Below are 57,671 nucleotides of genomic sequence, written 5' to 3'. Positions count from 1 at the left end.
ATGTTGGCGGTGGTTAATAACCTGAGATAACAGAGGAATTATGGCGTTAATTAAATGCCCGGTTTGCCACAAGCGTATCTCGAGCCAGGCGAGCCGTTGTCAGCACTGCCAGGCGGATCTGAGCGGTAATACCGAGTCCCTGGCGCGGATTAGCCATATACAGCAATCCAATCGCCTGATGAATCAAAGTTTCCTGGCCTTGACCCTGTTCATTGCCGGGGTAGTGATCTGGTTTTGGGGCGGTGAACCGGCCGAAGGGCTGCGTGCCTATATCGCCGGCGGCTGCTTCGCGTTGGGGTTTGTGGGTTACATGATCACTCGGGTGAGGATCATATTGCATAAGCGGAAGAGTGTATGACAGATATCAATCAAGTGATAGAGCAGATGCCGGTGGAAGTCTATGAGCGCCTGCTTTCGGCGGTCGAATTGGGTAAGTGGGAAGATGGCTCAGTGCTCAGCCAGGCACAGCGCGAGTCGACCCTGCAGGTGGTGATGCTGTATCAGGCCCGCAAGCTGGACCAGCAGGAGCATTTCACCATCAACGCCAGGGGCGCCATCAATGAGCTGTCCAAGAGCGAGTTGAAGAAGCAATTTCGCGGTGAGACCATAGCCGACTTCAAAGAGTCCGAACTCTGATTTGGTGCGCCTTAATTGGCGTCTGAGCTGCTTTGCTGTTTAAGTATTTCACCGCAGGCATAGCTCTGCCGACATGAGCGTCAATCCATAAAAAAGCCCGGGAATCCGGGCTTTTTTATGTTTGTTGCCTGGTAACGCCTCAGTCCGGGGTCAATTCACCAACCAAATTCTGCAGCATCGCCTGTTTTATCTCATCTGGCTGCAAATTTTTCGAAAGCAAATAGTGCAGTTTCGCCAAGGCCGCTTCTATGGTCATGTCGGCGCCGCTGATCACCCCGGCCTTGGCCAGGGCATTGCCGGTAGCATAACCGCCCATATTCACCTTGCCCTGGAAGCATTGGGTCAGATTGACCAGCACTATACCGCGCTCGTCCGCTTCCTTGAGGGTCGCCAGCAAGGCCGGATCCTGGGGCGCATTGCCGACACCGAAGGTCAGCAGGATCAGGGCCCTCACGGGTTGTTGCAGTATGTTCTTGAAGATATCGGTGGAGATCCCCGGATACAGGGTCACCACCCCCACGGGCTGAGGGCTGATGCTGGCCACTTGCAGCGGCCTGTCGCTGGCTGTGGCTATCTTGCCGGCGTGCAGGTTGATCTTGATGCCGGCCTCCAGCAGGAGCGGGAAGTTAGGCGAGGCGAAGGCATCGAAGCCATCGGCATGGGCCTTGGTCGAGCGGTTACCGCGAAACAGCTTGTTATTGAAGAAGAGACAGACTTCGGCAACCGGGTAGTTGGCGGCAATATACAGAGAATTCAAAAGGTTGGTTTGGCCATCGGATCTCAGCTGCGCCAACGGGATCTGCGAGCCCGTGACTATTACCGGCTTGGATAGCCCCTGTAACATGAAGGACAGCGCCGATGCCGTGTAGGCCATGGTATCTGTGCCATGCAAGATCACGAAGCCATCGTATTTGTGGTAATTGGCCTGGATATCGTCGGCGATCATCTGCCAGTCGGTAGGGGCCATATTGGAGGAGTCGATGAGCGGCTGATATTCGTGGATCACGAAATCCGGCATTTCCTCGTGATAGAACTCGGGCATGGACTGAACGCATTGGGTCAGAAATCCCGCCGCCGGGGCGAAGCCATTGGCGGTCTTCTGCATGCCTATGGTACCGCCTGTGTAGGCGACGTAAATCGAACGTTTGGTCATTAGTGTCTGTATTCGTTGCTGCGAGTGGCTTGATTATAAGGGCTAGCCTGGGTAAACCCAACAGCTTGACGACAATAAAAAAGCCCGGAAAACCGGGCTTAGGGACTCATGATGATCAATGGGTGTCTGGGCTATCAGTAGTTGCAGTCGTCGCAATAGAGATAGACACCATTGGGGTCATCGAAAGCGGCGAACTCCTGCACGGCGCCGGCCCACTGTGCCAGCACACGTTCGAATACCGAGGTATGAGTCAGGCTGGGAGGCAGATAGCTGGCGACCGAGCCAAACATGCGCTGCATGAACAGCTGTTCGGGTGTTAATTCCTGCTCTATGACTCTGGTGTCGAACTTGCCCAGCTTGGCCAGTTCGACCGCCTTGCCTATGGCGGCATCTATGTCGCCCAGCTCATCGACCAATCCCAGCTCAAACGCCTTCTTGCCCGTCCATACATGGCCCTGGGCTATCTTATCCACTTGCTCCAGGGTCATGTGGCGCTCCCTGGCGACCAGAGAAATAAACTCATGGTAGCCACGTTCTATGTTGCGCTGGATGACGGCCTGCACCTGGGGAGAGAGGCTGCGGGTGACGGACAAGCCGGCCCACTCAGAGGTAGATACCCCATCCGTGTAGATCCCCAGGCTGGCGAGCGAGTCTTCGAAGGTCGCCAACATGCCGAAGATGCCTATGGAGCCTGTGAGTGTGGTCGGGGTGGCGTAGATATAGTCGGCACTGGCGGAGATCCAATACCCCCCGGACGCGGCCAGGCTGCCCATGCTGACCACCACAGGTTTACCCGCGGCCTTGAGGGCCAGCAGTTCCTGGCGTATCTGCTCGGAGGCGAAGGCGCTGCCGCCGGGGCTGTCTACCCTGAGTACCACGGCCTTTACCTGATCGTCGAAGCGCGCCTTGCGCAGCAAGGCGGAAGTGCTGGCACCGCCAATCTGACCCGAAGGCTGATTGCCGTTGAGTATGGTGCCCTTGGCCACTATGATGCCGACCGTGTCCTGTGGCACCAGGGAAGGGGTCGGTGCCACCAGGGCCAGGTAGTCGTTGAAATGCACTTGCCTGAAGCTGTCGCCCTGGCTGGACTTGCCTACGCTGGCTATCATGGCGGTGCGGAAGCGCTCGTCGGAGGCGAGTTCATCGACCCACTTCATGTTGATGGCCATGGTGGCGGCATCACCCTCGGCCTTATCCAATTCGGCCAGATAACGCTCGGCGTCGGGAACCAGATCGGCCGCATCTATGCCGCGATTGGCGGCGACAGTGGCGGCATAGCTCTGCCAGATATCCGTCAACAGCTCGCCGTTGGCTTCCTTGGCAGCCGCCGACATGTCATCACGAATATAGGGCTCCACCGCAGATTTGAAGGTACCGACCCGGAACACATGGGTGTGGATCTTGAGTTTATCCAGGGCCGTCTTGTAATACTGGCGATAGCGGCTCAAGCCGTTGAGCAGCACTTGCCCCTGGGGATTGAGATAGAGGGTATCGGCATAGCTGGCCAGAAAATACTGATTCTGTTCGTAATAGTTGCCTATGGCGAACACCTTTTTGCCTGTGGCCTTGAAGCCTTCCAATGCCTCACCTATGGTTTGCAGCTTGCTGACCCCGGCGGATCTCAGCTCGGACAAGTCCAGCACCAGGCTGCTGATCCTGTCGTCTGTGGCGGCATTGTTGATCACATAGAGCACGTCGGCCAGCAGGATCTCGCCGTCAACATCGACACCTTCACCTTGCTTGAATGCCGCTTCTAAGGGGTCTACCGGCCGCTTCTGCTCGACGATCGCGCCGGCCAGATCCAATACCAGGGCCGAGTTATCTTCGACTTCTATGTGTTCACTGCTGAAGAGGACGACCAGCACCAGCGCCAGCAGACCAAAAAAGACCAAATTAAGGATCGCCTTGCGAACCCCGTTGAGGGTATTCCAAATGAGTAAAGATATATTCTTTAAAAACGAGGGTTTAGCGGACATTGGCCACTCCTTTATCTATCCAATGGGCCAATGCTAACCGAAAACACCCCAGGAGGCTAAAAACAATTGTAAGGCTTTTTAATCTTTGTACTTGTTGCCGGTAGTTGAGCTTAATTCCGTCACAGGGTATGCTGATTTAAATCACTTGTTTAAAAAGGACGTTTGAATGTCGTTTCCGCATTTATTAGAACCCTTAGATCTGGGCTTTACCCGGCTGAAAAATCGTGTGCTCATGGGTTCCATGCATACGGGCCTGGAAGAAGAAAAGGGCGGCTTCGAGAAACTGGCACAATTTTACCGCGAACGGGCAGAGGGTGGTGTTGGCCTGATAGTCACCGGCGGGATCTCGCCCAATCTGCGCGGCCGTCTCACGCCCCATGCCTGCCAGCTGAGCTTTCCCTGGCAGGTGGCCAAACACAGGATAGTGACCCAGGCGGTGCATCAGGCCGGCGGCAAGATCTGCATGCAAGTGCTGCACGCAGGGCGCTACGGTTACCATCCTTTCTCGCTGGCACCGAGCAAGATCAAATCTCCCATCACCCCCTTCACCCCTTCGGCCATGTCTGCCAGACAGGTGCGCGGCACCATCAAGGATTACGCCAACAGCGCCGCGTTGGCGAGAAAAGCAGGCTATGACGGCATCGAAGTCATGGGCTCAGAGGGCTACCTCATCAACCAGTTTGTCAGTGCCAGGACCAATGATCGCAACGATGCCTGGGGCGGCAGCTTCGAGAAGCGGGCGGCCTTTCCGCTGGAGATAGTCAGGGCGATCCGCGCCAAGGTCGGCAGCGACTTCATCATCATCTTCCGCCTCTCAATGCTGGATCTGGTCGACAAGGGATCGAGCTGGGACGAAGTGGTGCAGCTGGCGAAATGGCTGGAACAGGCCGGGGTGTCGATCATCAATACCGGCATAGGCTGGCATGAGGCCAGGGTGCCTACCATAGCCACCAGCGTGCCTCGCGGGGCGTTTTCCTGGGTGACAGAGAAGCTCAAGCGCGAGGTATCTGTGCCGCTTATCGCCACCAATCGCATCAATACTCCGGAGATCGCCGAGCAGATCCTGGCCTCGGGTCAGGCGGACATGGTCTCCATGGCCCGGCCTTTCCTGGCCGATCCCGAGTTCGTCAACAAGGCGGCCAGTGGCCAGAGCGAGTTGATCAATACCTGCATCGGCTGCAACCAGGCCTGTCTGGATCACACCTTCGCCCTCAAACGTGCGACCTGCCTGGTGAATCCCAGGGCCTGCTATGAAACCGAAATCAATTTCAGCGCCACGGCCAACAAGAAACGCATCGCAGTGATGGGCGCAGGTCCGGCGGGAATGGCGTTTTCCGTCTATGCCGCCAGCCGGGGCCATGAGGTGGTCTTGTTCGAGGCAAAATCCGAGGTCGGCGGTCAGTTCAACCTGGCACGCAAGATCCCGGGCAAGGAAGAATTCAACGAGACTATAAGGTATTTCGTCAACCAGCTGGCGTTGCATAAGGTCGAACTCAGGCTCAACACGCGCCTGGATGCGGACACGCTCGCCGCCGAGCATTTCGACGAGGTGGTTGTCGCCGCCGGGGTCGTCCCCAGATTGCTGGATCTGCCCGGTTTCGACGATGCCAGGGTGGTGGATTATCAGGCCGTGCTCAGCGGCCAAGTCGAGTTGGGTGACAAGGTGGCGCTGATAGGTGCCGGCGGCATCGGCTTCGACATGGCGCACTTCCTCTGCGAGCCCGAGTCCAGCAGCCTGGATACGGATAAGTGGCTGCAACAATGGGGCATAGACAAGGCGTACCGACAGGCGGGTGGTCTGACGACGCCACAGACAGGGACCGAGACAGAGACCGGAGCGGCGCGCCAGGTGCATTTGCTGCAGCGCAAGTCTTCCAAGATGGGCAAGGGGCTGGGCAAAACCACCGGCTGGATCCACCGCGCAGTGCTCAAGCAGCATGGGGTCGAGATGCAGACAGGGGTCAGCTATGAGAAGTTCGACGCTGCCGGACTGCACATCAGGGTGGGGGACGAGTCCAGCGTGCTGGCGGTCGACAACGTGGTGCTCTGTGCCGGCCAAGAGTCGAACCTCAGCCTGGTCGATGAGATGAAGGCATCGGGTTTGCCCGTGCATCTCATAGGTGGGGTCGATGTGGCGGCCGAGCTCGATGCCAAGCGTGCCATACGTCAGGGCGCCGAGTTGGCGATGCGTATCTAAACCCTGGCTGCTCGCCAATGCCTGCCATGGGCTAGGCTGGGTAGCGCAACGAAAGCCTGATAACCATCAGGCTTTTTTATTGCCTGGCCCGGCGGCAATAGCACGGCTGTGTCATGCCCCTTAGCTCACCAAGCGGATGGCAAAAAATGTCGCCTAAGCTTGCCGGCCCCTTGCACTGAGCCGTCACAGGGCAGAAAATAGCGCCCAGACACATTTTGTCATTCTTGAATGGGGAGCTATCTTAGACATGGAAGCGGGCAGTCAGCACAATTTGAATCAAAAGCTCACCCTGCTATGCAGGCTTGAGCCCGGATGTCTAGGGCCAGATGGGGCGCAGCACATAGAAGCCTTCTGTACCCTGGCGCAACAGGCATTGCAGAGCTACCGGGCCGACATCGCCATTTGGCAACTGACCCCCCGTTATGACAAACGCTTGAGTGAAATGAGCTATCGCCTGGGTGACAGACCGCTGACGCCCGCCCAGAGCGACAAGTACCTGGCTTTATTCAACCTGAGCCTGGATGAGTTTGAAGAAAAGTTTCAGGACAAGTTGACCGGCCTGATAACGCAGTTTCTGGCGCGGCACTCGCGCAATTAGCAGCTAGGGCCTGTGCCGGCTGGCGCCGGCGTCAATGGACTATTAATAAGGTTAATAAGGAACAGCAGATGAAAACACCTATTCCAGCCAGTGCCGGCAAGCATATCTTGATCACCGGCGCCAATCGTGGCCTGGGACTGGCCTTGACCCGCTTGTATCTCGATGCCGGCTGGCAGGTGACCGCCTGCTGCCGTCACCCCGACTCGGCCACAGAGCTGGGTGCCTTGCTCGAAGCCTATGAGGCACTGGAGATTTTCGAGCTGGATGTCACGGTTCAGGAGTCTATCGATGCCCTGGCCGAGACTTTTGCGGGCGAACCCCTGGATCTGCTGCTCAACAACGCGGGTATCTATGGCCCCAATGGTCTCAGGTTTGGCACCACGGATGTCGATGCCTGGCAGCGGGTGTTGGCGGTCAATAGCATAGCGCCGCTGAAACTGGCCGAGGCATTCCATCCTCAGCTCAAGCTCGCCGGCAAGGCCATCATAGCCAACATCTCCTCCAAGATGGGCAGTATGACAGATAACACCAGTGGCGGCGCTTACTTGTATCGCTCCTCCAAGGCGGCACTCAACGCCGTCAGCCGCAGCATGGCGATCGATTTAGCCGCCGATGGCATCTCAGTGGTCGCGCTGCATCCTGGCTGGGTGCGGACCGACATGGGCGGTCCGCAGGGCCTGATAGACACAGAAGAGTCGACTCGCGGACTCAAGGCGCTGTTGGATAAGCTAACCCCAGATCAGAGCGGCGGTTTCTTCGACTATCGGGGCAATGCCGTTCCCTGGTAGCCGCGTCGGTTGAGGCGGCGCCTTCACTGCGGTGCCGCCCGACCTTGCTGGGCCGAGGCGATTTTTTCGTATTCAGTTACAAAAATTGCCGGCAGACCGCAAGCTAAATGCTTGTGTGAAGAGTGAAATATCAGCATCTTGGTGACGGTTTAACAGTCAATCGAAGTCCCTCGGCTTCGATCTAATCCAGGAGGTGACATGAAACCATTGCTGACACTCTCAATAGGTTTGGCGCTCTTGAGCCCGCCCGCCATGGCTAAGGTGCTCGAGTCCAAGGCGGTATTCGATCTCGAATACGCCAGTCAACTGGCGATCACCGACAAGGGTGATCTCGTGTATTTCGTACGCAACCGCATGGACATAGACACGGACAAACAGGTGGGCAACATCTGGTCTGTGGATACCCGGACCCAGGCATTGCGTCCCGTCACCACCGGGCTGCATTACGATTTCTCGCCGCTATTGTCACCGGACCAGAGCCGGCTGGCATTTATTTCGACCCGCAGCGGCAAGCCGCAGCTGTTCATCAAATGGCTGGATACGGGCGCGACCGCCATGATAAGCCATCTGCCCGAGCCGCCTCAGGGATTGAGCTGGTCGCCGGATAGCAAACAGTTAGCCTTCAGCATGTTCGTGCCCGACAAGCCCAATCGTCCTGTGAGCTTCAGTGGCAAACCCGAGGGCGCCGAGTGGGCCGACGACGCCATCTATATAGATGAGGTTTTCTATCGCCAGGATGGTGCCGGCTACAACCGGCCAGGCGCGGTGCAGCTTTTCACCTTGCCGGCCGAGGGGGGCAATCCACGCCAGCTCACCTTCGATAAGTACGATCACCAGGGCAAGCTGAGTTGGACCCCGGATGCGGCGGAAATTTATTTCTCGGCCAATCCCCGACAGGCCTCGGGTTTAGCACCCATGAACTCGGAGATCTTTGCCCTTAAACTCAGCGATGCCAGTGTGCGTCAGATCACCGACAGGGATGGTCCCGACTCGACACCTCAGATCTCACCCGATGGCAAGCTGCTGGCCTATCTGGGCTTCGATGACAAGAAGAGCAACTACGAGAATGCCAGGCTTTATATCAAGCCCCTTGCCGGCGGCGAGGCCAGGGCCATCACCCTGGATCTGGACCGGAGTGTCGACGACATGCGCTGGGCGGCAAACAGCAAGGGCCTCTACATTCAATATGAAGACAGAGGCACCAATACCTTGGCTTACCAACCTCTGTCGGGCGAGCGTCAGCTGCTGACCCATGAGGTGGGCGGCACGTTCCTGGGACGGCCCTATACCTCGGGCAGCTTTGCCTTGGCCAAGGATGGCACCTTGGCCTTCCCACTCGCGGATCCCCAGAGACCGGCGGATGTCGCAGTCTTGCATGGCGACGAGGTCAAACGCCTGACCCGACTGAACCAGGATGCCTTGGGGCAAACCTCTTTGGGCAAGGTGGAAGAGATTGCGTTCAAGTCCAGCGTTGATGGCCTGAACATCCAGGGCTGGATCCTCTATCCGCCCGGTTTCGATGGGTCGAAAAAGTACCCTCTGCTGCTGGAAATCCACGGCGGACCGGTCGCGGCTTACGGGCCTCAGTTTGCCGCCGAGCTGCAGCTGTATGCCGCCCGGGGTTACGTGGTGCTCTACCTGAACCCAAGGGGCAGCAGTTCCTATGGCAAGGACTTCGCCCAGCAAATTTACCATCAGTATCCGAGCAAGGACTTCGATGATCTGATGGCAGGGGTCGATGCCGTCATCGCCAAGGGCTTCATCGACGAGCGTAAAGTCTTTGTCACTGGAGGCTCGGGTGGCGGTACCCTGACGGCCTGGATAGTGGGGCATACCGACAGGTTTACCGCCGCCGTGGTGGCCAAGCCGGTGATCAACTGGTTCAGCTTCGTACTGACGGCGGACTTTTATCCCTTCTTCTCCCAATATTGGTTCCCGCAGAAACCCTGGGAAGATCCGGAACTCTATATGAAGCTGTCGCCCATCAGCTATGTCGGCAACATGCGCACTCCCACCATGTTGTTGACCGGGGAGGCGGATCATCGCACCCCCATTTCTGAGTCCGAGCAATTGTATCAGGCGTTGAAACTCAAGGGGGTGGATACCGCCATGGTACGCATTCCCAACGCGGGTCATGGCATTACCGCCAGGCCCTCGAACCTGATGGCCAAGGTGGAATATATTCTCTGGTGGTTCGGCAAGTATGGCGGGCCGCAGGCGGCGGAAGACGCCAAGGCGGATAAGGACATGTCAGGGAAGGAGAGTCTCTAGCGCTGGGCTGTGTGCGGTATCAGCAATGAAAAAGGCGTGCCGCTGGCACGCCTTTTTACCTTGAGGACCAAGCCTGGCCCGTTCGTTTAGCAATGCACATCAATGTGCCATTTGCTGGATTCAGATCTCAGGATACAGAGGACGGATATCCGTAGGAATGGCTTCCATCTTCACATTCAATGCGGCGACCTCTGGGGTCAGCACTGCGTATTTGGCGAGGAAGTCCTTCGACTGCTGATAGTCACCCAGCGCCTGGATCATGCACAGATCGTGCACCAGCTCCCGGATGGCCAGGGCCAGCTTATCGAAGTCGACCTTGTAGGTCTGGCTTTGGCTGTCGAAGTCGAAGGCCTGCTTCTCTTTGAAGTAGTTATATTGGAACGCCGCGCCGGCGCCATGGGCTTCATGCACCCCGAAACGCATGGAGCGGAATAGACCGGCAAAATAGGTCACCAGCATGTTGTCGCGCTCGGCCTTGGGCATTTCGCCCTTGTCCATCAGGAACAACATGTTATAGGCGCCCATCACATCCGCCTTGCCTTCTTCAATCTTGGAGTAGGTCTCCTGCAATTGCTCGGCGACCGTGGTGCTCTTGCCGTCTTTGACTAGGGTGCCAGGGCCCAGGCCGTGGGACAGCTCGTGGAACAGGGTCTCGTTGAAGAAGTATTGCTCCATCAACAGAGATTGCTGCGCCGGGGCTATGATCAGTGCCGAGATGGGCCGCATGATCGCCTCATACTTGGCGTTGAGCACATTCTTCAGCATCACCTTCTTGCTGCCCTTGAGTTCGCGCACCACTTCGTCGTTGGGCAGGTTAAAGGCCGTGGTCTGTACCCCCGGCTTGTTGTCGCCGCCACCGGAGATCTGCTCGACCACAGATATGGGGGACTCGGAGCCGCGCTGCAGGTTCTTGTACTTGTCCTCGATCGGCAGGTTCAGCTCCATCTCCTTGAGGTACTGCTTGTACACGGCCAGCTTGGCACTGTCCTGGGGATTGCGTACCGTGATGAAGGCTTCGAAGAAGGTCTTGTAGCCGAAGAGCTTGTCCGTATAGGTCTCGTAGGGACCTATGGCGACTTCCAGTGAACCGTTAAGATCCATCCAGGCCATCTCAGAGTCACGATAGTCATTTTTGAGGAAGGCATCGGCGCGCTTGTCGAGGAAGGTCTTGAGGCTGGCGTCCTGGGTGAGGGCGGCGGCTTCACGCATCAGGGTGGCACAGGCCGCAAGCTCTTTGCCATAGTACTGGCTGTAGGGCACGGCCAGCAACTTATCGCCCTGACGCACTATGACGGTATAGCCACTCTTGAACGCGGCTTCATCTTCAGGATGGGCGGCGATCCACTGGTTGAATTCTTCCTTGGTCATGTCGACCGGGTAGACACCTGCACCATCCGGGCGCTCTGTGTCGCCCCAGAAGGGCTTGTCGCCTTCCAGGGTATCCCAAGGGCCATAGTGGAGATCGAACAGCGACAACAACAGCTGTTTGTCGGGATTTGCCGAGGTGGCAATCTCGGCGCGTACCTTGGGATTGGCATCATAGGTCTGGCGCAGGTAGACACCATCTAGGATATTGGCGACCTGCACCATCTTGTGCAGTACCTGGCGGTCGATATCGCTGAGGCTGCTCAGATCCGCCTGCATTTTGGTGTCGACAAATCTGTCCAGCATGGCTTGATAGCGGCCGCTCTGGGCCGTAGGGTCTTGCGCTTTGGCCTGTGCTGCCGAGGCCTGCTGCTCCGAGGCGGTCGTCTGTTGCTTTTCCGCCGGTGAACAACCCGCCAGGGCCGACACCAGGGCCAGGGATATGAATGAAGCTTTCATCTCGCGTTTCTCCTTTTATTATATTGCTCGCCATGAGAGGCATGAAATGAGCGCGCCTCAATGTACACCTAATGCCGGCGGGGATAAAGCCGACGCCGCCCGCTCTTGGCTCAGAGGCGATCGATTGCCAGTAAATTGACCGTTAAAGATGGATTGGCCGAGTCTCCCAAGGGAGGAGGGGCTTGGCTATACTTGGTAGCAGGAGTACTTGATAGCAGGAATGCCAAGAGTGCCATCAAGCTGCGGGAGCCAGAGTGAAGCCAGCACAGACCCAATTGACCGTCTTCTACGACGGCGCCTGTCCTCGCTGCGTCGAAGACAGGCGCCACTACGAGCAACTCGCCGGCGACAATGCCGACCAGGTGACCTGGTTCGATATCACCAATCAGGACCAGGCCCTGCGGCGGCTCGGGATAGATCCCACCAAGGCCTTGACCGAGCTGCATGTGCAGACCGCCGATGGCCGCATCCTCTCCGAGCTCGACGCTTACATTGCCCTGCTGCAAAGGGTACCAAGGCTGCGGCCATTGGCCTGGCTGCTGGGGCTGCCGCTCATTCGCCCACTGGCGGCACGCCATTATCACAGCTCGGTAACACGGCGTCTGGCGCGCAGCGGCAGATTGCCACCGACGGAAAAATCTTAGCAACGGTCTAGATTTTAGTACCTGTCTAGATCTTAGTGCCGATCCCAAGTGCTTATCTCCACGTCGCTGCATTATCCTCGCTGCGATTGTTTCAAGCTGAACATGGAAGGCGTTCGATACCCAATAGATTAAAACAACTGAGATGGGAGTAGGAGCAGATATCCTGACGCACTTTGTCCTGTGCAATATTTCAATGTTGTAGTACTGCAGGGACGAATGCCGGTGTCTCCATAAAAACCAGAATGACAATTTTGCTGTTTGTTAATTTGCGCCGGCGCTGTGTTGCTATTTGTTTTCATACTTGTTATAAAAATGAGCGAAGGACTTGTGAAGTAGTTGTAGGACAGGGTCTTCTGACTTTTACACTTACTTTAAAATCAAAAGGAATTAACAAGATGACCAGCAACAAAAAACTTTTCGCTTTTAAACTGGCAGAAAAAAAGCAACAGACTAACGTTTCCTCACAAAAGCATGTTCAATTTAAAGCGCGTGAAGGCGTTGCAATTGCCGGATGCACAGATCCTACAGGCAGGGGACTGGTTCGCTACAGCGATACAGGCATATATTGCTGATTAAGCAGTAAAAAATACCTCGGTTTTCACCGGGGTATTTTCCCTCGTTTCGATTGCTCCACTCCCGCTTAAAAATTAAAAGGAATTAATAACATGAACAACAATAAAAAACTTTTCGCTTTTAAATTGGCAGAAAAAAAGCAACAGGCTCACGTTTCTCAACAACAGAATGTGCAATTTAAAGCGCGTGACGGCGTGGCAATCGCCGGATGTACTTTGGCGCCTGCGGGTAATGGACATGCTCCACGTTACAGCGACACAGGCATGTATTGCTAATTAAGCCGTAAGAAAGTCCCCGGTTTCAGGCCGGGGTAATTTTTTCCCACACTTCGATTTTTCTACTCCCTCATTTAAGTGGTCTATGAATAGCAAACGGATTTTAATCGTCAGTAACAGCGATGATCTTCATGTCGAGGTGCTCACTCCCATATTGACAGCCAAAGGCCATCAGCCTTTTCGCCTCGACCTGAATACATTTCCACGTGATTATCAGTTTCATCAACACATCAGCCAGGATGGGTGCGAGGGTTTTATTGAACATCTGCCCACGGGGGACAGGCTCGCGATCGAAGATATAGGATCCGTGTGGCTGCGTAAGAAAGGGGAATTTGCGTTTCTCAGTCCGGATTTGGGGCCGCAGGAAAATGCCTACGCGATTGAAGAAACCGACCACACACTGTTTGGCTTACTGTACGGCCTCGACTGCTATTGGATGAGCCACCCCTTGGCGATGCGCGGGGCAAGCTTCAAGGGGGAGCAGATGAAAAGGGCCGTCAGACTGGGCTTCGCCATCCCGCCGTCGATCATCAGCAACACGCCGCAAGCCGTCAAGTCGTTCAAGCAGACGCTGGAGGGAGACATGGTGTTCAAGGCGATGTCGTCATCCTTCTTAGCCGCAGATAAAGTATCGCAAGCAGAGCGGGAGTCCGATGGCATTCCGACCACTGTGATTAGCGATCTGGACATGGACGAGCTGGATGCGATCGCCCATGTGCCCTGTCATTTTCAGGGACACATAGAAAAAGCCTATGAGCTGAGAGTGACTGTGATCGGTGAGCGGGTGTTTGCGGCGAAAATAGATTCACAGCTGGACGAGCGCACGAAAACAGATTTCAGAGATTTCAGTGTGGAGATCCCCTACAGCGCCATGCTGCTTCCACTGGATGTTGAGCGGCGTTGCCGCGAGTTTGTCAAAAGTTACGGCCTCAATTATGGCGCCCTGGACTTAATAGTGACGCCGAAGGATGAATATATCTTCTTGGAAAACAATCCAGGTGGGCAGTTTTGGTTTGTTGAGCAACTGGTGCCCGAATTGACCATGATGAACACATTAGCCGATTGCTTGATAGAGGGGGCTCAATGCTGAATTCGGATGACATTAAGAGGTTGGAAAGTCAGCGAGACAGCAAGGTATTGGTGCTCGCTGCCAGTCAACTCGATATCGAGTTATTGCCGGCGCTCTATAACAGCTTGCAGCAACTCGGGCATGTTAGGCGACTGGATGTCGTGCTCTACGGCCGCGGTGGCATAGTGAATGCTGTCAGGCGTATTGCGCTTTTATTGAGAGAATTTTGCGATACCCTTTGCTTCATTGTGCCGCATCATTGCGAGTCTGCCGCAACCTTGTTGTGTCTGTCCGGGCATGAAATCATCGCCGGGCCTTTGGCTATCTTTTCGCCGATAGATCCCGCCTTGCAGGCGGGCGCCTCAAACCATGAGGAGGCTCCGTCGAGCCTGTCATCCCAGGATGTGCGCTTGTTTTCACAAATGATGCGGGACTGGTTTAAGCTCGACGACGATGAAGTGAAGGCTCAGTCGGCATCCCATCTGTGCAACAGCATTTTCCCTACGACCTTGACGTCCTTTTACCGCTCGACACTGGAACTGCAACAGATAGGTGAGCAGTTGCTGGCATTTCAGCTGCCGGAACAGGAACAAGGCATACGCAGCAAGCTAGTTGAACAGCTCCAGTACGGTTACCACTCGCACACTTATGCCATTACCCGGGAAGAACTGGCCCAGTTGGGGCTGAAGATGAAGCAGGATCCCCAGGTCGATGCGACGGCTTGGAAAATAGCAGAACAGATCCGCGCCAAGTTGGGCCCGGGCGCATGTGAGTCATTGGACGCAGCTTGGTGTGATGCCATCATAGCCACTGCCAATGAAACCCGCGGGCGCTGGTGCCACCCGGAAAGGCCTTCTCCTTGCTGGAAAATAGTGAGGTAAGTCTTGATTTATTTAGCCGAATTTTGTCGTTTGTTTATCTTTATCGTACTTGTGCTTGCCGCCTGGGGGAAAACAAACTCATTCGCCAGGTTTAGAGACAGTCTGGCGGATACCTTAAATGTGCCTGTGCAATGGCGTTTGCTCTCGGCACTTGGCCTGGTGGCTACAGAATGGATGTTGGCGGCCATGTTGCTCATTGATGGGCCCTGGAGAGCCTTGGCCATGCAGGCTGCACTGCTTTTATTTGTCTCCTTCGCCCTCTACATAGCGTCAATTTTGATCAAGCACAGATTGGTCAGCTGTCATTGTTTCGGCCGGGAAAACCGCCATGTCAACGCGTATGACTTTTATCGCACTTTGATCTTGATAGCGGCTTGTTTCATCATGCTCACGTTTACATCGAGTGCCTTGACTCTGGTCCCTGCCTCCCAATGGCTGCTATTTGGCTGTGCATTCATGCTTGCTCAGATAACGATACATTTGCCTGATGTCGCCACGTTATTGCGCCATGACGCCTAAGGATTTTATATGACGGACATAGGGTTAATACATTGGGTCTTGGCTTGCCTTATCTTTGCGGTTTCAATTAACCTGGTGCTCACCTTCCGGCTGTTCGATATGATGCGGACTATGCATGTCCCAGGTGTCAATGCCGTCCCCTTAACCTTGCCCGTTGGGGAGCCGGTTCCTGATTTTTCAGGTGCAACCTTAGTGGGTAAGACGCCTGTAGGCTCGGTAAATAAACCGACGGTTCTGGTGTTCTTATCCTCCAAATGTAAGGAGTGCCATGGCAAGCTTGCGGAACTTAGCCGCATACAAGCAGCCTTGAATAGTGCGGAGCTGGTGATGTGGTTGGTTGCATCTGAGCACCCGAATAAGCTGAAAGCGTTTTTGGCCGACACCGACCTGTTAAGCCTTGCGGTGGCTATGGACAGCGAAGTACGCAAAAGTTTGAACCCCCGCAGCGCTTCCCCGTTTTATTTGTTTTTGGATGAAAACCGGGTGTTACAGGCCAGTGGAATTATCGGTGACGATGACTGGCTCAGCTTTATTTCGCAGATGGATGACATCTTATCGGAAGCGGAGCCTGCATTATGAACCTGGAAACCAGGAAATTGCACCGCCTCAGGCTGCAGCTGATCAGGCCTTATATTTATCGGCTCTTGCTGGGCTTCATTGTCATGTTGGTCACTGTGGTCATCCAGCTCAGTTTTCCCAAGGCAGTCGCCTACTTTATCGATAACTCGGTGAAGGCACAGCAAAGTGACTGGCTCACCTGGGTTGGACTGGTCATGATACTGGTATTTTTGATCCACGCAGCTGCGACCTCACTGCGCTACTACCTCTTTGAGTCGGCGGGGACCCTAATAGTGACTCGACTCAAACAGCAGCTCTATGGCGCCATCATTGGCCAGGGAATAGGTTTTTTTGATCGCAATAATGTCGGCAACTTGAGTAACCGGCTTTCTGCCGATGTCGAAGTGCTGAAAGACACCCTGACCATGGCATTGGCGATCGCGCTGCGCTCCTTGTTGACCTGCATCGGCGGTGCCGTCTTGCTGCTTATGCTTTCTCCCAAACTCAGTCTATTGATGTTGGTGGTCGTGCCTTTATCCATATTGGCTGCGCGTCAAGCGGGCAAAATGGTGAGCAGCAGATCTAAGCTGGTTCAGGACAATTTGGCCGACTGTAACCATATAGCCCAGGAAAGCTTTGCCAATATTCGTTTGATGCATGCCTTTGGTCAGCAAAATGGGGCGAAGCGACGCTACCGAGCGGCAACGGATAAAACCCAGGATTTATCTCTAGGCAACACCCGTATTTTCGCCGGATTTCAGGGCGTCACCAGCTTTATCCAGTACATGGCCTTGTTGGTTACTCTGTGGTTCGGCGGTCAGATGGTGCTTGAAGGCCAGCTGAGTATCGGAGAGTTAACCAGTTTTATTCTGTATGCCGCCATGGTGGCAATGTCGGCATCCGGGGTGAGTTGGTTTTGGGGAGAGTGGATGAAAGCCGTGGGGGCAACGGAAAGAGTCTTCGAATTGCTTTCTCTTCAGCCACAGATCCCGGAAGGGCCAAGCGAAGCGGAGTTACCCCAATTCAGGGGCGAGATAGCCTTTGAAAATGTTGAATTTTCCTATCCCGCTCGCCCCGAAAACAAGGCATTGAGAAGGTTTAATTTATCCGTAGCTGCGGGAGAAAAAATAGCCTTGGTCGGTTCATCCGGCGCAGGAAAATCGACCATTGCCAGTCTGATACTGGGTTTTTACACACCCGACTCGGGCAAACTCAGGTTCGATGGTGTAGATGCCGACACATTGAGCCTGCATGCCATAAGGCGAAATATTGCCATTGTGGAACAGGAGCCCAGTCTCTTTTCCGGCAGCATACTGGAAAATATTCAATACGCACTTTCAGATCGCCTGGCGACGGAGGAAGAAGTGATCCAAGCGGCCAAGCACGCCAATGCCCATGAGTTTATCTGCAAGCTTCCCTGTGGTTATGACACCCAATTGGGCGATCGCGGGGTGCAGCTTTCCGGTGGGCAAAAACAGCGGATCGCCATTGCCCGGGCTATCTTAAGGGACGCCAATATTCTGATCCTCGATGAAGCGACCAGCGCTCTGGACGCGCACAATGAGCATCTGGTGCAGCAGGGCCTTGAGCACCTGATGAAGGGGAGGACAACGATAATGATCACCCATCGCTTCTCAACAATTAGCCGAGCCCAACGAATCGTCGTGATGGATAAGGGGGAGATCAGTCAAATAGGCTCCCATGATTCACTCATACGAAACAGCAATGGGATATACAGCGGGCTGATGCAGAAGCAACTCAGCTACGAAGCCAGTCTCGAGCCTGTACCCGCCTAGTCGCTTTCAAGCATGTGAAGCTTAATACCTGAGATCAAGCAGAAGGCTCAGCTTCGGCCGTTTAAAGGTTTTTCAGGACAGGCCTTATGGCATGAGATCCCGTCCCCTCACCACTTCATCGCTTCACTTCTTCAGCACTTCCTTAGAAATTGAATCTTGACGGCGAAGATTTTGCTACAATGCTTGTTTGCCGGGCTCGACTCGGCAAGGATTCAACCGACTTGCCAGGTTTGGCTAACCCGACTGACATGCGCTTAGGCCCAGAGAACCCAGATGTCCGATCCCTTTCTATCTCCGCTTAGCGACTCTATGGGCGCTTCGACTGCCGCATCACTGCCTGTCGAACTTCAGCCTGCCACAAATATCAGCCCGACGCCGGAGGCACTCGAGCGCTCGCTGGCGCAGCATTTTGGCTTCGCTCAGTTCCGCGAAGGCCAGGGGAGGGTGGTAGCGCAGCTGCTGGCGGGACATTCCAGCCTGGCGATCTTCCCCACCGGCTCGGGCAAGTCGCTGTGCTATCAATTTACCGCGCTGCACTTGCCCCATCTCACCCTGGTGGTGTCACCCCTGTTGGCACTGATGAAAGATCAGCTGAACTTCCTGGCGGGCAAGGGCATAGCCGCCGCCAGCCTGGACTCGACCCTGAGCCCGGAGCAGAGCCGCCAGGTGATGCAGGATGTGCGCAGCGGCAAGATCAAGATCCTCATGGTGTCGGTGGAGCGGTTCAAGAATGAACGCTTCCGTCATTTCATCGAGTCGGTAGCCATCTCCATGTTGGTGGTCGACGAGGCGCACTGTATCTCCGAGTGGGGGCATAACTTTCGTCCCGACTACCTCAAGTTGCCCAGCTATTGCCAGGCACTCAAGATACCTCTGGTATTGCTGCTCACCGCCACCGCGACCCGCAAGGTCAAGCTGGACATGGCCAGACGTTTCGCCATAGATCCCGGGCACATAGTGCAGACGGGCTTCTATCGCGCTAACCTGGATCTCACTGTATTGCCCGTGTCTGCCCAGGATAAGAGGGCGCAGCTGCTGCAGCAAATTCGCGCCCAATCCGGCGCCGGCATCGTCTATGTGACCCTGCAACAGACGGCGCAGGAGGTGGCCGATTATCTCAAGGCCCAGGGCATAGCCGCCGGCGCCTACCATGCCGGTTTCGAAGACAGGCAGCGTCAGGCCATTCAGGCCGACTTCATGGCCGACAAGTTGCAAATAGTGGTGGCCACCATCGCCTTCGGCATGGGCATAGACAAGAGCAATATACGTTTCGTCATCCATTATGATTTGCCCAAGTCCATTGAGAACTACAGTCAGGAAATCGGCCGTGCCGGCCGGGATGGCTTGCCGTCCCATTGCATCACCCTGGCCAATCTGGATGGGGTCAATACGGTAGAGAATTTCGTCTATGGCGATACCCCCGAGTTCGACGGAATAGCCCATGTGGTGGCCAATATCATCGAAGAGGGAGACGGCCGCCAGTGGGAAATGCAACCGACACGGCTGTCTAACGCCAGCAACATACGCCAGTTGCCGCTGAAAACCCTCCTGGTGCAGCTGGAAATGCTGGGGGCGATCAAACCCCTGTATGCCTATTTCGCCGAGGTGAAGTACAAGTTCATCCAAGATCAGGCGCAGATCCTGGCGCAGTTCGATGAGCAGAGGCGCAGTTTCTTGAACAGCATCTTCCAGCATACGGACTTCAAGAAGGTCTGGGGTACCCCCAATCTCGATAGCCTGTTTCAAACGCTGGGCTGCGAGCGCCACAGGGTGCTCTCGGCATTGAATTATCTGGCCGACAAGCGCTTTATCGAGCTCGAGACCAAGGGGATTACCGAGGTCTTCGAAGTCAATTCGGCGATCCTGCAGGATCCCGGGCTGGCCGGGCAACTGCATGGATATTTTGTCGACAAGGAAGTCAAGGAGATCGCCCGCATAGCTCAATTGATCCGCTTCTTCGAACTTGGATCCTGCCTGAGCCATAATCTGTCGCGCTATTTCGACGACCAGCAAACCCCATCCGTCTGCGGCCATTGCAGCGTCTGCCGTGGCCAGCCAGCTAAGTTGGGCTATTCATCGGCGGTGCAGGCGCCAACGGATGCCCAGCTGCGCAGCGACATAACAGAACTCAGGCGTCACCTCGGTGCCAAAGGGGCCGAGCCGCCATCACTGGAGAGCGCCAGTCGCTTCCTGGCCGGCATTGCAGTCCCGGCCTTCGGCCGCTACCAGCTGCGCAAGTTGCCTGGCTTCGCCCGGGCCGAACAAATGAGATTTGCCGAGATTAAAGCCAGGCTCGCTCGGCTCTGGACCGAACTGAATCAAGAGGGAGTAGCATGAACAAGACAGTCAAGAAGATGTTGGCGGCACACGAACACTTGCTCCACATGGAAGATGCCATGGTGACATCCCATACCCAGAGGGAGAGCGGCGAATGGGTGCAGCATACTCTGATGCTGCAAGGCTACGATGTGCCGTTCAAGTTTCGCCGGGTGAAGAAATACAAGAGCCTGCAGGGGCAGAGGGTCAGCCTCGTCTATTACCCCGAAACCACCTCGGTCGCCGGCATAGAGCTGGAAATCATGCAGGTGGTCCGGATAAAGCGTGCCTGAGGCTAGCCGAGTTTACGTTTGATGTCATTGAGTAGCTGATGGGCCAGCTTGCAGTCTCGCTCGCCCAGGCGGGCCATGCCGTCCAGCAGCCATTGCTTGAGCTTCTTATCCTCACCGGCCTCCAGTTCGACCAGCAATGCTTCCGCCTTCTGTTTCAACGCCTGCAACTGCCCGCTATCCGCCCTGGCTTGGCTGGCACTGAGGCTGGCATCTATGTTTGAGAGCGTCTGACTCAGGGCATAGCTGTACACCATCACGGCCTGTGCCAGGTTCAGCGAAGGATAGTCATTTGCCAAGGGCACATAGCTGAACAGATCGCATGACTCTAGTTCATCGTTGCTCAAGCCACTGGCTTCACGTCCAAACACCAGCGCAATAGAGGCAGAACCCGTCTGCTTCAGATGCTGGGATAATTGCTGGGGATCGAAGAACTGCCGCGGCGTGCCGCGCTCCCTGGCGGTGGTCGCCACCAGTATGTCGAACCTTTGGCGGACACTGGCGAGATCCGGCATGACCTCCACCGACTCAAGAATATCCGTGGCACCGTGGGCCAACCAACCGGCTTCCGGGGTCAGATGTAACTCAGAGCCAACCAAAATGAGTTTATTGAACCCCATGGTCTTGATGGCTCGGGCAGCGGCGCCGACGTTGGTGGCACGGCTGGGTTCGACCAGGACGAAACTGATAGACATAAGGGAACTCGGTTGGCAAATATGCCGCAGATTATACTCAATAGCTTAACCTATGGCATGCCTGTCACCGCAAAAGGCCTGGGCCTGGCTGATAACTGAGCAGCAAACGCTCTGGCCTTGTCGAAGCAGGCGCTCTCGGTACCGAGCACGGCCCTGAGTCTGGTGGTATTCCGGGCGCCGACTCGGCAAGCGGTGTCCGGCTAAGTCTCCGGCACCAAAGGCATTATCCATTCAAGAGCCAATCCACGAAGAATCTGTTTTTCTATTTATTGCTCAATCGACGCGCATCTATTCCAAAACCGTCTAGGCTAGTTCTCGAGGTTATAAAATTTACCAAAAGGGGAACAAAAAATGAAAACATGGAAAACTGTTGCAGCCGCTCTCTCCTGTTTGCTCGGCGCATTTGCCGCCAACGGGGGACAGACGGCCCACTTGCTCGTGGTAACAGATGCTGCTGTGCACAACGAAATGACAGCGATGTCATCAAGATTGAAGCAGGCCAATATAAACGCCCGGCCGGCTACCGATTATGTGCTTACCCGCCATCTGATGCCGGGACAGATACTTAAACTGGAAACCGACAGCGATGGACTGGCAGACACGCTGGCGAAGCTCAATCGCCTCGATGGCGTGCGCTTTGCCGAGCCCGATGTCAGCTATTATCCGGATGAACTGCCGACGGATCCTGATTTTGGCGAATTGTGGGGGCTGCACAATACCGGACAGAACGGCGGGACGCCGGATGCGGACCTAGATGCTCCGGAGGCTTGGCAAATATCCCGGGGCGCGCGTTCGATAGCCGTTGCTGTGATAGACACGGGCGTCGATTACACCCACCCGGATCTGGCGGCCAATATGTGGACCAACCCCAACGAAATACCGGGCGACGGCATGGACAATGACAACAACGGTTATATCGACGACATTCACGGTATCAATGCGGTGACCAACAGCGGCGATCCCATGGACGATCACAGCCATGGTACCCATGTCGCCGGCACCATAGGCGCGAGCGCAAACAACGGCATTGGCGTCGTCGGCGTCAATCAGCAAGCCAGCATCATAGGCTGCAAATTCCTGCGGGCGAGCGGCGGCGGTTCCGTCTCGGACGCCATCAAATGCCTCGACTACCTGATAGGGCTCAAACAGGCTGGTACCAATGTCAGGGTCACCAACAACAGCTGGGGCGGCGGGTCCTATTCACCCGTACTGGAGCTGGCCATCGAACGCGCCCGCGACGCCGATATCCTGTTCGTCACCTCGGCGGGTAATGCGGGAGATAACACGGATCACACCCCTCATTACCCTTCCAGTTATCAGGTTGAAAACGTCATTTCGGTGGCGGCAACCACACGTTACGATTCGCTGGCCGGATTTTCCAACTATGGCAAGAACAGCGTTCACTTGGGGGCACCGGGCCAGGGCATCTATTCCACCATACCGAACGCCCGTTACGGGTCCAAGAGCGGCACTTCGATGGCCAGTCCCCATGTCGCCGGCGCCGCCGCCCTGTTGCTGGCGGCCAACCCGGAACTCGACAACAATCAGGTCGTCGAAATCCTGCTTTCCAGCGGTGACCCCATAGACGCCTTAGCGGACACGACGTTATCGGGACGCAGACTCAATCTGGCCAACGCCTTGGCTGAGGCTGCATTGCCTGGCTTTGTCCTCGAAGGGGATACGGCTCCCGTCTCGATTGAAGCCGGCGAGAGCAGCCAATTCCATTTCACCCTCGCTGCTTTCAACGGCTGGCAAGGTGAGGTCGGGCTCAGGGTCGAGGGTGAACTCGGCGCGGCTCTTTCGCACCCTCGGGTCGGTGCCGGTGACAGTTTCGTCGTCACTGTCACTTCAACCCAGGATACGCCCGCAGGTCAATATACCTTGACCCTGAGCGCCGCCGACGGCGTCCGGGTCAAGACACGTACCTTGACGGTTGAAGTCATCTATGGCGATTTGGTTACCGAGCCATTCGAAAACCCACAGAGCATGGCCATTCCGGACAACGATGCCAACGGCGTGGTGTCTGAAATCCGGGTGGCAACCGAGCTGGTTCCAGTTTCCGCCACCGTTTCCGTCGATATCAGCCATACCTGGCGCGGCGATCTGCGGGTCAGCCTGATTTCTCCAAGCGGCGGTGAGCAGGTGCTGCACGACCGCGCCGGCGGCAATGCAGACAACCTGAAGCAAAGCTGGCAGCTAGACAAACTCTCCCCACTACAGGGCCCGTGGCAGCTCAAGGTGCAAGATCTGAGCGGTTACGATCAAGGAACCTTGAACGGCTGGAAGCTGGCCATCACGGGACGCAAGGAGCAAAACCAAGGGCAGGATCCCGAGGCCGGCTTCGACTTCAGCTACGACGGTCTGCAGATCAGTTGCCGCGACCTTAGCCAAGATCCGGACGGAGACATAGTCGAATGGTATTGGCAGTTCGGCGACGGCCAGAGCTCGACACTCGCCAATCCGCAGCACAAGTATGCAGAGGCGGGCGAATACCCTGTGTCGCTCACAGTCACCGACAGCCGCGGCGGGTCAGACACCCAGACGCGTATGATCAGGGTGGGTGATTTCCGACTGTCCTTGGTCGAACTTGTGCCTCATCCGGACGGCAGCAGTTCCGTGGTACTCGGCTGGCAAGGCGGCGAAGCTGGATTTGTTACCGTCTATCGCGACGGTAACGCCATCGGCAGCTATTTCAACTTCGGCACCCATACCGACAGGCTGCATTTGCTGAATACAGTGCACAGCTATCGTGTCTGTGATTCACATGACTGTTCAAATGAACTGAGGGTCGAGCCCTAACAGGGCAGGCCCGCAGTCAGGACCGTTGCGGGCCTACCCCTACTGCGACCAGTCCGGCAGCATGCCCAAGGGAAAGGCATGAGTTAGACCGGGGAAGGAGTGGCGGCGAGCATGGTCTGTGCCGTCTCGCCATCTTGGGTGACTAAGCCAAAGCGGCAAATATAAGTGTGCAAGACGTGGCACGATAAAATTGGTGTGCGCCGGCGTTCGCGATTGAGTGAGTCTTATACTCAGGTCGTAAGACTATTTGCTGTAGCTGAAGTCGGGCTCTGCCTGCCAGAGGCGGAAACGTATTTCGGCGCCTTCGGGTAAATAAAAGACCTTAGGCATGCGGCTGTCGTACCCGAGTCGCAACTCCCCAGGGATCCGCACGAAGGCCTGCTTTTTGGCCTGGTCGAAGCAGGCCATCTGGGTGCTGATCCCGGCCCCTAGCGCATCGAGCCTGTAATAGCTGTAACCCCAGCCGGAGAGGGTATGCTCCTTGAGCTCACCTGTCAGGCCGTGTTTGTTGCAATCGACCATCTGTGTCTGGCCAATCTGCACTTGCAGTTGAAGGTCCTGTTCCTCCCGAGTCCCATCCTTCCGCTCGGCGGTGAGCGGCGGCATGGTCAATATATATTGCACCATCCCGGCAGTCGGTGGCGGGAACATCTTGGTTGTCTCCAATGCCTGGTAATCGTCCGGAGTGAAACGCTCGATGCGGATGTCTGAGGCATGGATTTCGGATGCCTGGGCGGCATGGATCTGCAATGTGCTCAAGGCGATCACAGCGCAGGTGGCGGCCAACAAGGACTTGGTTCCGGATCGGCGCTTAAATAGGGGAGTGGGTGAGCCTAGGTTCCAGGACATCATTTTCTTCATGCTTTGCTCCATTTTTTGTTTCATTCTTTGCTTCATGGGTAGCTCCATTCTTTGTTTCATATAAAGGGGAGGGGATCTGATTGAAACGGATGCTGCCTATAAACTCAGCCTAAAGGAAAAAGGGTTAACCGAATAGAAAATAATGTCAACCGCTTGGATGTTAACTGTAAACATCGGGCCTATGCCTATGCCCATGCCTACACCTATCTCCAGGCCTATGCCCGGGTCCCATGGCAATCGCAGGGGTAGATGATGAGAGCAGATCCTGCGGATACCTGCCTGAGGCGCAGTCAGCTTGCGATAGCGTGAAATTAGTTTGGCATCCAAACTATTTGGATGGCAAAATAAATACATCGGATATCCAGCCTATTGAGCCTTAGATGAAAGCGAATCCCCATTCAGTCAAGAAATGGCAACACCAACACAATTTTTCCACCATTAATCTCAAGGGTGAACGCAATACCCGCTACGTGCTTTATCTCACCCTGATCACCATGTTGGCGGAAATTACCGCAGGGACCCTGTATGGCTCCATGGCCTTGCTGGCCGATGGTTGGCACATGGGGACCCATGCAGCCGCCTTCATGATCACTTTGTTTACCTACAGTTATGCCAAGAAACATGCCGACAATCCCGAGTTTGCCTTCGGCACAGGTAAGGTCAGTGTCCTGGGCGGTTATACCAGTGCCATCGCCCTCGGATTGGTGGCGCTGGTGATGGCGATAGAATCCTGCGTGCGCTTGGTCAATCCCACCCAGATCCAATTCGACCAGGCCATACTGGTCGCCATCATAGGCTTGACTGTCAATGTGTTGAGTGTGTTTCTGCTCAAAGATCACCACTCTCACGATCATGGACACGATCATGGACATGACCACTCGGATAGTCACGGCCACGGGCATTCACACCAGCATGACCAGACCCATGCCCATAGCCATGGACATCATCAGGATCATAACCTGCGCGCCGCCTATTTCCATGTGCTTGCAGATGCCTTGACCTCTGTGCTGGCGATTGCCGCCTTGCTGCTGGGTAAATATCTGGGACTCAATTGGCTCGACCCTGTGATGGGGATAGTCGGTGCCCTCATCATAGGCCGCTGGGCCTGGGGACTCATTCGCCAGACCAGCCCCACCTTGCTCGATGCCAGCATAGATGAGCAGTATCGGCAGCAGATGATCAACACGATAGAAGAGGTGGCCGATCATCAGGTGGCGGATATCCATATCTGGCGCGTCAGCGCGGATCACTTCGCCGCGATGATCTCCATCGTCGCCCATCAGCCCAGAGACATAGAGTATTTCAAGGCCAGGCTGGCCAGGTTCGATCGCATCTCTCACCTGACGCTGGAGATCAATACCTGTCAGGAAGCCGCCTGCCATGCAGTCCAGGGGAACAAGGCATGACGACCGAGCATAAGCTCAACCATGCCATGATAGAGTTCTACGAGAAACTCTCCTCCTGGGAGCACGCCATAGTGCGTGACAAGGGGTATAGCCTGACCCAGGTGCATATAGTGGAGATTTTGGGTGCCAACGGCGCCATGCGGATGAAGGAGCTGGCGGACAAATTGGGGGTCACCACGGGCACCCTGACCGTCCAGGTCGATAAGATGGTACAGGCCGGTTTGATCCTCCGTCGCCCCCACGCCAGCGATCGCCGCTCCATACTGGTGGAGCCCACGGCCCAGGGGCTCAGGCTCTACGCCGAACACGATGCCTTGCATCTGCAACTGACTCAGGACATCACGGTCGGGCTGTCGACCGAGGAACGCCGGTGCTTGTTGCGCCTGTTAGAGCGCATCAATAGCGAGTTTTAGCTGTCCAAGCCTAACGCCCTTGGGGGAAGGAAACCGGGTGAGGCAAGCTATGCCATTAAGCCGCCGGAAAAAATATTCGCCCAGGTATTCGCCCAGGGGAACTTAATCGCAAGCCACTTGCCTACTCCTATGCCGGGATGAGTCAGTTTGCAGTCCTGAGCCGTTCATGCCGAGCCCGAATTTCCCTATAGGTTGGGGAGACAAAAAGCGGTCAGATTCAGTCGAGTCGGCCGCTTTTTTATAGCCAATTAATATTACATTAAGAAACGAGTGGCACATTTTAGCGGCCGGTGGCAATTTGCTACCATTGCGCCCTTGATAATGCAGGCAAACCGTGTCTGGTGATGATCAATTATTTCGAGTGAATATTTTGCTGTTATCTAAATTTAAACGTCTCTCCGCCAATCAATTTACCCTGCTTATCACCCTGTTTTATGTTTGCGTATTCAACATACCCCTGTTTGAAATCGTTAAACAAGGCATGGAGAACCAAGGGGAGGTGAATCTCGGATTCATTGCTTCCTTTCCCTTATTTCTCATCTGCGCTCTGGGGATCATCTTCTCGCTCTTCAGCGTCAAGTTTGTGCTTAAGCCTTTTTTCATACTGCTGACCCTGTTGTCGTCCAGCGTGTTCTTCGCCGCCCTTAAGTACGGCGTGGTGTTCGACACGGGCATGATAGAAAATACTCTGCAGACCAACAAGGCAGAGGCTTTTACCTATATCAACTGGGCCTCGACGGTCAATTTCATCTTGACCGGGCTGTTGCCGGCCTACCTCATCTATCGGCTGGACATAGAATATAAGCCGATGTGGAAAGAGCTGGGCCACAAGCTCGGCTTCATGGCCATATTGCTGACCATCATCGGCGGGATCGCCTTCTTCTTCTTCCAGAATTTTGTGGCCTTCGGCCGTAACAACGATGAAATCAAGCACTACGTCATCCCCACTTATTTCGTAGGCTCGGCGGCGAAATACATCAACATCCACTACTTACAGAAACCTTTGGTCTATAAACAGCTGGGGCTGGATGCCAAAAACACCAGCGTCAATGCCAATGGCAAGCCCAACCTGCTGGTGCTGGTGGTCGGCGAAACGGCCAGGGCGATGAACTATCAATATTATGGTTATGACAGGCCGACCAACGCCCATACCCAAGATCTTGGGCTGATAAGTTTCGCCGATGTCGCTTCCTGTGGGACTGCCACAGCCGTGTCGCTGCCGTGCATGTTTTCCCAGATGACCCGGGAGCAGTATGAGCCGCGCCGCGCCAGGGCCCAGGACTCGGTATTGGATGTGCTACGTCATGCCAAACTCACGGTGAATTGGCTGGATAACGACAGCGGCTGCAAGGGCGTGTGCGACAGAGTCGACTTTGTGCAGATAGATCTCAGCAGCGATCCCAAGCAGTGCAGCGGCGATTACTGCTTAGATCAGGTGCTGCTCGACAAGCTCGATGATGAGCTGGCGCTGGATAGCCGGGAAGACAGGGTGATAGTGCTGCATCTGATCGGCAGCCATGGGCCCACTTATTATCTGCGCTATCCGGATGACCACAGGTATTTCGAACCGGATTGCCAACGCAGTGACATTCAGAATTGCACCAATGAGCAACTGGTCAACACCTATGACAATAGCCTGCGCTATACCGACTATATTCTCAGCCAGGTGGTGAAGAAGTTGGCCGCCCAGCAGTCGCGTTTCGATACCGGCATGTTGTACGTGTCGGATCACGGCGAGTCACTGGGAGAGAAGGGCATGTACCTGCACGGTGCGCCTTATGCCATGGCTCCCAAGGAACAAACCCAGGTGCCCATGCTGGCATGGCTGTCGCCCGATTTTGCCAGTGACAACAACCTGAGTCTCAGCTGTGTGGCCGAGCATGCCAAACAGGGCGGTTTCTCCCATGACAACCTGTTCAGCAGTCTCCTGGGGCTGATGAATGTGCAGACCCAGGCCTACGATGCCGGGCTGGATATGTTCGCCGGCTGCCGCAACTAAATCCCGGTGCTGATACTGCTAACAAGGCCCAACGTCTTACGCTGTTGGGCCTTGTTACTTTGGGGTACTGTGTGTTTTGGATACCGGCGGTTTAGCGGCTCAGCGATTTGGGCCCTTCAGGGCTTGAGCGCCAGGTGCATCTTGATCAGCCGCTCCTCCATGTCGAAGGCGACCTCGAAGCCCAGCCCCTTGGCCAGGCTGGCCATGTTGCGGTTCTCGAACAGGGTGAAACCGCTGAGCACCTGAGTGTCATTGGCCCGGTAATAGCGGATCAGTTTCTCCAGCAGCAGCTTGCCCAACCCCAGCCCCTGATGATCACCGCGCACCGCCATGGCGAATTCCGCCTCGGTATTGTCCGGGTCTATCGAGGCCCGCACCGCCCCGAGGGTGATATCTTCGCCGTCGGCGCCCTTGGCGGTGGCGATGAAGGCCATCTCCCTGGCGTAATCTATCTGGGTCAGCACCGCCATCTCCTCATGGGTCATGCGCGAACGCACCCCGAAGTAGCGTTTATACCTGTCTTCATCGGACAGGGAATTGTCGAACGCCAAGTGCTTGGGTTCATCCTCGGGCAGTATCGGCCTGAGCATCACCTCGAGGCCATTCTTGAGGCTGGCAATTTCCTCCAACTCCTTGGGATAGGGCAAGATGGCCAGGCGTGAGCCCTGTTCTGCATCCTTGGGATGCAACCCCAGACTGACGTCGAGCAGGGTGATCTTGTCGGCGGCGGCGAGCACGGGGTTGAGATCCAGGCTGGCGATCTCCGGGCAGTCGATCACCAGGTGGGAGATCTGGGTCAGCATCACGCACAGGGCATGCATGTCCAGCCCCAGCGGCAGATGCCTGTCCTTGAGCTTGTGGGTCTTGAGCGCCTGGATCACCATGTAGCGCGCCAGCGCCATGTTCAGCGGCGGCAAGGCCACGGCGGCGTCCGTGGTGGGATCCCATTCGGAGCCGCCTTCGCCCAGGCAAATGGCGGGACCGAACACGGGATCGTTGATCACCGCCACCCGGATTTCCTGGGCCCCGGCGGTCAATGCCATCTTCTGCACTATCAGGCCATCTATGACGGCATCCGGGTGAATCGCCAGCACCCTGTGGCGCATGGCGGCGGCCGCATGGCGCACATCCTCGTCATTGATGAGGTTGAGCATCACCCCATGCACATCCGACTTATGGGCTATGTCCGGTGACTGGATCTTCAGCGCCACTGGGTATCCCGCCTCGCGGGCGATGGCCACGGCTTCGTCGGCTGTCGCCGCATACCAACTGGGGACGGTATTCAGGCCATAGGCCGCCAGCACAGGGCTGGCCTCATGGGTCTCCAGCCCGGCCTTGCCCTTGAGCTGTGCCTGTTGCAGCAGGCCTCGGGCGGTATGCATATCTGTGGGGATATTGTCCGGAATGGATTGCGGCACTTCCTGCAGCAACTTCTGGTTGCGGCGGTATTCCACCATGTGCATGAAGGCGCCGACCGCGCCCTCCGGGGTCCTGTAGGTCGGCACTCCGGCCCTGTTGAAGGCTTTTCTGGCTCGGTAGGCCGAATCTTCACCGCTCCAGTTGGTGAGTATGTTGAGTCTGTGACGTTTGGGATGGCGCAGCACAGTGGCGATCACCGCATCCGCTATGGCCTCACTCTCGCCCAATGCCGAGGGAGAATGCATCACCAGGATGGCGTCCAGATCTTCGCTGTCCATCATGATCTCCAGCGCCTTGGCGTAACGCGCCGTGTCGGCATCGCCTATGATGTCGACCGGATTCTGTCCCGACCAAGTCGCCGGCAATACGCTATCCAGCGCCGCTAGGGTGGCGGGCGACAACTGGGCCAGCTTGCCACCGCGCAGCATGAGTTCATCCACGGCCAGCACGGCCGGGCCGCCGCCGTTGCTGATGATCCCCAGGCGTTCCCCCTGAAGCGGGTTGGAATGGGCCAGGCTCTCGACCGCGGCGAACAGCTCGATGAGATCTTGCACCCTCAGCATGCCGGCGCGCCGGAACGCCGCCTCGTAGACGGCATCGTTGCCGCCTATGCCGCCGGTATGCAGCTTGGCGGCGCGTGTGCCCTCCAGGCTGCGGCCGGATTTGATGACGAAGATGGGCTTGTTGCGTGACGCCGCCCGCGCCGCCGAGAGGAAATGGCGTTTCTCATTGATCGAATCTATGTAGAGCATGATGGCGCGGGTCTGGCCGTCGCGGCCGAGATAGTCCAGCAACTCGTCGAAATCTATGTCTGTGGCGTCCCCCAGGGAGATGAAGGCCGAGAAGCCTATGCCCTTGTTGTTGGCCCAGTCCAGCACTGTGGTACAAACCGCGGCAGACTGGGACACGAAGGCTATCTTGCCCGGCAGGGCACTCGCATGGGCCAGGCTGGCATTGAGTCCCAGCGGCGGCAGTATCATCCCCAGGCTGTTGGGTCCCAGCAGACGCATGCCGTAGCGTTTGGCATGTTGCTGTGCCAGTGCGAGCAGGCTGACGCCCGCATCGTCGACTTCCTGGGCCATGCCCGAGGCCATGATGATGGCCACCTTACAACCGAACTGGGCCAGGGTTTCGACCAGGGCCGGCACCCGGCTGCCACGGGTGCAGATGATGGCAAGATCCGGCTTTATCGGCAGGGCTTGGATACTCGGGTAGGCCAGCACCCCCATCACGGCCGTGTATTTCGGGGTCACAGGCATGATGGGTCCGGAAAAACCGCTGGAGAGCAGGTTCTTCATCAGCACATTGCCGGCACGTTTGGCGCCGTTGGAGGCGCCTATGACGGCAACCGAGGAGGGTTTGAACAGACTGTGTAGGGTACGTTGACTCATAGCTATTTCATCCCGGAGTTCTATGCCTTTGCTCTGCACTATACTCTTAACGCCAATGCCTGGTTTGATTCTATCGAGGTTTAGCCTATGAAGGCATTAAAATTTTTCGGCACCTGTCTCCTGTCTGCGCCCTTGCTGATGTGCTTGGCGGGCTGCGCGCCGCCGCTTGCCCATGCCTGCCATTATCGACAGCAAAGCTATGTGGGCAAACTGCTGGAGATAAGCGACTCAGGCTATCTGTTTCGCCTCTACGGCGCCGGGACTGACTTGCCGGATCTCCTGCGCCTCAGCCACGAGGCTGTGCTCAAGGCTGCGCCCCACTGGCAGGCGCTCGAAAACCACCAATACAGATTGAGCTTCAGCCTCCTGGAGCAGGGCAGTTGTGCCGCCTATCGACTCGAGGCCATCAGTCCGCCCCGGCTGATGCAAGCCAGTGGATCCAGGCCCTAAGGCCAATGGCGCTTGTTATCGCCAGCTGAATAGGCCGCCCGGCCGAAAGACACCCGCTTTCGGAGCGGCTACACTGAAACCATGGCTAGCATGACATCTTGATGATGGACAGGCGATATGGTCCATTCGGGGAGGCGAAATGAAGCGCTTTATGCCATTGATTTTTTTGAGCTGTATTTCCGGCCAGGCGATGGCCAATAACAGTTTCAACAGCGAGTTATGCCATGCGGCGGGTGGGGCCGTGGTGGCCGGTACCTTGGTGTGGGTGTCGGATAAATACTGGCCTGAGCAGGACAGGGCCTGGGTCGGGTTTTCCCTGAGCACGGCTGCCGGTGTCTTGTCGCAATACTATGAATATAACCAAGGCAGCAACAGCGCACAGGAAGCCTTGATCGATGCCGCCGCCCATACCCTGGGAGCGGCGTTGGGAGCCTATGTGACCGACGGCTATTGGTTGACCCCTGTGGTCAAGCACGAATCCGGCGGCAGGTACGTCGGCATAGACATCAATTTTCGTTTCTGAGGCGCTTGCCTGGCTTAGTCTGCGCAGACTCGCCACTATTTCCTACTACTTTCAATTCTTCACCCGCGACTCCTCTCTCGCTATTTTTCATCTTCTACTTCCTCTCGCTATTTTGGTTGCGGGCGGCCAACAGGCGTCGCTGTTGGCAATAGGCGAGGCGCTGACGTATGGCGTCCAGCCGCAGACTCGCCTGGTTATCCACCAGATACCAGACTGAGGGACAAAGCTCGGGGGTTTGGTTGAAGAACAAGGCCTCGGCGGCGCGCAGCTTGGCGTCGTCGGCATGCTGCAGCCAGAGATCTATGCCGCTGTTTGCCAGAAGGTCCAGGGTGCTGAGCCTACCTTGAGCCGGCTCGGCTGCGCCGTCGCCCTTGTCTTTGGCCAATGCCTGCAACACGGGGAAGGGATCGCTTGTCAGACCGGCATAGAAGCCAGGCTCGAACGCCTGGGTAGAACGCCCCTGATTAGCAAGTGCTTGGGTAGAAAGAGCTTGAGTAGAAAGCGTTTGGGCAGAAACAGGGGACGCCAGATACAGCTCGGGCCAATCCAGTTGCTGCGGGCTCAAATCGGCGGCCAATGCCAAGGCGATACGCCGCTCACCCAGCCAGTTATGGACCATGCAGGGCAAGTGCTGTTCGGCGCGCATCCCGGGCGGACGTGCCAGGCTGGGCAACAGCGACATGCGGCTCACCCTGAGCCGGGTCGCAGTCCGGGCCATCAGCACCAGGGTGGTGAGCCCGGACGAGGGCCAGCAACCGAGTTCCTTTTCCAGCGTCTGCGCCGTAGCGGTCAGGCCGGCGATCAGCGCCTCCCTGTGGCGGGAGCCTTGCACCTCGAAGGCAGCAGCGACCCCGGCGTAGGGGCCATTGGCTATGTTGATCACCCTGCCGTCTGGCGTCAAAGCGTCGCCTTGGGCCCGGGTGCCGTTGAATACGAAGGTCACCCCTGTCTCGGCCGGCTGCCAATCGCCGGCGGCATTGCCGACTATGGCAACCTCGGCGAAGGATGGCAGTGGGAACTCAGTTGTGCTTAACATAGGCTGTCACAGTCGGCTCACATAACCAGGTAGAGCGGCCAGCCGAGCAGACCGAGCAGGCCTTCCTTGTGCTCGAAACGCTCCAGGCGCTCAGGAGTGGCGTTTTGCAGCAACAATTCGCGGTAGCTTTTGGCGAACTGCAGGGTGCGCAGCAGCGCCCGGTCGAAGTTTTTCCCCAGGTCCTGGGCTATGGTCTCGGCCAAGGGGGCGGGTAATTCCGCCAGCGTCGCCTGGGTTTGGGCCGCAATGAAGTCGACATCGAACCAGGCCTCGTCGAGACTTATCTGTCCCAGGCGCTTCTTCATGTCCTGCCTGACCTTGGCATTGCCAAAGAGGATGCGGTACAGCACGGCCTCGGCCAGCACACCTTCGAGGCTCAGACAATCCAGCGGATCGTAACTCGAGGCGGCGTAGAACTGCTTGAGCAACACGGCGATGGACTCCTGCCTGTTATGCTCCGCCAGCGCCGTCTGGTAGGCATGCCAGCCTTGCCACTCGTCGGCATCCGGTGGACAGGAGACCTGCTCCAGCAAGCCCTTGTCGACGTCGCCGTAAATCGACTTGCCGCCTTGCTTGTGTCGGCTGACGCTGCTGAGCAGGCTCCAGCCCTTTTGAAACGACCTGACTATGCCATCGCTCGTCTGCAGCAGGGCCAGCGCCCGCGGCAAGTCCCGGTGGGACAATTCCATCAGCCCCAGGCTCACCACGCCTATCACATCCTGGGAGGCTTGCTCCAGCAGGTGCATCTTGTATTTGTTGTAGAACTTGTCCGCCAGTTTCAGGCTCATCAGCACGGCCTTGGCCTTGATCTGCTGGAGCTGCTCCGAGTCCATCCCGGCTTCTTCCAGGCCATAGGCCAGGACCTTGCTCAGGTAGGGACCCTGATTCACATCTCGTAGTACCAGTTGCATTAAGGGTTCCCTTATTCCAGAAAGCTGAACATGTCATCGACTTCGGCGTACTCGTCTGTGACCTGGTTCTTCTCTTTCGCCTGGATGACCAACTCGTTGACGAACTTGCCTATGATGGCCTCCCAGCCAGAGCTTTCGTTGCGCAGCAGGCTCTTGATGGCCTTCTCGACCTCGGGGGTGAGTTCGCGGATCAAGGCCAGCAGGCTGCGGGGATCGTCTATGCTGAGGCTGTGGGCATCTTCGCTCGGCTGCCAATCCGTGTAGCCGACTGTGTCACCGTCTTCTTCGTCATCATAGGTATCGCGGACCACATCGCCCTCGTCCTCGTTCGGCGACAACACCAGCTCGATGAAGGGGATGGACAGATAGAAGAGGCCTGCGGGATCGTCGGCTATGCATTCGAGGATGGCGGCCTGCTTCTCTTCGCTTTCCTGGATGCGGATAAGATAGGTCAGGAAGTCGAAGGTATGCTGGATCAGCTCTTCGGCATTGCTCTTGATCTTCTCCTCCCAGTACAAGGGCTGCTGACAAACGATATCGCGGATCTGCTCCGGGCTCATCAGCTCGGACATGATGGAAGGGTGGGAGATATCGTGGTGACTGTTTATCTGCGTCAGGGTGACGATATCCATATGCTCTATCACTTCGACCAATTGCGCGTCGGACATGGCATTGGCGATCAGCTCAAATTTCTTGCTGGCCTGCTTGGGCTCGACGTCGGCAAGATCTTTCAGCTCGGCGACAGTAACTTCAATGAGACTATTCATCAGTAGTTTTCCTCGTCATCGTATCGATCATAATAACCTTCTTCATCACTGTCTTCCTCGTCATCATCCCCATAACCCGAGCCGTAATCCGCCCCCAAGTCTGAGTCATCCTCTTCAACTTGGGCCACAGGCGCCTGCTTGCCCTGGGTCTCCAGCAGATAGAGCACGGCGCAGCTCTCGACCAGCAAGGCTTCGGAGTAGGCGCGCACCGCCAACACCAGCGGCAGATCGGCATTGTTGAAGGCGATGCTCACCTTGAACTCATCCCATTCGGGTTGCACGCCGCGGCTCAGCCAGTCGGCCCACTTGCGTTTGGCATCGCTTGGAAACTTGACCCGCTCGAACAGCGCCACCGGCAGGTATTCGGGCACGGATGCCAGCATCTTAGGATCGGCCAGCAGCACCCCGCGGATCTGGCCGGTAAACTGGCTCAAGGCCTGGGGCGTGTCTGGGTCGTCATATGACATTATGTTGTCATAGGCATTATCTTTAAGCTCATTAATGCGTGAGATATTCAGTTGTTGGGCCATGGTGCTCGGATACTCAGGAATAATATTGGTCCCACAGCTCGCGCATGGCGGCTGCAGGATCTGTCACAATTACATTGTTAAAATCTTTGATGAAGGCGTTTCTCAGCTTGGCGTCCGACAGCACTTCGTAGGCTTTCTTGACCCTTTGCAGTTCAGCCCCGGCGCGTTGTTTCTCGTCTTCAGACGCGCCGAGCAACTTGTCCGGATGATACTTGTTCGACAAACGTTTGTAGGCTTTTTTAATGTCGTCTTCTTTGGCGCTGGGCTTAACCCCCAACACACTAAAGTGGTTAATCATATTGATACCTGCGGGCGATGACTCAATGATCTTGAGATAACTGATTGTGTAATTAAAAGGTTGCGAGATAAAAGTGCGTCGATCCAAACTCAAAACAACAGGAGCAGTGTAAAAGGCGCATAGTCAAAGGATTATGATTAGCAAGCCAAGAGATCACAGCCGCGGATCATAGCAGAAATCGCCCCGAAGCGGCAAACAAAGAAGCGCGACTTCCCCCTGTTAAGGCAATAATTTTCGGGCCGAGTTAAGGACAGGTGCTAATGCCAATGCAAGTGTAAGCCGGCGGCCATTGGCACAACTGTGCCTCTTCTGGTGTGCCCAGCAGACTTAGATTTCGCCAAGAGACTAAATATGCGAATATCATCTTGATGGGAAAGGTGGTTTGGCTCTGATGAAATGGCAAGCAACAAGAACAAGAATGGCTCAGGTCGTGGATGAGCTATAAGGAACATATGTATGGGTAAGGTTGTGATCGTCACTGGCGCTGGTCGAGGCATTGGCGCCGCTACATCAAAGTTATTGGCTGCTAAAGGCTACCGGGTTTGTGTCAACTATCGTTCAAACGCCCAAAGTGCGGCAGCCATAGTCGATGAAATAACAGCGTCAGGCGGTAAAGCCTTTTCGTTTCAAGCAGATGTTTCGAATGAGAGTGACGTCATCGCTTTATTTGATGCGACTGAAAGAGCCTTTGGCCCTGTGACTCATTTAGTCAATAACGCTGGGATTCTGTTTCCACAAACGACTCTCGCCGACATAGATGTCGCACGATTCAATGAGGTCATGATGTCTAATGTCACAAGCTGCTTCCTCTGTTCTCGGGAGTATATCAGGCGAGCCGAATCCACAGGTTCCATCGTCAATGTCTCATCCGCGGCTTCTCGGAGTGGCGCTCCATTTGAGTATATAGATTATGCTGCATCGAAAGGCGCAATGGATTCGTTGACCAGAGGTCTTTCATTGGAGCTGGCACCCAAAGGCATTCGGGTTAACTCTGTAAGGCCGGGTTTTATTTATACGTCAATGCATGCCGATGGCGGCGAACCCAATAGAGTCGCGCGTTTGGCACCTCAGATCCCTTTGCAACGTGGCGGTACTCCGGATGAAGTAGCGCATGCCATTGTCTGGCTATTATCGGATGAAGCCTCTTATGTCACGGGCGCTTTTATCGATTTGGCCGGTGGCAAATAGTTCATGGCAAATGGTGCAAGAGCCAGGCACAGCTCGGGATCTGCAATAGGTTAGGCATGACTCAAATCCAGGCTTTATTTTTTAACTGTTTTTATATACAGTGGTTTTAGTTTGCTCTACGAGGACTGAAAATGAAATATAAAGGAAGTTGTCACTGCGAGGCGGTGCAATTTGAATTTGAAAGCGAAGTCATAACGGAGGCATTACAGTGTAACTGCTCTATTTGCATCCGAAAAAATGCCATCATGTCCAGAAGATATTATGAGCCAGCTGAGTTCAACTTGCTCAGTGGCAAAGACAATCTTGCCCTTTACCACTGGGGAGATCATGACGTAAACCATTACTTTTGCAAAACATGTGGCATTTCCCCGTTTCATGACACCATCTACGAGCCCGGTAAATACAGAGTCAATTTAGGCTGCGTTGCCAATGTTGCACCACGGGAGCTGGACATTATGTATTTTGATGGCAGGAATGAGTTGTAAGGAAAAAGGACAGGCACAAGGCTTTAAGACCCAAGTACTGAGTTAAACACCGTTGCCAGAGGAGTACACTCATCGCCATCGAAGCGGCCGAAGGGGTTGGAGCAGATGAGCGTTGCACTTATTATCTGCATTCAGGCCTGTATTAAAGTAGAAGGGCTTTTTTTATAATCTGAATCCTTACCTTACTCGTTGAAACCATACTATGCCCTCATCCTGGTTACAGTTTGATGCTGTCCCTGCCGATATTTTTGCACTATTAACCGTCACGGCGGCTTTTACGTCTTTCTTTACTGCTTGTTTCGGCATTGGTGGTGGCGTGATGTTACTCGGCGTCATGGCGCAAGTGTTGCCGCCGCAACTGATTATTCCACTGCATGGCGTGGTGCAATTAGGCTCTAACGGGGGACGCGTACTGCTTGGCTGGCAACATATTCAGTGGCGAGTCATAGGGGCGTTTTTACCCGGGGCGATTATCGGCGCCTTGCTAGGCAGTTTTGTGTTGGTCGCGCTGCCGCCCTCGGTCATGTATCTCACCATCGCAGCCTTTATCTTGTATTCCTGCTGGGGGCCGAAACTACCTAAAATGGTGCTGGGCACTTTAGGTACATTCATGGCCGGCGCAATGACCACCTTTATTTCGTTATTTGCAGGCGCTACCGGCCCTTTAGTGGCGGCATTTATGAAGCAGTTGGAGGTCGATAGATTTCGCACCGTGGCCACCTTTGCGATGGCAATGTCGTTGCAACACGGGGTTAAGATTGTGGTGTTCGAGGGAATGGGCGTATCGCTGGATGATTGGTGGCCGGTGCTTGTTTGCATGATATTGAGTGGCGCGTTAGGCACTTGGATTGGCTTTAAAATGCTTAAACGCCTTGCAGACAAGCATTTTCACACCGCATTCAGTGTGGTGCTGACCCTGCTTGCCATTCGATTAATTTGGCAAGCCATCGGCCAGTGGTAAACCTGAATTCAAGCTGTTGTCATTAGTCCATGCCGCATCCCGGCAAGCACACAGTCAATGGGGGATTGCGCATAAAAATGCGGCCCCGTTGCCGTTCCTGCCAAGCGCTCCTGTAGGGGCTCGCTTCGGAATGCCGCGGGGCCGGGTAGTGTTTCTAGTTATCAGCTGTTACCAGCCGTTACTGCCGCTATCTGTGACTGCCGATGTTCGCTTCAGGCATTTGCTTCAGGCAGCTTAAGCGACTCTCTGGGCTTCCATCTGGCTTGAAAGATATTCATCGAATGTGCCCTGGAAGTTGATCAACTGCTTATCTTTGATGTCTATGATACGGGTCGCCAGGGAGGAGACAAACTCGCGGTCATGGCTGACGAAGATCAGCGTGCCTTCAAATACTTTCAAGGCATTGTTGAGCGCTTCTATGGCTTCCATGTCCATGTGGTTGGTGGGTTCATCCATGATGAGCACGTTGATGTCTTGCATCATCAGCTTGCCGAACAACAGACGGTTCTTCTCACCACCCGAGCAGTTGCGGGCCTTCTTGTTGGCGTCGTCCTCGGTAAACAGCAGGCGTCCCAGCATGGCGCGGACCATCAAATCGTTATGCTTGGGCAGGCGCCACTGGCTCATCCAATCCATCAGGGTGAGATCATTGTCAAAATCCGCGCTGCTGTCCTGGGGGCAGTAGCCGATGGAGGCATTTTCCGACCACTTGATGACGCCGGCGTTATGTTCCAGCTCATTGACCAGGCAGCGCAGCAGTGTGGTCTTGCCCACGCCGTTCTCGCCTATGATCGCCAGCTTGGCACCGGCTTCCAGGATCAGCTCGCCGCCCTCGAACAGGCGTTCGCCATCGAAGCCATGGGCCAGATCTTCGAGGATCAGCGCCTGGCGATGCATCTTCTTGCCGGCGTCGAAACGGATAGAGGGGGTGATGCGGCTGGAAGATTTCACTTCATCGAGCTTGATCTTGTCCATCTTCTTGGCGCGGGAGCTGGCCTGCTTGGCCTTGGAGGCATTGGCACCGAAGCGGTTGACGAAGTCCTGCAGCTCTTCGATTTCGGCGCTCTTCTTGGCGTTTCCTGCCAGCAGCTGCTCACGCAGCAGGGCGGATTGCGCCAGGAAGTATTCGTAGTTGCCCGGGTAGATGCGCAGCTCGCCGTAATCTATGTCGGCCATGTGGGTACAGACGGCGTTGAGGAAATGCCTGTCATGGGAGATGATGATCATGGTGCATTTACGCTTGTTGAGCTCGGTTTCCAGCCAACTTATGGTGTGTATGTCCAGGTTGTTGGTGGGCTCGTCCAGCAGCAGTATATCCGGATTGGCAAACAGCGCCTGGGCCAGCAGCACCCGCAGTTTCCAGCCGGGGGCCACCTGTGACATGGGGCCGTAGTGGAAGGACTCTTCTATGCCGGCTTCCAGCAAGATTTCACCGGCGCGGCTCTCGGCGCTGTAGCCGTCCATCTCGGCAAATTCGCTTTCGAGATCGCCGACCCGCATGCCGTCGGCTTCCGTCATGTCGGGCTTGGCATAGATGGCATCCCGTTCCTGTTTGACTTTCCACAGGGCCACATCGCCCATGATCACCGCATCGATCACGCTGTACTGTTCGAAGGCGAACTGATCCTGGCTCAGGGTGCCGACTTTCAGCCCAGGGGTGATGGACACGTTGCCCGAGGTCGGCGCCAGGACGCCGCTGAGGATCTTCATGAAGGTCGACTTGCCGCAACCGTTGGCGCCGATCAAACCGTAGCGGTTGCCGTTGCCGAATTTCGCCGAAATGTTTTCAAACAGCGGCTCTGGGCCGAATTGCATTGTGATGTTCGCGGTAGAGATCAAGGGAGCTTTCCTGGATATTGACTAACTGGGATGGTGACAAACAAGCCTCAAAATGAAACATGCGCTTCTTTCGCTGAAGACGAAACTCGCGTCCGGGCTTCAGTGGCAAGAATAAAGTCGCGGAGTATACAGATTAAGCGTTTAAGATGCGAGAGCAGGCCTGAATTTCCTTCCGATGAGGGCTTATATGAGAGCGTAGGTATGAGAGCGCAGGCGGCGACCCTTGAGGGCCGCCGCCTGCGGTATTGCATCTGTGGTTATTTGTCATTCAGTGACAGCTGCTCACCGATACTGCTCCAAGGTAACCACTTAAACGATTGATTTGCATCCGGCATGTAATTATAACCGTCTTGTACTACCAACATGCCTTGTTGCCATGGACCCGAGCCGACGGGTAAATGGGTGACGGCGAGGCCGTCGGTTTCGGCGCTGCCATCTATGCCGTTGTTGCCCGCATCCGGGCTCAGGCCATGGGGGTTAATCCCGATACGGAAGCGTCCAACCTGTGTGTAGGGCGGCGTACTTTGGTACAGCAGGTAACTGTTGTTGCCTTGACTCGAGACCACCAGCAAGTCTTGCGCCTGACCTTTGATTCGCGCCCCGGGATAGAGCGAGATCCCTTCGACATCCGGGACCAAGTCCCCTCCTGCCTTGATGACTAGCTCGCCTCGCGCGCTGCCAGTCGCCTCGGCATCGAAACGCCAAATGCCTTTGTCTTCCTCACCTATGAAGAGGGCACGTTGAGATTCATCGACGACGCAGCCCTCCACTTGGCTCGGGGCGGAGATGTTTCGCACCAGGGTGATGTTCGGCGCCTGGTCTTGCCAACCGACACGATATTGGGCGATGCGACCGGATTTCTCATTGGCGAACACGTATAAGGCATCGGCGCCTCGATATAAACACAGGCCGTAGATATCGACCAAGTCGGTCGCCTGGTTCGGAAATTCGCTGATCTTACCCGCGCTGTCGCCAAGGGCGTCGATTTCATAGAAGGCCAGGCTGTTGCGCTCCCTTTGGGTGGCAACGGCTATATCCCTCAGCTTGCCGCCGAGGCGGACCTGTTGCCGCAGGTCGATGTTGTTGATCCGCCCGGAAGCCAGTGCCTGCATTTGCTTGCCTTGCATATTAAAACTCAGCAAGCCCCACTGTTTATTGGTACCCAAGATCAGGCTCTTCTCCGGCACGCTTGGATGTACCCAAATGGCGGGGTCGTCCATGGTATCGCCCGGCCTGTCGGCAGGAGCACTCTCAACCCAGGCGGGAATTTCTGTGATGGTGTCGCGTGGTTTGACGTCCGACTCTGGCATGCCTTGCCGACGGAACAGGTATCGATCGCTCTTATCGTCGAACACCATCAAGCCAAGCGTATGCTCGCCGTGTTTAGCCCCGGATACTGAGATGCTCAGATGCTCGGCCTTGCCGGCCTGCAGTGAGGTGTTGAGGCTGCGCCGTGCTTCGAGTCGGCCAATATTGGCTTGTTTGTCGCTGGTGATGAGCTCGCCATTGACGACAGCCAGGCCGGTAATGCGATTGTCTATGGCCGGCAGCACAAGTTTCGCCCCGTTGTTGGCAAAAGGGCTGGCATCGTATTGCCACACGCCCGCATTAGGCTCACTGACATAGAGATTGTCGCCGTCTATGGCACAGTCGCTGCTGTCGACCGGGATCGCCTGGCGGCGCATGAGGCGTGGTGACAAGTGTGTGGCATCCCCCAGCAACCATTGTTCACTCTGGCCCGTTTCACTGCCGAACCAGGCATAAAAGTAACCATCCTGGCGCCGGGGTTGGATGCAGATCCAATTGATCTCGAAGGCCAGCATAGGCAACAGGGGCAATAGATTGCTGGTCACAGTGCCGTCTTGATCTCTAAGGTAAATTGGGCGGATGCGATCCGCTTGTTTATCCAAAGTCAAGGCGTAAGGCGCCGCGAAGGCGAGCAAGGAGAACTCGCCTTCGACCAGCACCCTGGCTCCAGGCAGGGAAGAACCTGATTCAGGTATGGCTTGCAGCACTAACCCCAGGCGCTCGCTGGCGAGTAACCAGCGGGCAGGCATCTTATTATCGGCGCCGCCGTGACTTGCCGCGTCGGCCTCTTGGGGCCGGGTTAACGCCTGTGCCTGGCTGCCCTTATGAGCGTCGATGGCGACGACTTGCTGCTCGGCGGCCCCTAGCCCGGCACTGAGCAGCCATAGGACCGAGATGGCTGCGACTCTGGTGACTCTTGCTCTCTTACTGTTATTTTTCATGAGGCTATTCTTCGTTTGGATTTTGGCTGTCTCGAACAATGGGGCTTTCACATGAGCCACGGCTGATTTCGGTTCCCGAACCGTGACACTGTATTTGGCGCACCCATTATCAGCGGGATTAATAATTGACATATTGGATCCCCAGCTGGAAAGTGCGGCCATAGGTTTCATACTGGGCGTTGTAGTCTGGGTTACCCGTGTAACTGTAATAGGGCTCATCTGTGAGATTTACCCCCTTGAAGTACAAGCTCAGGCGAGTGGTCAGGTGCGCCTTGGCCACCAAGTCCCATTGCAAATGCGTATCCGTATACAGGTCATGACGCTCGTCATTGAGTTCTGTGACTTCTTGTAAATATTCAGATTTATAGGCCGCCGACAACCAGACACTGGCGTAGCTGTCCTCGTATCCCAGTGACAGATTGGCGGTAATGTCGGACTGGCTCGGCATTGGAATATCACGCTTGAGCACTAGGTCGCCATCATTCCAGCTGATGCTGGCCGCCGAATCCGTATAGGTGAGGTTAGAATTGAGCACCAAGGCGTTCAAGGGCTCGGGTAAGAAGCTGAACTCCTGCACATAACTCAACTCGACCCCATAGATGTGGGCGCTATCGCCATTGACGAAGGTCACGGCGCTGTGGGCATCGACATAATCGCCGCGACCGGCCAAGTCCGCTTGGTAGATGAAATTATCTATGTCTTTGTAAAACAACCCAGCGGAGAGCAGGCCGATATTGCCGAAGTAGTGCTCGAGGCTGAGATCCAGGTTCATCGATTCCAGTGACGCCAGATGGGGATTACCGAAGCTCAAGTCTATGTCGCCGTCACCTTCCTCTTTCAGATAGCCAGGTGCGAGCTGGCCGAATGTTGGTCGCACCAGCGTATTGGTCCAGGCGGCGCGCAGCACGGTAGTGTCCGAGTGACGATAGGTGAGGTGCAGCGCCGGCAGCCAATGGTTTTCATCACTCTGGTTGTCGACATCGGCAAACTCGCCACTGATGCCATCGAAGCCATGTCCCCTGGAATCCCACTCATTTTGTTCGAATCTCAGCCCGGTGAGAATACGCATCTTATCTATGTCTATGTGTCCCATGAGATACGCCGCATTCACCTTTTCCCTGATATCGAAGTCATTGATGCTGGATTCGATGGCATCTCTGTTGACATCGGCATCCAGGCTTTCGATCACGTCCCACAGGGGAGCAGCCTCTATGCCAGGACCGAAGCGTTCGAGGCTGTAATCGACATCGCCGCCACTGTATTGGCCGAGTGAAAGCGCCTCATCAGTTACGCCCTGATCCCTAAGATCGCCGTAAATCCACACATCGGCACGATTGGACTTATCACGACGGCTGACTTTTGCGCCGGTTTTCACCGCGACGGGATAAGCGCCCAAGCTGAGTTGGCGGCTGAGATCGAATTGGACACTGTTGAGGGTATCTTTGGCTTGCGCAGTGGCAATTTCAATTTCATCGAGCTCGAAGGCATCTACCCGATAGTAGCTTGCCGGGGCTATAACCTTGGGTTTGTGGCTATCGCGAAAGCCGGTGTCGTCCAGCTTGGCAACGAAGTCGGCTCCGGCGAGGTTGCGCGGCTTCTCGGCGCTGGCGGTGCTATGGCTGGCCTGATAGTCCAGGGTCCATAGCGCGAAGCGTGATTCGCCGCCCGCGACAATAGAGGTTATGTTCTGGTTCTCGCGGCGGGATTTAAGCGAACGTGTGGTCTTGCCTTTGCTTAATACCTCTGCCTGCTGCGGCGACTTCCACTTGGTTTTGGCGCTGTTGCGGGTTTCGGTATCATCAAATTCGCTGTATAAGCTGCGCAGGTATAAATCTGTGTCATCACTCGGGTGATAGTCGAAATTAATGCCTATGCCCAAGCGTTCGCGGTTGATTTGGTAAGCCCGCTGATCTATGGATGAAAGCGCGGCATCGCCATAGCCAAGCTTATCCTTGTCAAGGGTATCGACGAAGGTCCATTTGCCACCTGTCTCGACGTTATCTGAACCAAAGTCTCTGTCATACCAGCTGACACCTAGGGCAATGCCCAGGTTTTCGGCGAAGATATCGCTGTAACTGACGGCCAACTTAGGATTGGTGTTGTTTGTCAGGGTGTCCTGGCTCACCTCGGCACTGAGATTGAGATAAGTATCATCCCGGTCAAACGCCGACAGACTCTTGACTTCAATGGCACCGCCCAGGGCATCTGCGTCCATATCCGGCGTCAAGGTCTTGCTCACTTCGACCGATTGCAACAAGTCCGATGGCACCACGTCCAAGGCGACGGCGCGACGATCACTCTCGGGAGAGGGCAAACGCACGCCATTCATGGACACTGAGTTGTAGTCGGGCGCCATGCCACGCACCCGTACGAAACGGCCTTCGCCCTGATCGCGCTCTATCGACAGACCCGGCACCCGCTGCAGTGATTCGCTGATGTTACTGTCGGGGAAATTGCCCAGCACATCGGCACTGACCACGCTGAGCAGATTGTCCGCGCCCCGTTGGCGGTTCATGGACTGGCTTAAGGCTCCTTGCTGACCGACAACCCTTATGTGTTCGACCCCTCTTGGGGCCAGCACCAATTCCACCTGGGTGGTGCGATCATCATCAACCCTGATACTCTGCTGCGAGGGAGCAGCGCCTAAATAACTGACCTGCAAAGTGTATTCGCCATCATTAAGGCCAACAAAGAAGAAGCGTCCGTCGCGTCCCACCTGTTGGCTCAGGTTGAGCTCTTTAATGGTGACGCTGGCACCGGGTAAGGGCTGCCGGGTATTCTGGTCGCGGACATTGCCTTCGAGTTTGCCAACAGCCAAGGCATTGGCGCTGAGACCTGCGGCCATCAGAGCGAGTGTCATAGCCGACAGCGGCGTGCGAAAATCCATGTTCAGTTCCTCTGGTAAGAATCAAGTTGCGGCAAAGGTATAGCGAGTAAATGTCAGATTTGTGACGTGAGTTTTTTTGCGACTGCCAACCCCGCTGAAATTGCGCAAGCCTGGGCGGTTCAGGTAGAGGCTGAGCCGAAATGACGCTGCCTTCCCGAGGAGATTGGCCTGTGTCAACAGGTAAGCCATTGGGCTGGATGCCGCAGCGGCTATTGCGCTTCATGTCTCCTCATTTCTCAGGTTTGGCCCTGGGCGATATCTGCCGCCGACGCTTCCAGCCGCTGGCTAAGGGTAGACAAGCGAAAAAATGCCTGTTGGCTGAGCTAATTTGCCGCCGTCATGGTTAACGCCCGATGTCACTAAATTGTCATCTTTATCCGCTAGCGTTCGGTTCCGACATTCATGCAGGGACGTCTATCGCGATGCCTCTAAGGAGCCGTACGGCAGTGACACATCAGGATTATTCGGCCAAGCAACTGAAGTTGCTTGGGGTGTATGGCGTGAGTCTATTGATCATCTTTGTCGTGCCCCTCTTGCTATGGCAAGCAGCCCCGACGAAAGCACTGGCACAGGTGGATTGGCTTGACATTGCCACCGAAGGCGCCTTGTTCGTACTCGGCATGTGCTGGCTGATGGTCATACTATCGGCCCGTCCCCGGGGACGGGTGACCAATCTCCTGGTACTGGGGCTGGCCTGCTATTGCCTGGGTTGCTTCTTGGACTTGCTCGACGAGATGTTTGTGGTGAAAGCCGTGCCCATCTATAACTGGTTTGAAAAAATGCCGACGCCCATAGGCTTAGTCATCCTGACTTGCGGCCTGTGGCTGTGGCGCGACGAGCAGGAGGTCGTCAATCGCCAGCTCAGGACCCGCGAGCAGTTCTATCGCCAGCATCATCTGACCGATGGTTTAACCTTGCTCAATGATGCCAAGACGTTTGAACTGCATCTGACCCGGCAACTGGCCAGTCATCGGCCGCTGGGATTGCTGATGCTCGACATAGATCATTTTCATCAAGTGAATCAGCGTCAGGGCATGGAGGAGGGGGATCGTCTGTTGTCCGAGGTGGCGCAGTGGCTGAGCAGTCAGTTGCGAAGCCAAGATCTTGTGTGCCGCTACGCGGGAGATAGCTTCGTGATCTTGCTCAACGGTGCCATAGCGCCGCTGGTGAGCACCATGGCGGAGCAGTTGCGACAAGGGATCCGCACTCTGGGGTGCCACGCCTCCGTCGCTTGGGTGTTGCCACCGCCAAGGGAGATCGCGACCGAGTATCCGTTGAAGACGGAAGCGCTGGGGCTGCTGCTTAGCTTGAATGAAAAAATGTCACAACAAAAAACCATGCGCGGCAGGGGCTGTCTGCAGGAAGGTTCGCAGCAAGAGCGGCTATAGATGAAAAGATTAGCAACCTGGCAAGATAAGTGTGTCGACAGTCAGTTGCTGGTGGTGAGCCTGGTCGGCCTGTTTAAACAACGGGGGTTCGATTGCCACAAGCTGCTGCGGGGAACGGGCATTTTTAGCCCGGATATTCGCAAGCCGGGACACTTTGTCAGCCCCAAACAACTGCTGAGGCTGGTGGATAATGCACTGTCCATGTGGACGAGCGGTGATTTAAGCTTCTTGCTGGGGCAGATGTGGCTGCCTTCACAGAGTGGTGCCCTGACAACAGGGCTTTTTTACGCCAGGGATCTCAATGCCCTCGGCCTCTTCTGGTATAAATATCATTGGCTGACCCAACCCTGGCTGCAATGCTGGCGCTGGCAAGGTGACAGCGAAACGCATTTTTTGCTCAGCCTGGATCTGGGGTGTCATCAGCGGCAGCAGTTTTTCATCGAGCTAAGCCTGTCGTCCCTCGTCGCCAGTTGTAAACAATTGATGGGCCAGAGCTGGCAAGGTCGCCTGAGTTTCCCCTACGGCGCACCGGCAAATTTGGCCCAGTATTATAAATATTTCGGCACTGAAATCAGTTTCGATGCGCCCTTATGTCGTGTGTCTATGGCCAAAACCTTCATGCAGCAGCCACTGCTGGCTGCATTTCGGGAACCAGGGCTGTTGCAGTCCCCCCGCTATGCTTTGCTGGCGAGCGATGCGAGACGCGGGTTGGCAAGCGGTATACGTATCCATCTCATGCGCGACAATCTGAGTCTGCCGCAGATGGCGGCTAAGCTGGAGATGAGCCCCGCGACCCTGAAGCGCCGCCTCGGGGAAATGCAGCTGAGTTTCGGCCAGCTCGCCGACGAAACACGTTTAATCAGAGCCTTATATTATCTCGCCACAGAGCGGCAGGATGCACATAGCATTGCCAGTGCCTTATCCTTTAGCGATGCGAGCAATTTCCGGCGCTCATTCAAACGCTGGACAGGGCAGTTACCCGCCTATTTCCATCATTGGCTGGCTTAGCCAAGGACATGCTGCATTTAATCCGAGGCGTTTCGGCGGTTTACCGTTATCATGCCTTCGGCCCCTCATGTTTAGCCTATGGGGCACGCCAATCCGGTACTATAGCCACACACTGCTCATACAATACCCATACAATAAGCTCGGCCAAGCGGCTGAATTTGGAATGTCCATGATAGAAATGCAACAGAACAACCCATTACATGGCCTGAAACTCGAGCTGCTGCTCTCAGAGTTGGTCGATTTCTATGGCTGGAAGATTTTATATGCGGCGCTGAAGCTGGAATGCTTCAACACTAACCCGACGCTCGAGAGCAGCCTCAAGTTCCTGAAGAAGACGGAGTGGGCGCGGGAGAAGCTGGAGAACTTCTACCTCTATCGTTTCAAGCGCATGCCCAAGGCCAGTGCCGCCCAGTATGAGCTGAAACCCAGGGAGCGCGGCTTCGCTGCCGGCATAGTCCCCCGCAATCCCATGGTGTTGACCCTGGAGTCCATCGCCCAGATGCAGGCCAAGGCCAGTGCCGACTATGAAGCGCTTTCCGGCTTCAATAAGTCAGGCGCCAATAAGTCAAACAGGGGTGACTCTGGATTCAACAAGCGCGGCGGTCATCAGGCAGCGGCTCATTCCAGGGCTCCCGGCAGCCGTCCCGGAACCGAGGGGCGCAAGCCTTCGACCGACCCCCTGGATCCCTGGGGAACCAAGGGCGGCGCTTGATCTCAGCTCATTAACTCGAAATGTGAATATAAATGCACTAAATTGCATGGAGGTTAGAAAATTCCCCGGGGTGATAATGTCAATTGTGCATATTTTGAGAATAAAAATTCAATTTGTGAGGCAGGAACCTGTGGCGGGGTCCTGTGGTGGGATGAGGCGGCTAAACCTATGCTGCTGATACTTAAGATGTTTTACTTGAGTTGTAATAACTTAAGCCGTATGACCTAAGTCAGTTGAGCCGCAATAACACGAACTAGAGCGAATAGCCGCCATCTATGCTGATGTGGGCGTTGCGCAGGCCAATGGCGGCATCCGATACCAGGTAGTCGATGGCAGGCACTATGTCTTCGACCCGCAGTATCCGCCCGAGGGGAGTCGCGGCCAAGCCGTCGGCCAGGGCATGGATTTCCTCTGTTGTCATGCCCGCCTTGGCCTGGATCTCAGTTGCCGTAACACCCGGACGTATGCTGTTGATGCGGATCCCCGCGGGAGCCAGTTCCTGATTCAGCACCCTGGCGGCGGCTTCGAACGCTGCCTTGCTGGCACTGTAGACACTGGTGCCGGCGAAGGCCTTCTCGACGGCCAGGCTGGAGATGAAGATCACGCTGGCGGGAGATGCCAGTTGTCCCAACAGGGCCTGCAGGGTGAAGAAGGGCCCCTTGAGATTGACATCCATGGTGGCATCGAACTGGGACTCGGTGCAGGCCGCGAACTCGCCCGGATGAAACACCCCGGCGTTCAACACCAGGGCATCGAGCAAGATCCGCTCCTTGGCCAGTGTCTGTTGCAACTGCCGGATCTGCGCCATGTTGCCGCTGTCACACAGCACCCCGGTCGCCCTGTAGTCCAGCGTCTTCAGCGCCTCGTCCAACCTCTGGCTGTCGCGCCCTGTGATGATGACCCTGTGTCCTTGTCGGCAGAAATGACTGGCCGCCGCCAGGCCTATGCCGGCAGTCCCCCCCGTGATTAAAATCGTTTTGCTTTCCATCATTTATCCTTTGTGTTTTCCGAGTGAAACCCAGCATAATGAAAATCATTGTTTCCCATAAGATGGGAATGGATAAACACTTTGTTTCTCAAATGCGAATTTAGCCATGATACAACTGCATCAACACCTGCCACATCTCTATGTCTTTCGCCTGGTCGCTTCCCTGGGCAGTTTTCAGGCCGCCGCCACTGAGCTGGCATTACCCCGTTCCTCGGTCAGCAAGAAGGTGATGCAGCTGGAGCAATACATGGAGCAGCGGCTGTTGCAGCGCAGCACCCGCCAGCTCAGACTGACGGAGGCCGGCCTGTCCCTGCTGGAGGCGACCCAGGGGCTGACGGCACTCTTGGACAACACAGAGCAGTTACGGCTGCAACAACAACATAAACCCATAGGCAGGGTGAAGATCAGCAGCTCGACCTTACTGGGGCAGCGCTTCCTGCTGCCGCGGGTGGCGGAGTTGCGCCGCCGGTATCCTGAGGTGACTATCGACCTGAGCCTGGATGACAGTGTGGTGGATCTGATTGCCACCGGGGTAGATCTGGCACTCAGGGTCGGGCACCTGCCGGACTCATCGCTCATCGCCCGGCGCGTCGGCCAGAAGTCCTGGGCCTGGGTGGCGAGCCCTGGCTATCTGCAGCAACATGGCACCCCGGCAACCCCGGATGACCTCAAACAGCATCAGTGTATCGTCTTCAAGAATCGGGATGTCGCCTTGAATCATTGGTCATTTGCCGATGAGCATGGCCGGATAGAGACCCAGGTGGTGGAGGAGGCGATCGCCGTGGATGATGGCCGCACCCTGGTCGAATTGGCCTGTATGGATCAGGGGATAGTGATGCTCGACCTTCTGTTGGTGCAGAGGGAGTTGGCACTGGGGCTGTTGCAGCCGATCCTCGGCAACTGGCAACATCCAGAGACGTCGCCGATACACCTGCTCTGTTTGGGCAAAGCCGCCCGCAGCAAGGCGGTCGACTGCGTCTGGCAGGCATTGGTGCCCTGGCTGCAAGCGGATCTGGCGGCCGCGGCCCAGGGTGAAAGCCCGCACTGATGCCATTGGCTGCAGCCCGGGTGCTAATCTCGGCTTTAGATCTATTCCCCTGATTTGGCAATGAATATCTCAGGCCGAGTGGCTAAATAAGCGTTCTTGGTACAGAATTAATCTCATCTTATCCTTGCTTCTCTGGGTATCAATGAGTCTTCTCTCGGGTCATAAGCGTGCCCTCACATGGAGTGTACTGACGCTGTTGCTTGGACTGGGGGCGAGTGCCCTGGTGGCCTCGATGGTGCAAGAAAATAACCTGAGAGTGACCCAAGCGGCGCTGCAGGCGCTGTCGGAGCGAGTGGCCGACAGGCTTAGCCAACGCCTCTCCTCATACCCCTATGGCCTGCGCGCGGTGCGAAGCTCAGTGCTAGCCGCTGGTACCGACGGCATTGACCCGGCAAGATTCCACCGCGACAGTTTGGCTTGGGAGTTTGCGAACGGGTTTCCCGGGGCCGCTGGCTTTGGCTTCATTCGCCGGGTCGGCCCGGAGGCGGAAGCCGGTTTTCTTGCCAGGATGCGAGCTGCTGCCTGGCCCGGATCTGGGCCAGGATCCGGGCCAGAGTTTGCCTTGCACCAGTTGAGCCCCCATCAAGCCGAGCGTTACCTCATCGAATATGTCGAGCCGCTGGCGCGCAATAGGGCCGCCCTGGGGCTGGATATCGCATCCCATGCCGCGAGCCGAGCGGCGGCCAAGGCGGCATTGGCCTCAGGCGAAGTACGTTTGTCGGCCGCCATCCCCGCCGCGCTGGCACCCGCCTTTGGCGGGCCGCAGCACTCCTTCCTGCTCCTGATGCCGGTTTATGCCGGCGGCATTACGCCTGAAACGGCGGCGGCGCGCGAGCTTGCCGGCCTGGGATGGAGCTATGCCCGGCTGCCGGCGGATGAGATGTTGGCCGAACTGGCGCCGGCAAACACCCGCCTGGTCCTGACAGATGTGACTGATGTCACTGATGTAACTGCAGTAGCGGCTGTGACAGATACGGCCACAGTCGATGCGCCGCAGCCCTTCTTCGCAAGCCATGCCGACACTGGCAATGAGGCGTCCGCCCATGAAGTCTCCGTCCATGAAGTGACTCTGGCGCGCAACCTCTTCGGCCGCCAATGGCGGCTGAGCTTGACCCCGACCCCCGAAGCCATGGCCGCCTTGCCCTTGCCCAGTGTCGCCGTTATCTGGCTCTCTGGCCTCTTGCTCAGCGCCTTGTCGGCGGCCTGGGTCTGGTGGGCTATCGGCAACAGGCAACACAGACACCCGCTGTGCGGACCGGCGCAGCTTGAGGAGAGCAAACAGGGCGCGTTGCTCGGCCATGTGTTGAATGCGGGATCGGAAGTTTCCATCATAGCCACGGACGTCGACGGCATGATCACCCTCTTCAATCGGGGTGCGGAGAAGCTGCTTGGCTATCGGGCCGATGAGATGGTCGGTAAATCGACCCCGGCGCCGCTGCATCTGGCAGAAGAAATACAGGCCCGCGCCCTGCAACTGACCGAGGAATACGCCGAGCCTGTCGAAGGTTTCGAGGTGTTTGTCTACAAGGCGAGAACCGAAGGCCCGGAGACCCGCGCCTGGACCTATGTGCGCAAGGATGGCTCCCAGTGCCAGGTGTCGCTGTCGGTGACCGCCATGCGGGATGAGCGCAATAGCCTGCTGGGTTATCTGGGCATTGGCGTCAATATCGATGTGTTGTTGCAGCAGCAAGCGGCGCTCGAGTCGGCGAGTCAACAACTGCGCAAGGCGGCCGAGGTGGCCGAGTTGGGGATCTGGACCTGGACCCTGGCCGACAACAGGGTGGAATGGAATGAGCGCATGTTTGCCATGTACGAGCAACCCTTGAGCCTGCGGGAGCAGGGCCTGGATTACGAACACTGGCGAATGCGGGTGCATCCGGATGATATCGCCGCGACCGAGGCCAAACTCATTGCGGCTGTCGAGGGCCGGGGCGTCTATGATCCCGTGTTTCGCATCGTCACCCCCGGCGGCGTGATACGTCATATTCAGGCGGGGGCTCAGGTCGAGCGCGATAAACAGGGCAAGACCCTCAAGGTCATGGGGATCAACCTGGACATCACGGAACAGTGCCATCTGGAGGAGAGTTTACGTTACGCCAAGTGTCAGGCCGATGAGGCGAGTGCGGCCAAGTCGGCGTTCCTGGCCAACATGAGCCACGAGATCCGCACGCCCATGAATGCCGTGTTGGGCATGTTGCAACTCATTCAACACACACAGATGACGGAGCAGCAGCAGGATTATGTGGCCAAGTCCCAGACCGCAGCCAAGTCCTTGTTGCGTTTGCTCAACGATGTCCTCGATTTTTCTAAGATAGACGCAGGCAAGCTGGAGCTGGACTCCCAGCCCTGTGCCATCGAAAACATCATGCGCGATCTGGCGGTGATCTTGTCCGGTAACCAAAGCAATCCCGGGAGCGTCGAGGTGATCTTCGATTTGGATGCCTCGATCCCCGCCTATTTGAAGGCGGACCAATTGCGGCTGCAGCAGGTGCTGATCAACCTCGCCAGCAATGCCATCAAATTCACTCAGCGGGGACATGTCATCGTCAGCATCCAATGCCTGAGCCGGGATGCGGCGCAGGCGAGTCTGCGGATGGCGGTGACCGATACCGGCATAGGGATAGCCGCAGCGGAACAGGAGAAGATTTTCTCGGGTTTCGTCCAGGCCGAGTCATCCACCTCGAGACGCTATGGCGGTACCGGCCTGGGGCTGGCGATCACCAAACGGCTGGTGGAACTGATGGGCGGCGAGTTGCACCTTTGCAGCCAAGTTGGCAGCGGCAGTTGTTTCTGGTTCGACATCAATCTGCCCATAATAGCCAATGACACAGGAGTGCAGCCGATTAGCCTGAGTGGCCAGAGGATACTTGTGGTTGACGATAATGCGACCATGCAAGAGATACTGCATAAGAATCTGCTGCGTCTGGGTTGTGAGGTCGAGTCGGCCACCAACGGCCGGCAAGCCATAGCCAGAGTGGAAGCCGCAGCGGTCCAGGGCAAGGCCTTCGATCTTGTGTTGATGGATTGGCATATGCCGGATCTCAATGGTTTGGAAACGGCCGACATCATTAGTAACAGCCTCAACAGCGGTGAGCCCCCCGTGATAGTGATGCTGACGGCCTATGGGCATGAAGCCCTCAGCGAGTCCCACAGCTTCGAGTCTTGTCCTTTTGTCCATTTCCTCACCAAACCTGTTACCTCGCAATTGTTGGCCGAATCGATACGGGACGTCATCTGTGGCACCTTGCTCAATACTCGGGGGCGGGCGCCAAGACCCGATATCCCACGTCAGCTCATGGGACTGGAGATCCTGGTCGTCGAAGACAACCAGCTGAACCGTCAGGTCATTTACGAGTTATTGACCCATGCCGGCGCGCATGTCGTCCTGGCCTGTGGCGGGGGGGAAGGGGTGGCGAAAGTGCTGGAGGCGGAGATGAGCTTCGACTTGGTGATCATGGATGTGCAGATGCCGGATCTTGATGGCCTGGAGGCGACGCGGCGAATTCGCGCCGACGGCCGATTCGCCGCTTTACCCATACTCGCCATGACGGCCAATGTGTCGGCGAGCGATCATGAACTCTGCATCCAAGCGGGCATGAACGCCCACGTGGGCAAACCCATAGACATGGCGTTGCTGCTGCCAGCCATTCTCACCCTGACCAACAGGCCCCATAGGGCTGCCAACCCGGGGCGAGCGGCTGTCCCGAGATCGCTTGGGGCCGACACAGGGACCGCCGGGGGGGCGCTGATGGAGCCCCTTGAGACCATTCTCGACCGCTTCGCCGGCGATGCGGCCTTATTCAACGACATAATACCCAATTTCGAGCCGGAAATGGTCACTCAGCTGGGGCTGTTCAGACACGCAATCGCGACCGGCGACTATTCGGCTGCCGCCGCCGTCAGCCATGCCATCAAGGGGGTCGCCAGTAATTTCGGTGCCAGCAGGCTCACGGCCCACGCCGCCTGTCTGGAAGAAGCATTACAGCAGCCCAGTGTCGAGCCTGCAGAGCTGGCACTCAGGGAAAGCGAGCTTGCCGCCCTGATAGACAAGAGTGTGCAGGCCCTGGTGGCCCTGTCGACCTCGGTTGCCCACACAGTCGCCGCATCCAACCGCCCGGACTCACAGCAAGTGATGCAGGAAGTGATAGAGGAAATAACGCAGGAAGCGATGCCGGGAGCGGCAGCCAATGAGCTGGGGGCCTTGGTGGAATTGTTGGCGCTGCAGAATCTGGAGGCACTGGCGCTGGTGAATAGGTTGGAGACCCGATTGGCCTACCATAGGCTATGGCCGGAACTGAAAGCCCAGGTCGACGGCTTCAACTTCTCCGGGGCCTTGGAAACCGCCCAGTTCATGTTAAAGGAGATGCTCTGATGGAAGTAGCCGCCACCATGACTCAGGCCAATGATGCGAAGGGCAAGATACTGATAGTCGACGATCAACTGATCAATATCAAGATACTGCATCGGCTGCTGCATACGGATTATGAGCTGTTTATGGCCAACAGCGGTGAACAAGCCATCGCCCTGTGCCGGGAAGTCCGCCCCGATTTGCTGTTGCTGGATATCGAAATGCCCGACATGAACGGCTATGAGGTGTGCCTGCAACTCAAGAGTGATCCCGCCACCGCCGGCATAGTGGTGGTGTTCGTGACGGCCCATCTGGATGAAGCCATGGAGGTACGGGGATTCCAGATGGGTGCGGTCGATTTTATCCATAAGCCGGTCAACCCTGTGATCACCAGGGCCAGGGTCAGGAATCAGTTGATGCTCAAACGCCAATCCGATCAGCTGCGTGCCATCGCCCTGACCGATGGCCTGACAGGGATCCCCAATCGGCGCAAATTTGATCTCGACTACCCGGATTACTGGGGACAGAGCCGCAGAGAGCTGCAGCCCATCTCACTGCTGCTCCTGGATATAGATTATTTCAAACGCTACAACGACACTTACGGGCATCAGGCGGGGGATGAGTGCTTGCGACGGGTCGCCCAGACTATTGGTGTCGGCGCTAATCGCCCCCATGATCTGGTGGCGCGTTATGGGGGGGAAGAATTTATCTGTGTCTTGCCCAGGACAGATCTCCTTGGCGCCGAGCGGGTGGCGCAACACCTGGTGCAGGCGATACGCTCATTGGCCATCCCGCACCGGGACTCGGACGTGGCCGAACATGTCACCATCAGTGTCGGGGTGGCCAGCTGCATCCCCCAAGCCGATGCCGTACCCGAAACGCTGCTGGCATTGGCGGATGACGCCTTGTATCGGGCGAAGCACAAGGGTCGCAACCGTACCTCATCCATGGATGCGCCGCGGCAAAACCTGCTCTCATGTGACTGAGACTGAGCTTGTCTCAGGCACTGCCGCCTCAGGCGTACACTTTTACCTGTGACCGGGCATAGAGTGACATGGCGGCTTGTTGTTGGCATTCCAGCGCCTGGCGCCTCTGGTTGACCGCCCTGGCAAAGTCATCGAGCAAGCCAACAGTGTCTTGCCAATCTATGCAACCATCTGTGATAGATTGGCCGTAGACCAGTTGCCCTTCACCCTTGTGTGCTTGTTTGCCTGCCTTGAGAAAGCTTTCCAGCATAACGGCGGCGATATGGCGCTTGCCTTCGCCTATTTGCCGACACAAGGATTGTCCCACTATGAGCTGGTTCAGATGCTGCTTCTGACTGTTGCCGTGACTGCAGTCGACCATGATCTTTGCCGGCAAGGCACGGTTCAGCAAGGATTCATGGGCGGCATCGACATCCTTGGCGGCGTAATTGGGCTGCCTGCCACCGCGCAATATGATGTGGCAGTTGGGATTTCCCGCCGTTTTTACTGCCTGTAAACCGCCGGCCGCCTTGGGGGCATAGATCACATGGGAGGCCTGCACAGACTGGATGGCATCCATGGCGATTTGGATATTGCCATCCGTACTGTTTTTAAAGCCGATGGGACAGTGCAGGGCGGACGCCAGTTCACGATGGATCTGGGATTCGGTGGTACGTGCCCCTATGGCGCCCCAGCTGATGAGATCGGCAATGTAGAGGGCGTTGGCCGGGCAGAGAAACTCTGTGGCAGTGGCAAGCCCCATGGCATTGATATCCAACAGGAGTTGCCGGGCTTTAACCAGCCCAGCGGCGATATTGAAACCCTCGTCCAACCCGGGATCGTTGATGAATCCTTTCCAGCCGACCGTGGTTCTGGGTTTTTCGAAATAGGTGCGCATGACGAGCAGCAGTTCCTTGTCATAGCGCCGGGAAACCGCGGCCAATTGAGCCGCGTACTCCAGCGAGGCATGGGGATCGTGGATGGAGCAGGGACCCAGGATCACGAGCAAGCGATCATCCTTGGCGGACAATATGTCTGCTATTGCGCCTTGGGTCTCCTGTATGTGACCGGCTGTCGCAGCCGGACGAGGCAAATCGGCAACCAATTGATGGCAGTCGGGAATGTCCATATGCAAACTTGCATTTAAGGCGGAGGGTAACGCGGGCATGATGTCGTCCTTCACTGGGTTGGGTAACAGATAAAGCTCTCAAATGAGAATTATTATCATCATTGTAGATGTTCTGGATTGCAAAGGGATTTACATAGACTTTGCGTCCGGCTCAGCAGCGGCCGGGTCTAGCTGCGGCCGGGCGGCTTCCCGAGCGCTGGAGTTTCCAGGTTCGCCCCCGGCTTGGGTGTTTTCCCTGGCCGTCTGCCGCAATCGGCGCAGGGGCTTACTGCGCCAACAGACTGTGAGTGCCCCCAGGGTCGTCACAGTGCCCAGCAGCAGGGCACAGCTGGCCGGGCTCAGCAGTTTATTCAGGCTGCCGACCACCAGAGCGCCGAGCGAATCGCCGGCGACATTTTGCGCCGTCCACAGACTGTTGCTGCGTCCCAGTAAAGGGGTGGGGGTGTGGCCCTGGATCAGCGTGTATTGCAGCAAGGCACTGATGGCCCCAAAGTAGCCATAGAGGCCCAGTATGAGCAGCGCCGCCCATAACTGACTGGCGATACTCAGCAATCCCAGGGTCGCAAAGGCCAGCATGCTGCTCAAGATCATGGTCAGGCCGGGACGCTTCAGCT

The 57,671-nt window shown here is 56.3% G+C and carries 49 protein-coding genes (2 of these 49 running past the window's edge); 32 read left to right on the top strand and 17 right to left on the bottom strand.

The genetic code is table 11. The features are described 5' to 3' along the window. The 3 genes in view from HC757_RS02515 to HC757_RS02505 are tightly spaced (at most 10 nt apart) and all read left to right on the top strand, a layout consistent with a single transcriptional unit that may run on beyond the window. On the top strand, nucleotides 1-30 hold the final stretch of the coding sequence (locus tag HC757_RS02515; protein WP_169562715.1) for a M14 family metallopeptidase. It extends 1,098 nt beyond the left edge of the window; only the last 30 of its 1,128 coding nucleotides appear in the window; its start codon lies off the left edge, out of view; its stop codon occupies nucleotides 28-30. 10 nt (nucleotides 31-40) lie between these two features. Beyond that, nucleotides 41-358, top strand: coding sequence for a zinc ribbon domain-containing protein (locus HC757_RS02510; RefSeq protein ID WP_169562714.1), 318 nt, complete (start codon nucleotides 41-43; stop codon nucleotides 356-358). Next, nucleotides 355-636 (top strand): YeaC family protein, encoded by a 282-nt coding sequence (locus HC757_RS02505; protein WP_169562713.1) that lies wholly within the window; start codon nucleotides 355-357, stop codon nucleotides 634-636. Before HC757_RS02510 ends, HC757_RS02505 begins: the two co-directional genes overlap by 4 nt. Before the next feature lie 139 nt (nucleotides 637-775). Here the strand turns inward: HC757_RS02505 and ansA are convergent, their stop codons facing one another. Both ansA and sppA read right to left on the bottom strand, forming a co-directional pair. Beyond that, nucleotides 776-1,789, bottom strand: coding sequence for an asparaginase (ansA, locus tag HC757_RS02500; RefSeq protein WP_169562712.1), 1,014 nt, complete (start codon nucleotides 1,787-1,789; stop codon nucleotides 776-778). A 134-nt stretch (nucleotides 1,790-1,923) separates the two neighbouring features. After that, nucleotides 1,924-3,765 (bottom strand): signal peptide peptidase SppA, encoded by a 1,842-nt coding sequence (sppA, locus tag HC757_RS02495; RefSeq protein ID WP_169562711.1) that lies wholly within the window; start codon nucleotides 3,763-3,765, stop codon nucleotides 1,924-1,926. A gap of 166 nt (nucleotides 3,766-3,931) precedes the next feature. Here sppA and HC757_RS02490 point away from each other — a divergent pair, with 166 nt between their 5' ends. The 4 genes from HC757_RS02490 to HC757_RS02475 all read left to right on the top strand — a co-directional run bounded on the left by HC757_RS02490 (nucleotide 3,932) and on the right by HC757_RS02475 (nucleotide 9,619). Further along, nucleotides 3,932-5,962, top strand: a complete 2,031-nt coding sequence (locus HC757_RS02490) for an oxidoreductase (protein ID WP_169562710.1) — start codon at nucleotides 3,932-3,934, stop codon at nucleotides 5,960-5,962. A gap of 247 nt (nucleotides 5,963-6,209) precedes the next feature. Further along, nucleotides 6,210-6,560: a hypothetical protein gene (locus HC757_RS02485; RefSeq protein ID WP_169562709.1), complete on the top strand. Its 351-nt coding sequence runs from the start codon at nucleotides 6,210-6,212 to the stop codon at nucleotides 6,558-6,560. A 68-nt stretch (nucleotides 6,561-6,628) separates the two neighbouring features. Then, nucleotides 6,629-7,348, top strand: a complete 720-nt coding sequence (locus tag HC757_RS02480; RefSeq protein ID WP_169562708.1) for an SDR family oxidoreductase — start codon at nucleotides 6,629-6,631, stop codon at nucleotides 7,346-7,348. A gap of 198 nt (nucleotides 7,349-7,546) precedes the next feature. Continuing rightward, entirely contained in the window at nucleotides 7,547-9,619 is a 2,073-nt protein-coding gene (locus HC757_RS02475; protein ID WP_169562707.1) for a S9 family peptidase, read from the top strand. A 120-nt stretch (nucleotides 9,620-9,739) separates the two neighbouring features. Here HC757_RS02475 and HC757_RS02470 read toward each other — a convergent pair whose 3' ends face one another. Then, nucleotides 9,740-11,443, bottom strand: coding sequence for a dipeptidyl-peptidase 3 family protein (locus HC757_RS02470; protein ID WP_169562706.1), 1,704 nt, complete (start codon nucleotides 11,441-11,443; stop codon nucleotides 9,740-9,742). 254 nt (nucleotides 11,444-11,697) lie between these two features. Here HC757_RS02470 and HC757_RS02465 point away from each other — a divergent pair, with 254 nt between their 5' ends. The 10 genes from HC757_RS02465 (at nucleotide 11,698) to HC757_RS02420 (ending at nucleotide 20,367) form a co-directional block, all read left to right on the top strand. After that, on the top strand, nucleotides 11,698-12,087 hold the full coding sequence (locus tag HC757_RS02465; RefSeq protein ID WP_169562705.1) for a DCC1-like thiol-disulfide oxidoreductase family protein: 390 nt from the start codon (nucleotides 11,698-11,700) through the stop codon (nucleotides 12,085-12,087). Nucleotides 12,088-12,482: 395 nt separating this feature from the next. Next, nucleotides 12,483-12,659: a hypothetical protein gene (locus HC757_RS02460; RefSeq protein WP_169562704.1), complete on the top strand. Its 177-nt coding sequence runs from the start codon at nucleotides 12,483-12,485 to the stop codon at nucleotides 12,657-12,659. Between the two features lie 93 nt (nucleotides 12,660-12,752). After that, the gene (locus tag HC757_RS02455) at nucleotides 12,753-12,935 is read left to right on the top strand and encodes a hypothetical protein (RefSeq protein WP_169562703.1); all 183 of its coding nucleotides are present in this window, start codon (nucleotides 12,753-12,755) and stop codon (nucleotides 12,933-12,935) included. Between the two features lie 85 nt (nucleotides 12,936-13,020). Next, complete coding sequence (locus HC757_RS02450; protein WP_169562702.1) at nucleotides 13,021-14,025, top strand: MvdC/MvdD family ATP grasp protein; 1,005 nt, start codon at nucleotides 13,021-13,023, stop codon at nucleotides 14,023-14,025. Next, nucleotides 14,019-14,885, top strand: coding sequence for an SDH family Clp fold serine proteinase (locus HC757_RS02445; protein WP_169562701.1), 867 nt, complete (start codon nucleotides 14,019-14,021; stop codon nucleotides 14,883-14,885). Before HC757_RS02450 ends, HC757_RS02445 begins: the two co-directional genes overlap by 7 nt. Nucleotides 14,886-14,888: 3 nt before the next feature. Continuing rightward, nucleotides 14,889-15,404 (top strand): MauE/DoxX family redox-associated membrane protein, encoded by a 516-nt coding sequence (locus HC757_RS02440; RefSeq protein ID WP_169562700.1) that lies wholly within the window; start codon nucleotides 14,889-14,891, stop codon nucleotides 15,402-15,404. 9 nt (nucleotides 15,405-15,413) lie between these two features. Next, on the top strand, nucleotides 15,414-15,983 hold the full coding sequence (locus HC757_RS02435) for a peroxiredoxin family protein (RefSeq protein WP_169562699.1): 570 nt from the start codon (nucleotides 15,414-15,416) through the stop codon (nucleotides 15,981-15,983). After that, nucleotides 15,980-17,758 (top strand): ABC transporter ATP-binding protein, encoded by a 1,779-nt coding sequence (locus HC757_RS02430; protein ID WP_169562698.1) that lies wholly within the window; start codon nucleotides 15,980-15,982, stop codon nucleotides 17,756-17,758. Before HC757_RS02435 ends, HC757_RS02430 begins: the two co-directional genes overlap by 4 nt. Before the next feature lie 309 nt (nucleotides 17,759-18,067). Beyond that, a complete protein-coding gene (locus HC757_RS02425) occupies nucleotides 18,068-20,095 on the top strand; it encodes a RecQ family ATP-dependent DNA helicase (RefSeq protein ID WP_169562697.1) in 2,028 nt (675 codons plus the stop codon). Continuing rightward, a complete protein-coding gene (locus HC757_RS02420; RefSeq protein ID WP_169562696.1) occupies nucleotides 20,092-20,367 on the top strand; it encodes a hypothetical protein in 276 nt (91 codons plus the stop codon). The genes HC757_RS02425 and HC757_RS02420 overlap by 4 nt, the downstream gene beginning before the upstream one ends. 2 nt (nucleotides 20,368-20,369) lie before the next feature. Here the strand turns inward: HC757_RS02420 and HC757_RS02415 are convergent, their stop codons facing one another. Then, nucleotides 20,370-21,059 (bottom strand): tRNA/rRNA methyltransferase, encoded by a 690-nt coding sequence (locus HC757_RS02415; RefSeq protein ID WP_169562695.1) that lies wholly within the window; start codon nucleotides 21,057-21,059, stop codon nucleotides 20,370-20,372. Between the two features lie 477 nt (nucleotides 21,060-21,536). Between HC757_RS02415 and HC757_RS02410 the strand changes: the two genes are divergently transcribed. Then, nucleotides 21,537-23,858 carry a S8 family serine peptidase gene (locus tag HC757_RS02410; protein WP_169562694.1) on the top strand — a complete coding sequence of 774 codons (2,322 nt, stop codon included), beginning with the start codon at nucleotides 21,537-21,539 and terminating at the stop codon, nucleotides 23,856-23,858. Nucleotides 23,859-24,101: 243 nt separating this feature from the next. Here HC757_RS02410 and eco read toward each other — a convergent pair whose 3' ends face one another. Beyond that, nucleotides 24,102-24,710: a serine protease inhibitor ecotin gene (eco, locus tag HC757_RS02405; protein ID WP_425313942.1), complete on the bottom strand. Its 609-nt coding sequence runs from the start codon at nucleotides 24,708-24,710 to the stop codon at nucleotides 24,102-24,104. A 389-nt stretch (nucleotides 24,711-25,099) separates the two neighbouring features. On the opposite strand from eco, the gene dmeF reads away from it, so the two are divergent. From dmeF to HC757_RS02390, 3 genes are all read left to right on the top strand, one after another. After that, nucleotides 25,100-26,125, top strand: a complete 1,026-nt coding sequence (dmeF, locus tag HC757_RS02400) for a CDF family Co(II)/Ni(II) efflux transporter DmeF (protein WP_169562693.1) — start codon at nucleotides 25,100-25,102, stop codon at nucleotides 26,123-26,125. Next, nucleotides 26,122-26,538, top strand: a complete 417-nt coding sequence (locus HC757_RS02395; RefSeq protein ID WP_169562692.1) for a MarR family winged helix-turn-helix transcriptional regulator — start codon at nucleotides 26,122-26,124, stop codon at nucleotides 26,536-26,538. The genes dmeF and HC757_RS02395 overlap by 4 nt, the downstream gene beginning before the upstream one ends. Before the next feature lie 373 nt (nucleotides 26,539-26,911). Continuing rightward, nucleotides 26,912-28,537: a phosphoethanolamine transferase gene (locus HC757_RS02390; RefSeq protein WP_169562816.1), complete on the top strand. Its 1,626-nt coding sequence runs from the start codon at nucleotides 26,912-26,914 to the stop codon at nucleotides 28,535-28,537. A gap of 116 nt (nucleotides 28,538-28,653) precedes the next feature. On the opposite strand, the gene HC757_RS02385 is transcribed toward HC757_RS02390, so the two are convergent. Beyond that, entirely contained in the window at nucleotides 28,654-31,347 is a 2,694-nt protein-coding gene (locus HC757_RS02385; RefSeq protein WP_169562691.1) for an acetate--CoA ligase family protein, read from the bottom strand. An 87-nt stretch (nucleotides 31,348-31,434) separates the two neighbouring features. Here HC757_RS02385 and HC757_RS02380 point away from each other — a divergent pair, with 87 nt between their 5' ends. Then, on the top strand, nucleotides 31,435-31,797 hold the full coding sequence (locus HC757_RS02380; protein WP_169562690.1) for a hypothetical protein: 363 nt from the start codon (nucleotides 31,435-31,437) through the stop codon (nucleotides 31,795-31,797). A 151-nt stretch (nucleotides 31,798-31,948) separates the two neighbouring features. Further along, nucleotides 31,949-32,320: a Rossmann-fold NAD(P)-binding domain-containing protein gene (locus HC757_RS02375; RefSeq protein WP_211164231.1), complete on the top strand. Its 372-nt coding sequence runs from the start codon at nucleotides 31,949-31,951 to the stop codon at nucleotides 32,318-32,320. Nucleotides 32,321-32,414: 94 nt separating this feature from the next. Here the strand turns inward: HC757_RS02375 and HC757_RS02370 are convergent, their stop codons facing one another. From HC757_RS02370 to atcJ, 5 genes are read right to left on the bottom strand one after another with little or no spacing between them, the layout of a single operon-like run. Then, on the bottom strand, nucleotides 32,415-33,356 hold the full coding sequence (locus HC757_RS02370) for a hypothetical protein (RefSeq protein ID WP_169562688.1): 942 nt from the start codon (nucleotides 33,354-33,356) through the stop codon (nucleotides 32,415-32,417). Between the two features lie 17 nt (nucleotides 33,357-33,373). Then, on the bottom strand, nucleotides 33,374-34,267 hold the full coding sequence (gene atcC, locus HC757_RS02365) for a cold adaptation protein AtcC (protein ID WP_169562687.1): 894 nt from the start codon (nucleotides 34,265-34,267) through the stop codon (nucleotides 33,374-33,376). Nucleotides 34,268-34,278: 11 nt separating this feature from the next. Beyond that, the gene (gene atcB / locus HC757_RS02360) at nucleotides 34,279-35,037 is read right to left on the bottom strand and encodes a cold adaptation protein AtcB (protein WP_211164252.1); all 759 of its coding nucleotides are present in this window, start codon (nucleotides 35,035-35,037) and stop codon (nucleotides 34,279-34,281) included. Continuing rightward, entirely contained in the window at nucleotides 35,034-35,564 is a 531-nt protein-coding gene (gene atcA, locus HC757_RS02355) for a cold adaptation protein AtcA (RefSeq protein WP_169562685.1), read from the bottom strand. The genes atcB and atcA overlap by 4 nt, the downstream gene beginning before the upstream one ends. Nucleotides 35,565-35,577: 13 nt before the next feature. Then, nucleotides 35,578-35,862, bottom strand: a complete 285-nt coding sequence (gene atcJ, locus HC757_RS02350; RefSeq protein ID WP_169562684.1) for a cold adaptation protein ActJcold adaptation protein ActJ — start codon at nucleotides 35,860-35,862, stop codon at nucleotides 35,578-35,580. A 456-nt stretch (nucleotides 35,863-36,318) separates the two neighbouring features. Between atcJ and HC757_RS02345 the strand changes: the two genes are divergently transcribed. The 3 genes from HC757_RS02345 to HC757_RS02335 all read left to right on the top strand — a co-directional run bounded on the left by HC757_RS02345 (nucleotide 36,319) and on the right by HC757_RS02335 (nucleotide 38,496). Next, complete coding sequence (locus HC757_RS02345; protein ID WP_169562683.1) at nucleotides 36,319-37,050, top strand: SDR family oxidoreductase; 732 nt, start codon at nucleotides 36,319-36,321, stop codon at nucleotides 37,048-37,050. A 131-nt stretch (nucleotides 37,051-37,181) separates the two neighbouring features. Next, nucleotides 37,182-37,535 carry a GFA family protein gene (locus HC757_RS02340; RefSeq protein WP_169562682.1) on the top strand — a complete coding sequence of 118 codons (354 nt, stop codon included), beginning with the start codon at nucleotides 37,182-37,184 and terminating at the stop codon, nucleotides 37,533-37,535. 202 nt (nucleotides 37,536-37,737) lie between these two features. Continuing rightward, nucleotides 37,738-38,496: a sulfite exporter TauE/SafE family protein gene (locus HC757_RS02335; RefSeq protein ID WP_169562681.1), complete on the top strand. Its 759-nt coding sequence runs from the start codon at nucleotides 37,738-37,740 to the stop codon at nucleotides 38,494-38,496. A gap of 234 nt (nucleotides 38,497-38,730) precedes the next feature. On the opposite strand, the gene HC757_RS02330 is transcribed toward HC757_RS02335, so the two are convergent. From HC757_RS02330 to HC757_RS02320, 3 genes are all read right to left on the bottom strand, one after another. Further along, nucleotides 38,731-40,335 carry an ABC-F family ATPase gene (locus HC757_RS02330; RefSeq protein WP_169562680.1) on the bottom strand — a complete coding sequence of 535 codons (1,605 nt, stop codon included), beginning with the start codon at nucleotides 40,333-40,335 and terminating at the stop codon, nucleotides 38,731-38,733. A gap of 257 nt (nucleotides 40,336-40,592) precedes the next feature. Next, nucleotides 40,593-42,584, bottom strand: a complete 1,992-nt coding sequence (locus tag HC757_RS02325; protein WP_169562679.1) for a phytase — start codon at nucleotides 42,582-42,584, stop codon at nucleotides 40,593-40,595. A 118-nt stretch (nucleotides 42,585-42,702) separates the two neighbouring features. Then, entirely contained in the window at nucleotides 42,703-45,471 is a 2,769-nt protein-coding gene (locus HC757_RS02320; protein WP_169562678.1) for a TonB-dependent receptor, read from the bottom strand. A gap of 446 nt (nucleotides 45,472-45,917) precedes the next feature. Here HC757_RS02320 and HC757_RS02315 point away from each other — a divergent pair, with 446 nt between their 5' ends. The 3 genes from HC757_RS02315 (at nucleotide 45,918) to HC757_RS02305 (ending at nucleotide 48,579) form a co-directional block, all read left to right on the top strand. Beyond that, nucleotides 45,918-46,859, top strand: a complete 942-nt coding sequence (locus tag HC757_RS02315) for a GGDEF domain-containing protein (RefSeq protein WP_342343028.1) — start codon at nucleotides 45,918-45,920, stop codon at nucleotides 46,857-46,859. Continuing rightward, the gene (locus HC757_RS02310) at nucleotides 46,860-47,867 is read left to right on the top strand and encodes a helix-turn-helix transcriptional regulator (protein WP_169562676.1); all 1,008 of its coding nucleotides are present in this window, start codon (nucleotides 46,860-46,862) and stop codon (nucleotides 47,865-47,867) included. A 169-nt stretch (nucleotides 47,868-48,036) separates the two neighbouring features. Further along, nucleotides 48,037-48,579 (top strand): VF530 family DNA-binding protein, encoded by a 543-nt coding sequence (locus HC757_RS02305; protein WP_169562675.1) that lies wholly within the window; start codon nucleotides 48,037-48,039, stop codon nucleotides 48,577-48,579. Between the two features lie 253 nt (nucleotides 48,580-48,832). Here the strand turns inward: HC757_RS02305 and HC757_RS02300 are convergent, their stop codons facing one another. Next, nucleotides 48,833-49,567, bottom strand: coding sequence for an SDR family oxidoreductase (locus HC757_RS02300; RefSeq protein ID WP_169562674.1), 735 nt, complete (start codon nucleotides 49,565-49,567; stop codon nucleotides 48,833-48,835). Between the two features lie 106 nt (nucleotides 49,568-49,673). On the opposite strand from HC757_RS02300, the gene HC757_RS02295 reads away from it, so the two are divergent. The 3 genes from HC757_RS02295 to HC757_RS02285 all read left to right on the top strand — a co-directional run bounded on the left by HC757_RS02295 (nucleotide 49,674) and on the right by HC757_RS02285 (nucleotide 55,949). After that, nucleotides 49,674-50,615 carry a LysR family transcriptional regulator gene (locus HC757_RS02295; protein WP_211164229.1) on the top strand — a complete coding sequence of 314 codons (942 nt, stop codon included), beginning with the start codon at nucleotides 49,674-49,676 and terminating at the stop codon, nucleotides 50,613-50,615. Between the two features lie 142 nt (nucleotides 50,616-50,757). Further along, entirely contained in the window at nucleotides 50,758-54,987 is a 4,230-nt protein-coding gene (locus tag HC757_RS02290; RefSeq protein WP_169562673.1) for a response regulator, read from the top strand. Continuing rightward, a complete protein-coding gene (locus HC757_RS02285) occupies nucleotides 54,987-55,949 on the top strand; it encodes a diguanylate cyclase (RefSeq protein WP_169562672.1) in 963 nt (320 codons plus the stop codon). Before HC757_RS02290 ends, HC757_RS02285 begins: the two co-directional genes overlap by 1 nt. Nucleotides 55,950-55,977: 28 nt before the next feature. Here the strand turns inward: HC757_RS02285 and HC757_RS02280 are convergent, their stop codons facing one another. Together HC757_RS02280 and entS are read right to left on the bottom strand one after the other, a co-directional pair. Further along, the gene (locus HC757_RS02280) at nucleotides 55,978-57,096 is read right to left on the bottom strand and encodes a 3-deoxy-7-phosphoheptulonate synthase (RefSeq protein ID WP_211164228.1); all 1,119 of its coding nucleotides are present in this window, start codon (nucleotides 57,094-57,096) and stop codon (nucleotides 55,978-55,980) included. A gap of 90 nt (nucleotides 57,097-57,186) precedes the next feature. Further along, nucleotides 57,187-57,671, bottom strand: partial view of an enterobactin transporter EntS gene (gene entS, locus HC757_RS02275; RefSeq protein ID WP_169562671.1) — the 3' end only. 850 nt of this gene lie beyond the right edge of the window; 485 of the gene's 1,335 nt are visible here — the last part of the coding sequence; the start codon falls outside the window, past its right edge — the gene reads right to left on this strand; its stop codon occupies nucleotides 57,187-57,189.

This window comes from Shewanella salipaludis, assembly GCF_012911865.1.
Classification (GTDB): domain Bacteria; phylum Pseudomonadota; class Gammaproteobacteria; order Enterobacterales; family Shewanellaceae; genus Shewanella; species Shewanella salipaludis.
This window is presented reverse-complemented; position numbering and strand designations above follow the sequence as displayed.

Coding starts and splice junctions, on each gene's coding strand:
- HC757_RS02385 (WP_169562691.1), bottom strand. CDS start 31,347: ATGAGTCAACGTACCCTACACAGTCTGTTCAAACCCTCCTCGGTTGCC.
- HC757_RS02380 (WP_169562690.1), top strand. CDS start 31,435: ATGAAGGCATTAAAATTTTTCGGCACCTGTCTCCTGTCTGCGCCCTTG.
- atcJ (WP_169562684.1), bottom strand. CDS start 35,862: ATGATTAACCACTTTAGTGTGTTGGGGGTTAAGCCCAGCGCCAAAGAA.
- HC757_RS02370 (WP_169562688.1), bottom strand. CDS start 33,356: ATGTTAAGCACAACTGAGTTCCCACTGCCATCCTTCGCCGAGGTTGCC.
- HC757_RS02300 (WP_169562674.1), bottom strand. CDS start 49,567: ATGGAAAGCAAAACGATTTTAATCACGGGGGGGACTGCCGGCATAGGC.
- ansA (WP_169562712.1), bottom strand. CDS start 1,789: ATGACCAAACGTTCGATTTACGTCGCCTACACAGGCGGTACCATAGGC.
- HC757_RS02310 (WP_169562676.1), top strand. CDS start 46,860: ATGAAAAGATTAGCAACCTGGCAAGATAAGTGTGTCGACAGTCAGTTG.
- HC757_RS02420 (WP_169562696.1), top strand. CDS start 20,092: ATGAACAAGACAGTCAAGAAGATGTTGGCGGCACACGAACACTTGCTC.
- eco (WP_425313942.1), bottom strand. CDS start 24,710: ATGATGTCCTGGAACCTAGGCTCACCCACTCCCCTATTTAAGCGCCGA.
- HC757_RS02435 (WP_169562699.1), top strand. CDS start 15,414: ATGACGGACATAGGGTTAATACATTGGGTCTTGGCTTGCCTTATCTTT.
- HC757_RS02510 (WP_169562714.1), top strand. CDS start 41: ATGGCGTTAATTAAATGCCCGGTTTGCCACAAGCGTATCTCGAGCCAG.
- HC757_RS02480 (WP_169562708.1), top strand. CDS start 6,629: ATGAAAACACCTATTCCAGCCAGTGCCGGCAAGCATATCTTGATCACC.
- HC757_RS02490 (WP_169562710.1), top strand. CDS start 3,932: ATGTCGTTTCCGCATTTATTAGAACCCTTAGATCTGGGCTTTACCCGG.
- HC757_RS02415 (WP_169562695.1), bottom strand. CDS start 21,059: ATGTCTATCAGTTTCGTCCTGGTCGAACCCAGCCGTGCCACCAACGTC.
- HC757_RS02505 (WP_169562713.1), top strand. CDS start 355: ATGACAGATATCAATCAAGTGATAGAGCAGATGCCGGTGGAAGTCTAT.
- HC757_RS02305 (WP_169562675.1), top strand. CDS start 48,037: ATGATAGAAATGCAACAGAACAACCCATTACATGGCCTGAAACTCGAG.
- HC757_RS02450 (WP_169562702.1), top strand. CDS start 13,021: ATGAATAGCAAACGGATTTTAATCGTCAGTAACAGCGATGATCTTCAT.
- HC757_RS02430 (WP_169562698.1), top strand. CDS start 15,980: ATGAACCTGGAAACCAGGAAATTGCACCGCCTCAGGCTGCAGCTGATC.
- HC757_RS02335 (WP_169562681.1), top strand. CDS start 37,738: ATGCCCTCATCCTGGTTACAGTTTGATGCTGTCCCTGCCGATATTTTT.
- HC757_RS02485 (WP_169562709.1), top strand. CDS start 6,210: ATGGAAGCGGGCAGTCAGCACAATTTGAATCAAAAGCTCACCCTGCTA.
- HC757_RS02340 (WP_169562682.1), top strand. CDS start 37,182: ATGAAATATAAAGGAAGTTGTCACTGCGAGGCGGTGCAATTTGAATTT.
- HC757_RS02325 (WP_169562679.1), bottom strand. CDS start 42,584: ATGAAAAATAACAGTAAGAGAGCAAGAGTCACCAGAGTCGCAGCCATC.
- dmeF (WP_169562693.1), top strand. CDS start 25,100: ATGAAAGCGAATCCCCATTCAGTCAAGAAATGGCAACACCAACACAAT.
- HC757_RS02375 (WP_211164231.1), top strand. CDS start 31,949: ATGCCATTGATTTTTTTGAGCTGTATTTCCGGCCAGGCGATGGCCAAT.
- HC757_RS02470 (WP_169562706.1), bottom strand. CDS start 11,443: ATGAAAGCTTCATTCATATCCCTGGCCCTGGTGTCGGCCCTGGCGGGT.
- HC757_RS02290 (WP_169562673.1), top strand. CDS start 50,758: ATGAGTCTTCTCTCGGGTCATAAGCGTGCCCTCACATGGAGTGTACTG.
- HC757_RS02475 (WP_169562707.1), top strand. CDS start 7,547: ATGAAACCATTGCTGACACTCTCAATAGGTTTGGCGCTCTTGAGCCCG.
- HC757_RS02395 (WP_169562692.1), top strand. CDS start 26,122: ATGACGACCGAGCATAAGCTCAACCATGCCATGATAGAGTTCTACGAG.
- sppA (WP_169562711.1), bottom strand. CDS start 3,765: ATGTCCGCTAAACCCTCGTTTTTAAAGAATATATCTTTACTCATTTGG.
- atcC (WP_169562687.1), bottom strand. CDS start 34,267: ATGCAACTGGTACTACGAGATGTGAATCAGGGTCCCTACCTGAGCAAG.
- HC757_RS02445 (WP_169562701.1), top strand. CDS start 14,019: ATGCTGAATTCGGATGACATTAAGAGGTTGGAAAGTCAGCGAGACAGC.
- HC757_RS02410 (WP_169562694.1), top strand. CDS start 21,537: ATGTCATCAAGATTGAAGCAGGCCAATATAAACGCCCGGCCGGCTACC.
- HC757_RS02285 (WP_169562672.1), top strand. CDS start 54,987: ATGGAAGTAGCCGCCACCATGACTCAGGCCAATGATGCGAAGGGCAAG.
- HC757_RS02460 (WP_169562704.1), top strand. CDS start 12,483: ATGACCAGCAACAAAAAACTTTTCGCTTTTAAACTGGCAGAAAAAAAG.
- atcA (WP_169562685.1), bottom strand. CDS start 35,564: ATGGCCCAACAACTGAATATCTCACGCATTAATGAGCTTAAAGATAAT.
- HC757_RS02345 (WP_169562683.1), top strand. CDS start 36,319: ATGGGTAAGGTTGTGATCGTCACTGGCGCTGGTCGAGGCATTGGCGCC.
- HC757_RS02455 (WP_169562703.1), top strand. CDS start 12,753: ATGAACAACAATAAAAAACTTTTCGCTTTTAAATTGGCAGAAAAAAAG.
- HC757_RS02320 (WP_169562678.1), bottom strand. CDS start 45,471: ATGGATTTTCGCACGCCGCTGTCGGCTATGACACTCGCTCTGATGGCC.
- HC757_RS02295 (WP_211164229.1), top strand. CDS start 49,674: ATGATACAACTGCATCAACACCTGCCACATCTCTATGTCTTTCGCCTG.
- HC757_RS02280 (WP_211164228.1), bottom strand. CDS start 57,096: ATGCCCGCGTTACCCTCCGCCTTAAATGCAAGTTTGCATATGGACATT.
- HC757_RS02425 (WP_169562697.1), top strand. CDS start 18,068: ATGGGCGCTTCGACTGCCGCATCACTGCCTGTCGAACTTCAGCCTGCC.